50 protein-coding genes (2 of these 50 running past the window's edge) are annotated in these 56186 nt (G+C 68.7%); 21 read left to right on the top strand and 29 right to left on the bottom strand.

The genetic code is table 11. The annotated features are described in order from the left end of the window. A protein-coding gene (locus tag LRH25_RS25740) for a dienelactone hydrolase family protein (RefSeq protein ID WP_141284272.1) crosses the window boundary here: on the top strand, positions 1-496 show its end. Its footprint begins 1052 nt before the window's first position; 496 of the gene's 1548 nt are visible here — the last part of the coding sequence; its start codon lies off the left edge, out of view; it ends in the stop codon at positions 494-496. Between the two features lie 79 nt (positions 497-575). Continuing rightward, on the top strand, positions 576-1508 hold the full coding sequence (locus tag LRH25_RS25735; protein ID WP_141284270.1) for a DUF808 domain-containing protein: 933 nt from the start codon (positions 576-578) through the stop codon (positions 1506-1508). Positions 1509-1594: 86 nt separating this feature from the next. Here LRH25_RS25735 and LRH25_RS25730 read toward each other — a convergent pair whose 3' ends face one another. After that, positions 1595-2290: an ABC transporter ATP-binding protein gene (locus LRH25_RS25730; RefSeq protein ID WP_141284266.1), complete on the bottom strand. Its 696-nt coding sequence runs from the start codon at positions 2288-2290 to the stop codon at positions 1595-1597. On the opposite strand from LRH25_RS25730, the gene LRH25_RS25725 reads away from it, so the two are divergent. Next, positions 2289-2996, top strand: coding sequence for an arylesterase (locus LRH25_RS25725; RefSeq protein WP_375140545.1), 708 nt, complete (start codon positions 2289-2291; stop codon positions 2994-2996). The genes LRH25_RS25730 and LRH25_RS25725 overlap by 2 nt on opposite strands. Before the next feature lie 56 nt (positions 2997-3052). Here LRH25_RS25725 and LRH25_RS25720 read toward each other — a convergent pair whose 3' ends face one another. The 8 genes from LRH25_RS25720 to LRH25_RS25685 all read right to left on the bottom strand — a co-directional run bounded on the left by LRH25_RS25720 (position 3053) and on the right by LRH25_RS25685 (position 18379). Beyond that, on the bottom strand, positions 3053-5041 hold the full coding sequence (locus LRH25_RS25720; protein ID WP_231012806.1) for a DUF6600 domain-containing protein: 1989 nt from the start codon (positions 5039-5041) through the stop codon (positions 3053-3055). 238 nt (positions 5042-5279) lie between these two features. Then, the gene (locus LRH25_RS25715; protein ID WP_141290376.1) at positions 5280-5978 is read right to left on the bottom strand and encodes a hypothetical protein; all 699 of its coding nucleotides are present in this window, start codon (positions 5976-5978) and stop codon (positions 5280-5282) included. After that, positions 5975-6991: a transglutaminase family protein gene (locus LRH25_RS25710; protein WP_231012805.1), complete on the bottom strand. Its 1017-nt coding sequence runs from the start codon at positions 6989-6991 to the stop codon at positions 5975-5977. The genes LRH25_RS25715 and LRH25_RS25710 overlap by 4 nt, the downstream gene beginning before the upstream one ends. Before the next feature lie 8 nt (positions 6992-6999). After that, on the bottom strand, positions 7000-9660 hold the full coding sequence (locus LRH25_RS25705) for a circularly permuted type 2 ATP-grasp protein (protein ID WP_231012804.1): 2661 nt from the start codon (positions 9658-9660) through the stop codon (positions 7000-7002). A 102-nt stretch (positions 9661-9762) separates the two neighbouring features. Further along, the gene (locus LRH25_RS25700) at positions 9763-13323 is read right to left on the bottom strand and encodes a transglutaminase family protein (protein ID WP_231012803.1); all 3561 of its coding nucleotides are present in this window, start codon (positions 13321-13323) and stop codon (positions 9763-9765) included. Positions 13324-13428: 105 nt separating this feature from the next. Further along, positions 13429-14385 carry an alpha-E domain-containing protein gene (locus tag LRH25_RS25695; RefSeq protein WP_141289587.1) on the bottom strand — a complete coding sequence of 319 codons (957 nt, stop codon included), beginning with the start codon at positions 14383-14385 and terminating at the stop codon, positions 13429-13431. Between the two features lie 62 nt (positions 14386-14447). Then, complete coding sequence (locus LRH25_RS25690) at positions 14448-15884, bottom strand: circularly permuted type 2 ATP-grasp protein (RefSeq protein WP_141289586.1); 1437 nt, start codon at positions 15882-15884, stop codon at positions 14448-14450. Next, entirely contained in the window at positions 15881-18379 is a 2499-nt protein-coding gene (locus LRH25_RS25685) for a DNA internalization-related competence protein ComEC/Rec2 (RefSeq protein ID WP_231012802.1), read from the bottom strand. Before LRH25_RS25685 ends, LRH25_RS25690 begins: the two co-directional genes overlap by 4 nt. A gap of 79 nt (positions 18380-18458) precedes the next feature. Between LRH25_RS25685 and LRH25_RS25680 the strand changes: the two genes are divergently transcribed. Beyond that, positions 18459-18926: a RidA family protein gene (locus LRH25_RS25680; protein ID WP_141286211.1), complete on the top strand. Its 468-nt coding sequence runs from the start codon at positions 18459-18461 to the stop codon at positions 18924-18926. Next, positions 18926-19402, top strand: coding sequence for a disulfide bond formation protein B (locus LRH25_RS25675; RefSeq protein ID WP_141286213.1), 477 nt, complete (start codon positions 18926-18928; stop codon positions 19400-19402). Before LRH25_RS25680 ends, LRH25_RS25675 begins: the two co-directional genes overlap by 1 nt. A 121-nt stretch (positions 19403-19523) precedes the next feature. Here the strand turns inward: LRH25_RS25675 and LRH25_RS25670 are convergent, their stop codons facing one another. Beyond that, entirely contained in the window at positions 19524-20756 is a 1233-nt protein-coding gene (locus LRH25_RS25670) for an HD-GYP domain-containing protein (protein WP_141286215.1), read from the bottom strand. Between the two features lie 202 nt (positions 20757-20958). Here LRH25_RS25670 and ubiM point away from each other — a divergent pair, with 202 nt between their 5' ends. Then, complete coding sequence (ubiM, locus tag LRH25_RS25665; protein ID WP_141286217.1) at positions 20959-22155, top strand: 5-demethoxyubiquinol-8 5-hydroxylase UbiM; 1197 nt, start codon at positions 20959-20961, stop codon at positions 22153-22155. Between the two features lie 12 nt (positions 22156-22167). On the opposite strand, the gene parC is transcribed toward ubiM, so the two are convergent. After that, on the bottom strand, positions 22168-24495 hold the full coding sequence (parC, locus tag LRH25_RS25660; protein ID WP_141286219.1) for a DNA topoisomerase IV subunit A: 2328 nt from the start codon (positions 24493-24495) through the stop codon (positions 22168-22170). Between the two features lie 486 nt (positions 24496-24981). On the opposite strand from parC, the gene LRH25_RS25655 reads away from it, so the two are divergent. Together LRH25_RS25655 and LRH25_RS25650 are read left to right on the top strand one after the other, a co-directional pair. Beyond that, on the top strand, positions 24982-26253 hold the full coding sequence (locus LRH25_RS25655) for a choice-of-anchor tandem repeat GloVer-containing protein (protein ID WP_141286221.1): 1272 nt from the start codon (positions 24982-24984) through the stop codon (positions 26251-26253). Between the two features lie 78 nt (positions 26254-26331). Further along, a complete protein-coding gene (locus tag LRH25_RS25650; RefSeq protein ID WP_141286223.1) occupies positions 26332-27567 on the top strand; it encodes a choice-of-anchor tandem repeat GloVer-containing protein in 1236 nt (411 codons plus the stop codon). Between the two features lie 55 nt (positions 27568-27622). Here LRH25_RS25650 and LRH25_RS25645 read toward each other — a convergent pair whose 3' ends face one another. The 5 genes from LRH25_RS25645 to LRH25_RS25625 all read right to left on the bottom strand — a co-directional run bounded on the left by LRH25_RS25645 (position 27623) and on the right by LRH25_RS25625 (position 31844). After that, positions 27623-28312 (bottom strand): lytic transglycosylase domain-containing protein, encoded by a 690-nt coding sequence (locus tag LRH25_RS25645; protein ID WP_231012801.1) that lies wholly within the window; start codon positions 28310-28312, stop codon positions 27623-27625. A gap of 368 nt (positions 28313-28680) precedes the next feature. Next, positions 28681-30678: a DNA topoisomerase IV subunit B gene (locus tag LRH25_RS25640; protein ID WP_141286224.1), complete on the bottom strand. Its 1998-nt coding sequence runs from the start codon at positions 30676-30678 to the stop codon at positions 28681-28683. A gap of 30 nt (positions 30679-30708) precedes the next feature. Then, on the bottom strand, positions 30709-31152 hold the full coding sequence (gene gloA2 / locus LRH25_RS25635; RefSeq protein WP_141286226.1) for an SMU1112c/YaeR family gloxylase I-like metalloprotein: 444 nt from the start codon (positions 31150-31152) through the stop codon (positions 30709-30711). 54 nt (positions 31153-31206) lie between these two features. After that, positions 31207-31611, bottom strand: a complete 405-nt coding sequence (locus LRH25_RS25630) for a type II toxin-antitoxin system VapC family toxin (protein ID WP_141286228.1) — start codon at positions 31609-31611, stop codon at positions 31207-31209. Beyond that, complete coding sequence (locus LRH25_RS25625) at positions 31608-31844, bottom strand: ribbon-helix-helix domain-containing protein (protein ID WP_170200775.1); 237 nt, start codon at positions 31842-31844, stop codon at positions 31608-31610. Before LRH25_RS25625 ends, LRH25_RS25630 begins: the two co-directional genes overlap by 4 nt. A gap of 123 nt (positions 31845-31967) precedes the next feature. Here LRH25_RS25625 and LRH25_RS25620 point away from each other — a divergent pair, with 123 nt between their 5' ends. The 5 genes from LRH25_RS25620 to bamC all read left to right on the top strand — a co-directional run bounded on the left by LRH25_RS25620 (position 31968) and on the right by bamC (position 36123). After that, entirely contained in the window at positions 31968-33206 is a 1239-nt protein-coding gene (locus LRH25_RS25620) for an MFS transporter (protein ID WP_141286232.1), read from the top strand. Beyond that, positions 33203-33331 (top strand): hypothetical protein, encoded by a 129-nt coding sequence (locus tag LRH25_RS32870; protein WP_259374150.1) that lies wholly within the window; start codon positions 33203-33205, stop codon positions 33329-33331. The genes LRH25_RS25620 and LRH25_RS32870 overlap by 4 nt, the downstream gene beginning before the upstream one ends. After that, on the top strand, positions 33324-33917 hold the full coding sequence (locus tag LRH25_RS25615; RefSeq protein WP_231012800.1) for a class I SAM-dependent methyltransferase: 594 nt from the start codon (positions 33324-33326) through the stop codon (positions 33915-33917). Before LRH25_RS32870 ends, LRH25_RS25615 begins: the two co-directional genes overlap by 8 nt. A 26-nt stretch (positions 33918-33943) precedes the next feature. After that, positions 33944-34825: a 4-hydroxy-tetrahydrodipicolinate synthase gene (gene dapA / locus LRH25_RS25610; RefSeq protein ID WP_141288861.1), complete on the top strand. Its 882-nt coding sequence runs from the start codon at positions 33944-33946 to the stop codon at positions 34823-34825. Between the two features lie 110 nt (positions 34826-34935). After that, on the top strand, positions 34936-36123 hold the full coding sequence (gene bamC / locus LRH25_RS25605; protein WP_141288859.1) for an NlpB/DapX family lipoprotein: 1188 nt from the start codon (positions 34936-34938) through the stop codon (positions 36121-36123). A gap of 286 nt (positions 36124-36409) precedes the next feature. Here bamC and LRH25_RS25600 read toward each other — a convergent pair whose 3' ends face one another. Next, positions 36410-36664 (bottom strand): hypothetical protein, encoded by a 255-nt coding sequence (locus LRH25_RS25600; RefSeq protein ID WP_231012799.1) that lies wholly within the window; start codon positions 36662-36664, stop codon positions 36410-36412. Positions 36665-36864: 200 nt separating this feature from the next. Further along, positions 36865-38034 carry a JmjC domain-containing protein gene (locus LRH25_RS25595; protein WP_375140592.1) on the bottom strand — a complete coding sequence of 390 codons (1170 nt, stop codon included), beginning with the start codon at positions 38032-38034 and terminating at the stop codon, positions 36865-36867. 57 nt (positions 38035-38091) lie between these two features. Between LRH25_RS25595 and LRH25_RS25590 the strand changes: the two genes are divergently transcribed. After that, positions 38092-38610 carry an FKBP-type peptidyl-prolyl cis-trans isomerase gene (locus LRH25_RS25590; protein WP_141288855.1) on the top strand — a complete coding sequence of 173 codons (519 nt, stop codon included), beginning with the start codon at positions 38092-38094 and terminating at the stop codon, positions 38608-38610. A gap of 9 nt (positions 38611-38619) precedes the next feature. On the opposite strand, the gene dut is transcribed toward LRH25_RS25590, so the two are convergent. The 6 genes from dut to LRH25_RS25560 all read right to left on the bottom strand — a co-directional run bounded on the left by dut (position 38620) and on the right by LRH25_RS25560 (position 42872). Further along, the gene (dut, locus tag LRH25_RS25585; protein ID WP_141288853.1) at positions 38620-39069 is read right to left on the bottom strand and encodes a dUTP diphosphatase; all 450 of its coding nucleotides are present in this window, start codon (positions 39067-39069) and stop codon (positions 38620-38622) included. 29 nt (positions 39070-39098) lie between these two features. Continuing rightward, entirely contained in the window at positions 39099-40394 is a 1296-nt protein-coding gene (gene coaBC, locus LRH25_RS25580) for a bifunctional phosphopantothenoylcysteine decarboxylase/phosphopantothenate--cysteine ligase CoaBC (protein ID WP_231012798.1), read from the bottom strand. 15 nt (positions 40395-40409) lie between these two features. After that, a complete protein-coding gene (locus tag LRH25_RS25575; protein WP_141291336.1) occupies positions 40410-41168 on the bottom strand; it encodes a UPF0149 family protein in 759 nt (252 codons plus the stop codon). Between the two features lie 57 nt (positions 41169-41225). Further along, positions 41226-41813: a GNAT family N-acetyltransferase gene (locus LRH25_RS25570; RefSeq protein WP_141291334.1), complete on the bottom strand. Its 588-nt coding sequence runs from the start codon at positions 41811-41813 to the stop codon at positions 41226-41228. Positions 41814-41889: 76 nt separating this feature from the next. Beyond that, a complete protein-coding gene (locus LRH25_RS25565) occupies positions 41890-42054 on the bottom strand; it encodes a hypothetical protein (protein ID WP_170201140.1) in 165 nt (54 codons plus the stop codon). Positions 42055-42086: 32 nt separating this feature from the next. Beyond that, positions 42087-42872: an RNA polymerase sigma factor gene (locus tag LRH25_RS25560; RefSeq protein WP_231012797.1), complete on the bottom strand. Its 786-nt coding sequence runs from the start codon at positions 42870-42872 to the stop codon at positions 42087-42089. A 73-nt stretch (positions 42873-42945) separates the two neighbouring features. On the opposite strand from LRH25_RS25560, the gene LRH25_RS25555 reads away from it, so the two are divergent. Continuing rightward, positions 42946-43551 carry an ATP-dependent Clp protease proteolytic subunit gene (locus LRH25_RS25555; RefSeq protein ID WP_141291829.1) on the top strand — a complete coding sequence of 202 codons (606 nt, stop codon included), beginning with the start codon at positions 42946-42948 and terminating at the stop codon, positions 43549-43551. A gap of 3 nt (positions 43552-43554) precedes the next feature. On the opposite strand, the gene LRH25_RS25550 is transcribed toward LRH25_RS25555, so the two are convergent. The 4 genes from LRH25_RS25550 to LRH25_RS25535 are packed head-to-tail and all read right to left on the bottom strand — an operon-like array spanning position 43555 to position 48494. Further along, entirely contained in the window at positions 43555-44718 is a 1164-nt protein-coding gene (locus tag LRH25_RS25550) for a lipocalin-like domain-containing protein (protein ID WP_231012796.1), read from the bottom strand. Then, complete coding sequence (locus tag LRH25_RS25545; protein ID WP_231012795.1) at positions 44718-47273, bottom strand: ABC transporter permease; 2556 nt, start codon at positions 47271-47273, stop codon at positions 44718-44720. Before LRH25_RS25545 ends, LRH25_RS25550 begins: the two co-directional genes overlap by 1 nt. Further along, positions 47263-47970 (bottom strand): ABC transporter ATP-binding protein, encoded by a 708-nt coding sequence (locus LRH25_RS25540; protein ID WP_231012794.1) that lies wholly within the window; start codon positions 47968-47970, stop codon positions 47263-47265. The genes LRH25_RS25545 and LRH25_RS25540 overlap by 11 nt, the downstream gene beginning before the upstream one ends. A 2-nt stretch (positions 47971-47972) precedes the next feature. Beyond that, positions 47973-48494, bottom strand: coding sequence for a DUF1993 domain-containing protein (locus LRH25_RS25535; protein WP_141287359.1), 522 nt, complete (start codon positions 48492-48494; stop codon positions 47973-47975). Between the two features lie 265 nt (positions 48495-48759). On the opposite strand from LRH25_RS25535, the gene LRH25_RS25530 reads away from it, so the two are divergent. From LRH25_RS25530 to LRH25_RS25510, 5 genes are all read left to right on the top strand, one after another. Beyond that, positions 48760-50040: an NAD(P)/FAD-dependent oxidoreductase gene (locus LRH25_RS25530; RefSeq protein WP_141287358.1), complete on the top strand. Its 1281-nt coding sequence runs from the start codon at positions 48760-48762 to the stop codon at positions 50038-50040. Between the two features lie 176 nt (positions 50041-50216). Continuing rightward, positions 50217-51164 (top strand): hypothetical protein, encoded by a 948-nt coding sequence (locus tag LRH25_RS25525; RefSeq protein WP_141287357.1) that lies wholly within the window; start codon positions 50217-50219, stop codon positions 51162-51164. 21 nt (positions 51165-51185) lie between these two features. Next, a complete protein-coding gene (locus LRH25_RS25520; protein WP_141287356.1) occupies positions 51186-51473 on the top strand; it encodes a hypothetical protein in 288 nt (95 codons plus the stop codon). Between the two features lie 85 nt (positions 51474-51558). After that, positions 51559-52359, top strand: a complete 801-nt coding sequence (locus tag LRH25_RS25515; protein ID WP_141287355.1) for a peptidoglycan-binding protein — start codon at positions 51559-51561, stop codon at positions 52357-52359. A 35-nt stretch (positions 52360-52394) separates the two neighbouring features. Next, a complete protein-coding gene (locus LRH25_RS25510) occupies positions 52395-53309 on the top strand; it encodes a pyridoxal-phosphate dependent enzyme (RefSeq protein WP_141287354.1) in 915 nt (304 codons plus the stop codon). A 14-nt stretch (positions 53310-53323) separates the two neighbouring features. Here the strand turns inward: LRH25_RS25510 and LRH25_RS25505 are convergent, their stop codons facing one another. After that, the gene (locus tag LRH25_RS25505) at positions 53324-55501 is read right to left on the bottom strand and encodes a prolyl oligopeptidase family serine peptidase (RefSeq protein ID WP_231012793.1); all 2178 of its coding nucleotides are present in this window, start codon (positions 55499-55501) and stop codon (positions 53324-53326) included. Positions 55502-55763: 262 nt separating this feature from the next. On the opposite strand from LRH25_RS25505, the gene LRH25_RS25500 reads away from it, so the two are divergent. Further along, positions 55764-56186: the 5' portion of a Tll0287-like domain-containing protein gene (locus LRH25_RS25500; RefSeq protein WP_141287353.1), read on the top strand. Its footprint extends 489 nt past the window's final position; only the first 423 of its 912 coding nucleotides appear in the window; its start codon is at positions 55764-55766; its stop codon lies beyond the right edge, outside the window.

Raw genomic sequence — 56186 nt, 5'->3', positions numbered from 1 at the left:
GGAAACCTATGTGCGCCGCTTCCTGGACGCCTACCTGAAGGGCGACACCGCCAGCCGGGCCTTCCTGGACCTGCCGGCCGCCAGCAGCGGTGCGCCAGCGCACCTGCTGAAGGTCAATGCCAGCCACAGCCAAGGTACGCCGCCAACCCGCGCCAGCTTTGCCGCCGAACTGGCCCGCCGCGGTGCGGACCATGCGTCCGAGATCTACCAGTCCTTCAAGGCACAGGAGCCCGACTTCTCGCTGTCTGAAGACGAACTCAATGCCTGGGGCTACCAGCTGATAGGCATGGGCGACCGCAAGGCTGCGGTCGCCCTGCTCCGCCTCGCGGCCGAGCTGAACAAGGAAAGCTGGAACGCCTTCGACAGTCTGGGCGAGGCGTATGCGAACGACGGCGCCAAGGCGCAGGCCATTGCAGCGTACCGCCAGTCACTGGTGCTGAACCCGAAAAACGAACACGCGGTGGCCCAATTGAAGGTCCTGGGTGCCAAGCCCTGACGGCATTCGCACCGCAGCGGCCGGCTACCATGGCGCGCGGTGGCACGCCTGACCACCACCACAAAGGAACCCACGATCCATGGCTGCTGCCAACCTGCTCGCGCTGATCGACGATATTGCCACCCTGCTCGACGATGTCGCGCTGATGACCAAGGTCGCGGCCAAGAAGACCGCCGGCGTGCTGGGCGACGACCTGGCGCTGAACGCCGAGCAGGTGTCGGGCGTGAAGGCCGACCGCGAGTTGCCGGTGGTCGGGGCCGTCGCCAAGGGCTCGCTGCTGAACAAGGCCATTTTGGTGCCGGCGGCAATGGCCATCAGCGCCTGGGTGCCGGCGCTGATCACGCCGCTGCTGATGGTGGGCGGCGCCTACCTGTGCTTCGAGGGCTTCGAGAAGCTGTGGCACCGCATCACCCACAGTGCGCATGCGGCGGAAGACGAAGCGCACCACGCCAGCCTGCTGGCCGCGGTGGAGAATCCCGCGATCGACCTGGTGGCGATGGAGCGCGACAAGATCCGCGGTGCGATCCGCACCGACTTCATCCTCTCGGCCGAGATCATCGCGATCACGCTGGGCAGCGTGGCCGGCCAGCCGCTGGTCACGCAGCTGGGCGTGCTGGTGACGGTGGCCGTGGTGCTGACCATCGGCGTCTACGGCCTGGTGGCCGCCATCGTCAAGATGGACGACGCCGGCCTAGCACTGAGCCGCATCGAAGGCGATGGCGGCCTGCGGCCCGCGCTGCGCGCGTTTGGCCGCCTGTTGCTGGGCGCCGCGCCGTGGTTGATGAAGTTCCTGGCACTGGCCGGCACGGTGGCCATGTTCCTGGTCGGTGGCAGCATCCTGGTGCACGGCGCGCCGCCGCTGCACCACGCCATCGAAACCATCACAGCTGCCCTGCCCGGCTGGCTGCACGCCATTGGCGGCATGGTGGCCGACCTCGGCGTGGGGCTGGTGGCCGGTGCGCTGGTGCTGGCAGGGGTCAGCCTGGTGCAGAAACTGCGCGGCAAAAATTGAAGAAGCCAAGGAAACGCCGGGCCGCCCCAAGTTTCCTTGTCCCCCGCGGGGGGCGGGCTGGGCGCAGCACAGTCCTGGGGGCTCCATCAAGCAGGCAGGTCGGCCAGGGTTTCCGGCATCAGCCTGCCGGCTTCGATGCGCAGCTGGCGGGCGCAGCGGGCGGCAATGGCGCGGTCGTGCGTGACCATCACCAGCGTCGTGCCCAGCTCGCGGTTCAGGTCGAACATCAGCTGCATCACCCGCTCGCCGGTGGCGTGGTCCAGGCTGCCGGTGGGCTCGTCGGCCAGCAGCACCTTGGGCTGCACAACAAAGGCCCGGGCCAGCGCCACGCGCTGCTGCTCGCCGCCAGACATGAGCCGCGGGTAGTGGGCCAGGCGCTCACCCAGGCCCACACGCTGCAGCATCTCCTGCGCCTGGCTGCGCGCATCGCGCCGTCCGGCCAGCTCCAGCGGCAGCATCACGTTTTCCAGCGCGGTGCGGTTGGCCAGCAACTGGAAGCTCTGGAACACGAAGCCGAGCTTCTGTGCGCGCAGCGCAGCGCGTGCGTCCTCGTCCAGCGCGAACAGGTCCTGCCCGTCCAGCATGACCCGGCCTTCGCTGGGCGTGTCCAGCCCGGCCAGCAGCGCCAGCAAGGTGCTCTTGCCGGAACCCGAGGCGCCGACGATGGCGACCGATTCCCTGGCCTGCAGCACAAAAGAGATGTCGTGGAGAATGGTCAGCGTGCCGGTGGCATCGCTCACCCGTTTGGTGACCTGTTCAACGGCAATGATGGGTTCTGACATGAAGGCGAAGAAGATGGAAACCGCACCGCGCCTGCAGGGGCTGCGACGCCGGATCTTGCACTGTAGCGTGCTGCTGGCCGCGCTGTCGGCCAGTGGCGGCATGGCCCTCGCGGCCACGCCTGCGGCATCTACCGCACCGGCTGCCGGTCAATCCAGGGTGCTGGTCGTGGGCGACAGCCTGTCGGCCGAATACGGCCTGGCACGTGGCAGTGGCTGGGTGGCCTTGCTGGGCCAGCGGGTGGCGGCCGAGAAGCTGCCGTTCGAAGTGGTGAATGCCAGCATCAGCGGCGACACCACCGCCGGCGGCCGCAGCCGGCTGCCGGCCCTGCTCAAGCAGTACCAGCCCAAGGTGCTGGTGATCGAGCTGGGTGGCAACGATGCCTTGCGCGGCCTGCCGCTGGCCAGCACGCGGGACAACCTGACCGCGATGGCACTGGCAGGCAAGGCCGCAGGCGCGAAGCTGCTATTGATCGGCATGCAGGTGCCGCCCAACTACGGCGCGCAATACACGCGCGACTTCGCCGACGTGTTCAGCAGCACCGCCCAGGCACAAAAAGCCGCGCTGGTGCCCTTTCTGCTGGTCGGCATTGCCGACCGGCCGGATGCAGAGCAGCTCTTCCAGCCCGACCGCATCCACCCCAAGGCCGAAGCGCATCCGCGCATGCTGGACAACGTCTGGCCGGTGCTCAAGCCGCTGCTGCGCTGAACCCACTCAACAAAACACCCGCCGAAGCGGGTGTTTTTCATTGGGCCTGAAGCGGTTCAGTTCGGGTCGCGACGCGGATCGCCCGGGCGGCCACGCTGTTGGCCCTTGTCCTGCCGTTCGGCGGGTTCGGCACGTGGTTGCTGCTGTGGTTGCGGCACGGGCTGGACCTGCGGGCGAGCCTGCGGTTGCGGTTGCTGGGCCTGCGGCCGCTCCGCCGGCTGAGGGCGTTCCACAGGCTGCGGCCTTTCCACTGCCTGGGGCAGGCGCTGGACCTGTGGCCTCTCCACCTGTTGCGGCTGCACCCGCTCTGGCTGCTGCACAGCCGGGGCCTGTGGCCTCACCACCTGCGCGCCGCGGTGCCACATGCCGTTGTTGTCGTCGCCATCGTCCCGCTGCTGCGGCTGGCCACTGTTGAGCTGGCCGTTGCGCGGGTTGCCGTTGAAGGCAGCGTTCGGGTTGTGCGGCACGTCCGGACGGTGGCCAACGCGGTTGTCGTCCTCGTCCTGTGCCTGCGGACGGCGGCCCGGTTGCTGCGCAGCCTGCACGCCTTGCGGCGTGGCGGGCAGCGGCTGCACGCTGGGGCGTTGACCATTGTTCGGCCGCTCGCCGTCCGGCCTCGCGCCAGGCTGCGGTTGCTGTGCCACGGGCTGCCCACCAAACTGCCCCCCGGGCCGGCCCGGTGTCACACCAGGCAACGGCGTGACGACCGGCCGGTTCGGCTGGCGGGCTGAAGGCGGCGGCTGCATGGCCTGGGCCGGTGCCTGCGGCGGTGCTGCAAGGGCAACGGCGTGACCAGGCTCGCGCACCACGCGGCCGACCACGGCGTCCGGCACGCGCTGGGCGCTGCCGCCCACGGGCTGGCGGTTGAACATCACCGCCGAAGGCACGGCCGTGATGCCGCCGGGCACGCCACGGTTGGTGTACATCACAGGCGCACCGGGCGACTGGCGCGGCGGCTGGTAGTTCGGCGGCAGGCGCACATGGGTGTAGTTGATGCTCTGCACGTAGCGCGGCGAGTAGCGGTAGTACGGCACAAACACTTCACGCGGCGCCAGCGGCACCCAGCCGACGACCGGCCCGCTGCCAACCGAGACCGACACGTTCCAGCCCGGGCCGGAACCGCCCACCCAGGCAACCATGGCCGGCGCATACACCGGGCGGCGCACGTACTGGCCTGGTGCCCAGCACCAGCGGCCACGCCAGTTGACCCAGCGGCCGTAGTGGAATGGTGCGAAGCCCCAGGCGGCATCGTCCTGCCAGGTCCAGCCCCATGGGCTGACCCAGATCCAGCGGCCGTAGCGGTACGGCGCCCAGTCTGTCTGCACCACCGTCGGCGTCCACACCGCACCGTACTCCGGGTGTGTGTCCCAGTTGCCCTGGCCAGCCAGGTCTTCTGCACCGGTCATCTCGGGCGAAACCGGGTAACGCTGCTGATCGGCGCGTGGCGGCTCGCGGCCATCTTCATACAGCGCCCAACGCTCGAAATCGTCGTCTGCCGGGGCACCCCAGCTCAGCGCCAGCGGGCCGCGGCCTTCGTTGCTCAGGATGGCGCGCTGGCCGGTTCGCAGCGCCACGCTGCGGCTGTCGCTGTTGAACTGCAACTCGCCAGTCAGCACGCTGGCCTGTTCCTGATCGTCGGACACATCCACCCGGAACAAGCCGGTGCTGCGCGGCAGATAACTGCCCTCACGGGTGTTCAGCGACACCTCCCGGATCAACTCCGGCTCGCGCACCCGCACAATGGCACTGCCGCTGTAGAGCCGCAGGTCCACGCGGTCATCGTCCAGGCGCTCGATCGCCAGGTCGGTACGTTCGTCCAGCCGCACGGTGGTCGAGCCGATCTGCAGTTCCAGCCGAGATTCGCGGTCGGTGGTCAGGCGGTCACCGGTGGTGAAGGGGCGATTGCGCTGCAGGTCGAACCATTCACGCTGGCCTTGCTCCTGCATCCAGGCCTGGCCACGCACCTGGGCCACGCGGCCGACACGGCCTGGCGGATCGTCTTCCGCCTGCGCTGCCGGCGCCGCGGCCACCCAGAGGGCCAACACCGCCAGGGCGGCACCGGCACCTCGGCGCCATGCGCTGCCCCGGGTTCCCGTCACCCGGCCAGCCGGGCGCTTCGAAGACAAAAAGGATTGCATGCGGGGACTAACGTTCAGGCCGCCATCTGCGCTGACCCACTGCGGGTCAACCCCAGCACCAGCCGTATCCATTGGTGACAAAGCCACGCTCAACCCGGGGCCAAAGCTCACGGTTTTCAGGCAATCCGCGCGCCCGAAGCCCGCTTCAGGCGCCGGAGATGGCCAGGCTGGTGAGTTCGACCGATTGCGACATGCCTTGCGAGCAGCCGTCCAGCCACACTCGCAGCAGCGGTGCGCTGGTATCTGCGCTGACCGTGGGCGCACCGGAGAGCGCGGCCACGCCGTTGTAGCTCGCCGTCCAGGCCAGGCTGGGGCCGCCTTCCAGGTGCAAGGTGCCGGGCATCGCGTTGAAGCCGACCACGTTCCAGGTGTAGCGCTGGCCACGGTAGACCAGTTCCAGCCGCGGCACGTCGGTGTCGAACTGGCCCAACCCCAGGTCCCAGCGGCTGACTTTCAGGTCAATCGCCAGGCGCTCGTAGCTGCCGGCGCTGAGGTGGGACTCGGTCAACGCCACCTCGGCCGCCGCTTTCGGGCAGGCCACGCTGCCGGTGACCGGATCGGTGATGTAGAGCGCTGCGGCCATCTTCAGCAGGCCATTGCCCAGCGTGGTGCTGGCGGCGCTGGCCGGCTCGGCAGTCAGCTGCCAGCCGTCGGCGCTGCTGAAATCCCATTGCTGCGCGACCGTCAAGCCGCCGCTGTTTCCGGAGCTTCCCGAGCCGCCGGAACCGGCCGGCGTCGAGCTGCTGCCATCGCTGCCTCCACCGCCGCCGCCACAGGCGGAAACCGCCATCGCCAGCGGCAACAGGCAGGAGGAAAGGGGAAACAGGCGACGAAACAGCATCATGGGGCATCGGCAGGAACAGGCCGTGCGGGCGGCGTGGCATCGCCACAGCCAACCTCTTCCGGCGGAAGCGCATTGTCCAACGGTTGCACCGTCACGGCCACCCGTGGCAACGCGCGGCCACCGCCGCGGATCACGCCGCGCAGCGGCGCCACATCGCCATAGTCGCGGCCCCAGGCCAGCGTCACGTGGTCCATGCCAGCCGGCACGTCGTTGGTCGGGTCCAGCGCCACCCAGCCCTGCTCAGGGCACCAGATGGCCATCCAGGCATGCGAGGCATCGGCGCCGATCAGCCGCGGCTGGCCTTCTGGCGGGTTCGTCAACAGGTAGCCGCTGACGTAACGGGCCGCCAGGCCCAGCGAGCGGCAGGCACCAATCATCACGTGGGCAAAGTCCTGGCAAACGCCGCGCGACAGCGCCAGCGCCTCGGTCGCCCGGGTGTTCACCGAGGTGCTTTGCGGCTGGTAGGCCATGCGCTCGTTGACCAGTTGCATCAAGGCCAGCGCGCCGCCCATCACCGAGCGGCCCGGCGTGAAGGCCAGCCGGCCGAAGGCGGCCAGCTGCGGCGAGCGCGGCGCGAAATGCGAAGGCAAGGTGAACTCGACCGCCTCGGCATGCGCCACGCCAGCGTGGTAACGCAGCGCCTCGGCCACGTCTTCCCACGCCGGGCTGTTTTCGGGGTCAGGGGCTGCGGCAGGCGTGAGCCCCACCTCGAAGCGGGAGCTGACGCACAGCCGCTCATGCACCCGCGAATGGCTGAAGGCCAGCCGGCCATTGCCCCAGCAGTCGAAGCTCATCTGGGTGGCGGGCGCCGGGCCGGTGTCACTGGCCAGTTCTTCCCATTCGTCGGGTGCCGGGTCGATGGACAGCGACCAGTCGCGCACCAGCTGGCTGTCGGTGGCGCGCGGACTCAGGTAGGCCACGTGATGCGCCAGCTCCACCGGCGCGTCATAGGCATACAGCGTGTCGTGCTGCACGCTCAGCCAGCGCATTTCTTCATCCGTCTCGCTGCTCATCTCGCCGCTCATTGCCAGACCAGGTGATCCACCGCGCCAACGTGCGAGAACATCTTGCGGCCGATCGCGTCCGACAGTGCCAGCGCCTGCTCGCTGCAGTCGCGCAAGGCGGTGATCAGCGCAGTGTGGCTGCCGTCCTCGTCGCACGCGGCCAGTTCGGCCAGCGGCCAGGACTCCGGCGTGGGCAGCGGCGCGGCCACTTCCGCGGCCCAGGCCGCCTCGTGGCGGGCCAGTTTCAGGAAACGGCCACGCAGGGTCTGCGCCACCCAGCCCAGCGAGCGTGGGTTGTCCAGATCGCGCACCAGCAGTTGCAGCAGCGGCGGCACTTCGCGCCGGGCCTGGAACTGGGCCCGGTAAGTGATGGTGGAGTCGAACAGGCCCAGCAGCAGCGCAAAGCCATCGTCGCGCTCGGGCAGGCCGTGCTCGAAGCCGGTGGCCAGCGCGTGCGACAGGAAGTCCAGCCGCTCGATCTGCCGGCCCACGCTGAGCAGGCGCCAGCCGTCGTCGCGCGTCATGCGGTCGGTCTGCGCGCCGGTGATGGCGGCCAGGTGGGTGGCGGCGCGGTTCAGCACGCCCAGCACGTCCGACAGCGGCTCGGCCGAGCCGGACTCGAAGACCGAGGCCAGATGCTGCTGGAAGTTTTCGCCAACCTCGTTGATCAACTTCCAGTGCTCCTGCGAAAGCCGCTCGCGCAAGGCCTGGGCGCAGCCCTGCAAGGCTTGCAGGTTGAAGGCTACGCTGGTCACGCCGCGGGTCTCGCCCAGCGAATGCACCAGCGAACGTTCGAACACCCGCAGCGACTGGGCCGGCGACGGCACGCCGGCACTGACCAGGCCATGCCGGCGCGCCAGCACGTCCAGCACCTGCAGCACGGCTGGCGAAGCACCGTGCAGCATCGAGCCGGACAAGGCCTCCAGCGTCAGCCGCGCCAGGCGCAGCAGGTTCTCGGCACGCTCGGTGTAGCGGCCCAGCCAGAACAGGTTCTCGGCCGAGCGGCTGGTCACCGTGCGGTGCCAGCCGGCCAGGTCGTCCACGCTGAGCGGCGGCGGCAGCAGCGTGGTCGGGTCGACCGCGCCATCGGTCAGCACCCAGGTGTCGACGCTGGCACTGCCGCGCTGCATCGACAGCCACGGATCGTGAATGCCATCGCGGCGGTGGGCCACGCGGGTCAGCCCGCCGGGCATCACGCGCCAACCGCCAGCACCGTCCGCAATCGCGAACACCCGCAGCACGGCGGTGCGCGGCTCCAGCGCGCCCTCGCGCCAGACCGGCAGCTGCGACGGCCGGGCGCGCGACAGCAGCGTGTGCGCCGGCGGGTCGGCTTCGATGCGGCCGGCCAGCGCGGCGCGCGCGCTGGGCGCCTGCGTGGCCATCAGCACCGGTGTGAAGCCGGTGGTCGTCTCGCTGGACGGGAAGGTCGGCGCGACGACGAATTCTTCCAGACGCGCCTGGTGGCGCTGCCAGACCGAGGCTTCGCCGCACCACCAGGTGGTCGTCGTCGGCAGCAGCAGGTCTTCGCCCAACAGGCGCTCGCAGACCGCTGGCCAGAATGCTGCCAGGCCCGGGCTTTCCAGCCAGCCGGAACCGGGGCTGTTGGCAACCACCACCTCACCGGCGCGCAGTGCCTGCAGCAGGCCGGGCACACCCAGCGCCGAGTCGGAGCGCAGCTCCAGCGGGTCGAGGAATTCGTCGTCCACCCGGCGCAGCACGCCGTGCACCCGCTCCATGCCGTGCAGCGTCTTCAGGTACAGCCGGTTGGCGCGCACCGTCAGGTCACCACCTTCGACCAGCGTGATGCCCAGGTAGCGCGCCAGGAAGACCTGCTCGAAATAGGTTTCGTTGTGCGGACCGGGTGTCAGCAGCACCACGCGGGCACGCTCGCCCGCCTTGCTGAGCCGCATCACGCCATGCAGCAAGGCCTGGAACGAGGCCGCCAGGCGCTGCACCTTCAACTCGCCGAAAGCTTCCGGGAACTGCTGCGAAATGATGAGCCGGTTTTCCAGCAGGTAGCCCAGGCCGGAGGGCGCCTGCGTGCGCTGGCCCAGCACCCACCAACCGCCATCCGGCCCACGCGCCAGGTCGAAGGCGGCCACGTGCAGGTGCACGCCGCCCGGCGGCACGCAGCCGTGCAGCGGCCGCAGGTATTGCGGGTGGCCCAGCACCAGCGAAGGCGGCAGCAGGCCTTCTTCCAGCAGCAGGCGCTCGCCGTAGACGTCGCTCATCGCGGCGTTCATCAGCTTGGTGCGCTGCTGCACACCGGCCTCAATGCCGGCCCACTCTTCCGGGCCGATCAGCATCGGCAGCAGTTCCAGCGGCCAGGCGCGTGGCACGCTGGGGCCGTCGTCATAGACGTTGTAGGTCGCGCCGTCCTCGCGCACCCGGCGCTGCACGCGCGCTGCGCGGTTGGCCAGGTCCAGCCATCCGGCCGAGCCGTTGGCGCGGAAAAAACGCTGCCACAGCGGCGCGATCTCGGGCCGCGGCGTGCCAGCTTCTGGCGTGCCGGCAGGCTGCGCGTGCAACTCGTCGAAATGGCCGTCGTCGCTGCGCTGCGCTGCGGCCTGCACAAAGGCCAGCGCGTCCGGCAGTTCGTCTGGCAGCAGCGATTGCTGCGGCTGCGCGGACGAACCGGCCGGGTTGAGCGGAGAGGAAGACAGCAAGCTCACGGACATCTCGACATCATGCCCTGCCCCGGCCCGGGGCCAGCTACGTGCTGGCCCTCGCGCACGGGGCGGATTTCACGGCACCGCGCCGCGCGCACCTCGCTGCGCGGCTCAGCGCCAGGCACGCCGCAAGTCCAGGGTGAACGGGAACTCCTGGCTGCGTTGCGCTTCGGGCGCCTCCACCGGGCCGCTGGTGTGACCCAGCGGCGAGAAGCGCGCCAGGCGGCGGCTCTCGGCCTCGAAGGCGTTCACCGGGAAGGTGTCGTAGTTGCGGCCGCCCGGGTGGGCGACGAAATACTGGCAGCCGCCCAGCGAACGGTTCATCCAGGTGTCGACCACGTCCACCGTCAGCGGCGCCTGCACGCCAATGCTGGGGTGCAGCGCCGAAGGCGGCAGCCAGGCGCGGTAGCGCACGCCGGCCACGAACTCGCCGGCCACGCCGGTCGGCTGCAGCGGCACCGTCACGCCATTGACGGTGATGCGGTGGCGCGTGTCGATCAGGCCGCTGACCTTCAGCTCCAGCCGCTCCAGCGAGGAGTCGACGTAGCGCACCGTGCCGCCAGCGCTGCCCTCTTCGCCCATCACATGCCAGGGCTCGAGCGCGTTGCGCAGCGTCAGGTGCAGGCCACGCGCAGCGAACTCGCCGACCTTGGGGAAGCGGAACTCGAAGTGCGGTGCGAACCAGCCGCCGTCGAAGGCGTAGCCGGCCTGCTGCATGTCCTCCATCACGTCGTCGAAGTCCATCTGCACGAAGGTCGGCAGCAGGAAACGGTCGTGCAGCTCGGTGCCCCAGCGCACCAGCGGCGCGCGATAGGGCTGCTGCCAGAATCGCGCCACCAGCGCACGCAGCAGCAGCTGCTGGACCACGCTCATGCGCGCATGCGGCGGCATTTCGAAGGCGCGCAGCTCCAGCAGGCCCAGCCGGCCGGTGGCCGAATCGGGCGAATAGAGCTTGTCGATGCAGAACTCGCTGCGGTGGGTGTTGCCGGTCACGTCGACCAGCACGTTGCGCAGCGCGCGGTCCACCGTCCAGGGCGGCACGGCCGGGCCGCCGGCCTGGGCCGCGTCGGTCAGGCGGAAGATTTCGCCGAGCGCAATCTCCAGCTCGCGCAGCTGGTCGTTGCGGGCTTCGTCCACGCGCGGTGCCTGGCTGGTCGGGCCGATGAACAGGCCAGAAAACAGGTAGCTCAAAGACGGATGGTTGTGCCAGTAGCCCAGCAGCGAGGCGAGCAGTTCGGGCCGGCGCAGGAACGGCGAATCGGCCGGCGTGGCGCCGCCCATCACGAAGTGGTTGCCGCCGCCGGTGCCGGTGTGCCGGCCGTCGACCATGAACTTCTCGGACGACAGGCGCGACTGCCAGGCCGCGTCATAGAGGAACTCGGTGTGCGCGACCAGTTCCTTCCAGCTTTGCGCCGGGTGGATGTTGACCTCGATCACGCCCGGGTCCGGCGTGACCTGCAGCAGCTTCAGGCGCGGGTCGCGCGGCGGCGGGTAGCCTTCCATCACGATCTTCACGCCCAGCTCGGCCGCCGTGGCTTCCACCGCGGCCACCAGCGCCAGGTAGTCCTCCAGCAGCTGCAGCGGCGGCATGAACACGTACAGCACGCCAGTGGCCTGGCCAACCTTCTCGGCCTTCGGACCGTTGGCGCGGCGCGGGTCGCGCACTTCCACGCACAGCGCCGTGCGCGTCAGCCAGTGGGCCGACTCGTGGCGGCCGGGCAAGGCCTGTGCGGCCAATGCATCGGCGCCGCCAGGCACGTCGCGGCCGGACAGCGGGCCCTTGGGGTTGTCGATCAGGCCATCGCGCTCGGCCAGCTCATCACCTTCGGGCGCAGCGCCGTCCGCCATGCCCAGGCCTGTCGAATGCGCCGGGCCACCAGGCTCGCCACCGATCACCGGCCATCCTCGAGCACCGGCGGCGCTGCCTTCGGCCTTGTCGCCCAGCACCGACTGGCTGCGGTACGGCACGCTGGCGGGCAAGGCGTCGCGCGGGGCAAACGGGTCTTGCGGGTACTGGAACGGGAACTGAGATTCGCTGACCCAGGGCAGCGAGTCCAGCGGCAGCCGGTAGCCCATCGGCGAGTCGCCAGGGAACAGGTACATGCGCTCGTCGCGGAAGAACCAAGGGCCCGTCTGCCAGCGGATGCCGTCCAGGCTCGGCCCTTCGGCTCGCTTGATCGGCAGCACGTAGCCCACTTCGTAGGCCAGGCCCTGGTCGAACACGCGGCGCAGGCGCAGGCGCTCCAGTTCGTCTTCCAGCTCAGACTCGAACGGGTCCACATTGACCGGCAGGCGGCGCTCGCGCCACAGGTAGTACCAGGTGTCTTCGTAGCCGGTCTGCACGAACTGCGTGTCCAGGCCCAGGCGGGTGGTCAGCGCGTCGATGAAGCGGCGCGCGTCGGCGCTGGTGTAGCGGTGCGCGTCGCGCTCGTCGGCAAACAGCGAGGGGTCTTGCCAGCAGGGTTTGCCGTCGGCACGCCAGTAGATGGACAGCGCCCAGCGCGGCAACTGTTCGCCCGGGTACCACTTGCCCTGGCCGAAGTGCAGGAAGCCGCCCTTGCCGTATTCGGCGCGCAGGCGCTGCACCAGGTCCTGCGCCAGCATGCGCTTGGTCGGGCCCAGCGCGTCGGTGTTCCATTCGGCGCCGTCGCGGTCGTCGACCGAGACAAAGGTCGGCTCGCCGCCCATGGTCAGGCGCACGTCGCCGGCTTCGAGCTGGCGGTCCACGCGCTCGCCCAGCTGCAGCACCTCGGCCCACTGGTCCTCGGTGTAGGGCTTGGTAACCCGCGGGGATTCCCAGACGCGGCTGATGCCCATCTCGTGGCCGAACTCGACCTCGCACTCGTCCACCGCACCGCTGATGGGCGCGGCGCTGGAGGGCTGCGGCGTGCAGGCCAGCGGAATGTGGCCTTCGCCGGCCAGCAGGCCGGAGGTCGGGTCCAGGCCGATCCAGCCGGCGCCGGGCAGGTAGACCTCGCACCAGGCGTGCAGGTCGGTGAAGTCGACCTCTGTGCCGCTGGGGCCATCCAGCGCCTTGACGTCCGGCGCCAGCTGGATCAGGTAGCCGGAGACAAAGCGCGCGGCCAGGCCCAGGTGGCGCATGGTCTGCACCAGCAGCCAGCCGGTGTCGCGGCAGGAACCGGAGCCGTTGACCAGCGTTTCCTCCGGCGTCTGCACGCCGGGCTCCATGCGGATCAGGTAGGAGATGTCATGCTGCAGCCGCTGGTTCAGCGCCACCAGGAAATCGATGGTGGTGGTTTCCTTGCGGTCGATGCTGGCAAGGAACCTGGCGAAAGCCGGCGTGGGCGGCTCCACGACCAGGTACGGCGCCAGCTCGCGCGCAAGCTCCAGCGAGTAGGTGAACGGGAAGGTCTGGGCGTCGGGTTCGAGGAAGAAGTCGAACGGGTTGTAGACCGACATCTCGGCCACCAGGTCCACCGTGACCTTGAACTCGGTCGTCGGCTCCGGGAAGACCAGCCGGCCCAGGTAGTTGGCAAACGGATCCTGCTGCCAGTTGATGAAGTGGTTGGCCGGCTCGACCTTCATCGAGTAGGCCAGGATGGGCGTGCGGCAATGCGGCGCCGGTCGCAGGCGCACGACCTGCGGCGAAAGATTGACCCGCCGGTCATACCGGTAGTGGGTGACGTGCTTGAGCGCGACGTGGATGGACAAGGGATTTCCTTTGCGTCGGTCAACGACAGGATGAACGGTTGTCGATGTCTGCGGCGCGCGCGAACCGGCTGGCACCCCGTGGGCACCAGCCGGCCCGCGCGAAGTTCAATGTGCCGAAACCAGGAAGTCGCGGCTGATGCCCAGGCCCAGGTCGCCCACGCGGTCCAGGAACTGGGTCAGGTAGGCATGCAGGCCGGTGGACAGGATCTCGTCGATGCGGGCGAATTCAAGGTCGCAGCGCAGCCGGCCGGCGCGGCGCAGCGTCTCGCCCGATTGTTCGTTGGACACCAGCTTCAGGTTGGTGACGACCTCGTTCAGGCAGGCGGCCAGCGAGCGTGGCATGTCCGGCCGCAGGATCAGCAGCTCGGCCACCTTGTCCGGCTGGATCACGTTGCGGTAGACCTTGCGGTAGATCTCGAAGGCCGAGACCGAGCGCAGGATGGCCGACCAGTGATAGAAGTCGTACTCGCTGTCGCGCTCGTCGGCGGCGCCGTAGAAGTCGCTCTCCACCGCGTGGAACTTCACGTCCAGCAGGCGGGCGGTGTTGTCGGCCCGCTCCAGGAAGGAGCCGATGCGGATGAAGTAGAAGGCTTCATCCTGCAGCATGGTGCCCACCGTCACCCCACGCGACAGGTGCGAGCGGAACTTGACCCACTCGAACACCGAGGACGGGTCGCGCGCCATTACGCCGTCGGCCAGCATGCGGTTGAACTCCAGCCAGGTCTGGTTGGTCGTCTCCCAGGCCTCGGTGGTCAGGGAGCCGCGCACCGCGCGGGCGTTTTCACGCGCCGCCCGCAGGCAGCTGAGGATGGACGAGGGGTTGCGCTCGTCGCGCACCATGAAGTCCTTGACCTGCCGCGGGTGGATCGCCCCGTAGCGGTTGTTGTAGTCGTGCGTCAGCTCGGAGATGCTGAGCAGCCCGCGCCAGCCTTGCTCGGCCACCGCGGCCGACTGCGGCAGCAGCGAGCTCTGGTAGTTGACGTCCAGCATGCGGGCGGTGTTCTCGGCGCGCTCCATGTAGCGCGCCATCCAGAACAAATGGTCGGCAGTTCGAGAAAGCATGTGTGATCCGTTTGTAGCCTTGTTCCGGGAGTCGCTTCAAAAGCGTTGTCAATGTCGAGGGATCAGTCCTCCAGCACCCAGGTGTCCTTGGTACCACCGCCTTGTGAAGAGTTGACGACCAGAGAGCCTTCCTTGAGCGCCACGCGCGTCAGGCCACCCGGCACCATCTGCACTTCCTTGGCGCCAGACAGCACAAACGGCCGCAGGTCGATGTGGCGCGGCGCAATGCCGGACTCGACGAAGGTCGGGCAGGTCGACAGGCTCAGCGTGGGCTGGGCGATGTAGTTGCTCGGATTGGCGATCAGGTGAGCCCGGAAGTCCTCGATCTCGGCCTTGGTGGCCGCCGGGCCGACCAGCATGCCGTAGCCGCCTGCGCCGTGCACTTCCTTGACCACCAGGTCCGGCAGGTGGTCCAGCACGTACTTCAGGTCGTCCGGCTCGCGGCACAGGTGCGTGGGCACGTTGTTCAGGATGGGCTTTTCACCCAGGTAGAACTCGACCATCTTGGGCACGTAGGGGTAGATGGACTTGTCGTCCGCCACACCCGTGCCCACCGCGTTCGACAGCGTGACATTGCCCGCCTTGTAGGCCTCGATCAGGCCGGCGCAGCCCAGCGTGGAGTTGGGGCGGAACACGTCCGGGTCCAGGAAGTCGTCGTCCAGCCGGCGGTAGATCACGTCGACCCGCTTCGGGCCTTGCGTGGTGCGCATGAAGACGAACTTGTCCTTGACGAACAAGTCCTGGCCCTCGACCAGCTCCACACCCATCTGCTGGGCCAGGAAGGCGTGCTCGAAGTAGGCCGAGTTGTACATGCCCGGCGTGAGCACCACCACGGTCGGATCGTTGACGCCGCTGGGGGCGACGCTGCGCAGCGTTTCCAGCAACAGGTCGGGGTAGTGGGCCACCGGGGCGACGCGGTGGTCGGAGAACAGATCCGGGAACAGCCGCATCATCATCTTGCGGTTTTCCAGCATGTAGCTGACACCGCTGGGCACGCGCAGGTTGTCTTCCAGCACGTAGTAGCTGCCGGAGCCATCGGGGTTGGCGGCACGCACGATGTCGATGCCGGCAATGTGCGAGTACAGCCCGTGCGGCACGTCCACGCCCATCATTTCGGGGCGGAACTGCGCGTTGTGGGTGATCTGCTCGGCGGGCACGATGCCGGCCTTCAGGATCTCCTGGCCGTGGTAGACGTCGTGGATGAAGCGGTTCAGCGCGGTGACGCGCTGCGCAAGGCCTTTTTCCATCTCGCGCCACTCGTGCGCCGGGATGACCCGAGGGATCAGGTCAAACGGGATCAGGCGTTCGGTGCCTTCGCCGGAATCCTTGTCGCCATACACGGCGAAGGTGATGCCGACGCGGCGAAAGATGACCTCGGCCTCCTCGCGGCGCGCCTTCATCATGTCGCCCGGCTGCTGGGCAAGCCAGCGGTCGTAAGTGCGGTAGTGCTCGCGCACTGTCGCGCTGTTCGCATGCATCTCGTCGAAGCTGGGTCTCATTCATGCTCTCCTGCAGGGGAATCCGTAGCAACAACCGCACCAGCCGCGGGCAGAACAGACCCGCTGGCGGCCGGCCCCTGCCAGTGCCAATGGCGCTTTTGCACGTCGCGCGTGCATGTTGCACCATTTGCCGACCAACGCCACGCACCGCAGTGGTCGCTGCGCACCACCGGCACGCGCAGCGCCTGGTAGCGCGCCAGCACCTGCGGATGCGGATGGCCAAAGCGGCTTCGATAGCCTACCTGCACCACGGCCACCTTCGGCCCCACCGCACGCAAGAATTCTTCGCTGGACGAGGTGTGGCTGCCATGGTGTGGCACCAGCAGCACGGTGCTGGCAAGCAGTTCGGGTGACTGCGCCACCAGCATGTGTTCCTGCGCCGCTTCGAGGTCGCCGGTCAGCAGCGCGCTGCGGCCCGCCGCGTCGCTGACCTTCAGCACGCAGCTGACGGTGTTGGGTTTGACGCCGACAAGCTGGGCGCCAGGTGCGGGAAACAACATCTGGAAATGCACGCCGTCCCAATCCCACTGCTGGCCGGCGGCGCAGGTCTCGTGGTGCACCGCCTGCGCCAGCAAGGGGTGCCCAGCTTCCAGGCTGCTGAGCAGGCGCACCTGCGGCCAGCGGGCGAGCAAGGCCGGCGCGCCGCCGACGTGGTCCAGGTCGCGGTGGCTCAGCACCAGCGTGTCCAGTTGGGTGTCGCCCAGCGCCTGCAGCAGCGGCAGCAGCACACGCTGGCCGGCGTCGCTGTCGACTGAAAAGCGCGGGCCGGTGTCGTGCACCAGCGTGTGATGCGCGGTGCGGATCACCACTGCGCTGCCCTGCCCCACGTCCGCCGCGACCAGCTCGAACTCGCCCACCGGCGGCCGCGGCACTGCAGGCCACAGCAGCGGCAACGCCAGCGGCACACCCAGCAGCCGCAGGCGCCACGGCAATGGCAAAGCCAGCAGCAGGCCGCCCAGCAGCCCGAAGGCCATCACCAGCGCGGTGGACTCCGGCACGCCCCAGCTCGCTGCCGGCCAGCTGGCGAGCCACTGCAGCCAGGCCAGCAGTGGCTGCAGCAGCCAGCCCGCCAAGGTCCAGAAGCCTGGCCACAGCGTGCCCAGCAAGGCCAGCGGCGTGATCACGAAGGTCACCAGCGGCACGGCCACCCAGTTCGCCGGCAAGCCGACCAGCGAGATCTGCTGGAACAGCACCAGCGTCAGCGGCGCCAGGCCCACGGTGATGACCCACTGGGCGCGCGCCGCGCGGCGCAGGACCAGCAGCAGCCGCGCCCACCAGTTTGCAGGCTCGGGCAAGACAGCAGGCTCGGCGGCATCGGCCATCATCAGCAAGGCCACCGCTGCGAAGGACAACCAGAAGCCCGGCTGCAGCATGGCCCAAGGATCCAGCAGCGTAACCAGCGCGCCCGTCAGCGCGCACAGCAGCAAGGCCGGCCACGGTGGCCCGAAGCTGCGCAGCACGACCGCCAGCGCCAGCATGCAGACGGTGCGCTGCGCCGGCACGCCCCAGCCCGCCATCAGCGCATACAGCGTGGCAAACACCAGCCCGCCCCAGCGCGCCGCGACCGGCGCCGGCAGCCAGTGCCGCAGCCGCACGCTGCGCCGCCAGCCGGCGCCCACCAGCAGCCCGGCCATCGCGGCGAACAAGGTGATGTGCAATCCGCTGATGGAAATGAGGTGACTGATACCGGTTTGCCGGTACAGCGCCCAGCCCTTGCCGTCAATGGCCGACTGGTCGCCCACCGCCAGCGCCGCCAGCAAGCCGGTGGCGGCCGGGTCGGCCGTGCCCAGCAGGATGCGGTCACGCCAGCGCTGGCGCAGCGTGTCCAGCACTTCGACTGGCTGCCACCAGCGCGGGCCGTCCAGCCGCTGGGCCATGCCAGGCCTGGGCGCGCGCACCGCACCGACCGCACCCAAGCCCTGCTCGAACATCCACAGCTCGGCATCGAAACCACCGGGGTTCATCGCGCCATGCGGGCGCCTCAGCTTCACCGGCAGGCGCCAGGCTTCGCCGGCCCGCAAGGCAGCAGGCGCACCCGCGGTACCGCCAGCCAGTTCGTCTGGGCTGCCAGGCACTGGCCATGAGAGCCACAGCTGCGCAGGGAAACTGTCCAGCGGCATGGGCTGGCCACCGGCCGCCTGCACGCCGCTCACCTGCAGCACAAAGCGCAGACCGTTTGCGTCCACCTGCGGCAGGCCGACGACACGGCCCTGCACACTGAGCTCTGCACCTTCCAGCGCCGGGCTCAAGACCTGCGCCAGCCTCGCGGCGGCACGCAGGCCCGTGCTGCCGAAGGCCGCCAGGCCCAGCCCCAGGGCCAGCAGCAGCACGGCCCGGCGCTGCAGCCAGGCAGCAGCCAGAAAGCAGACCGCACCCGCCGCCAGCAAGCCACCATAGGCCGGCAACGGCCACAGCGCCGCTTGCTGAAGCTGCAAAGCCAGGCCCGCAGTCCAGCCCAGCACCAACAGCAGGACGCCACGGCCCCAGCCTGTCATCCGCCCCTCCCCCCTCGTCTTCTCATGCCCCAGTGTAGGATTCCCGCACCGTCTGTTTTTTGAAGAAAGAGAAGTCATCATGTCCGTCGCCGAACGCCTGCAACAACTGGGCATTGCGCTGCCGCCCGTGGCCATTCCGGCTGCCGCCTATGTGCCCTTCGTGCAGACCGGCTCGCTGGTCTTCATCTCCGGCCACATTGCCAAGAAGCCCGATGGCCAGCCCTGGGTCGGCCAGCTCGGCGTGAACATGGCCACAGAAGAAGGCCAGGCCGCGGCGCGCTCCATCGCCATCGAGCTGATGGGCACGCTGAGCGCCGCGGTCGGTGGCGACCTGTCTCGCGTCAAGCGCATCGTCAAGGTCATGAGCCTGGTCAACTCCGCGCCCACCTTCACCGAGCAGCACCTGGTGACCAACGGCTGCTCCGAGCTGCTGGGCGAAGTGTTCGGCCCGGAGGTCGGCGCGCATGCGCGCAGCGCGTTTGGCGTGGCGCAGATTCCGCGCGGCGCCTGCGTCGAGATCGAACTGATCGCCGAGATCCAAGCCTGATGGCCCGCGGCAGACAAGCCGCCAGCCAGTGGCTGGTGCTGGTGGCGCTGCTGTGCTTCGGCGCGGTCGGCTTCGCGCTGTTTGCCCAGTACAGGCTGGACATGCTGCCCTGCCCTTGGTGCACGCTGCAGCGGCTGATCTTCCTGGTGATTGGCGTGCTGGCCTTGCTGGCCGCGGCCGTGCGCGGGCTGCGCAAGCCGCTGGCCGGCCTGGGCCTGCTGCTGAGCCTGGCAGGTGTGGCCAGCGCGCTGTGGCAGCACTTCTATGCTGCGGCCAGCGCCTCTTGCAACCTGACGCTGGCCGACAAGATCCTCGACAAGCTGGGCCTGTTCGAGCTGGCGCCTTCGGTCTTCGCGCCGATGGCGTCCTGCGCCGATGCAGCCGTCAACCTGCTGGGCGTGCCGTTTGCGTTCTGGAGCCTGGCGCTGTTTGCGCTGTGCGGCTTGATCTGGGTGCAGACGCTGCGCCGGGTCTGAGAGGGCCCCCAGACCTGCCGCTTCGCGTCAGGCCCCCCGAGGGGGATGAGAAAACTTGGGGCGGCCCGGCGTTTTCTCATGAGCCAACGGGCCGGTGCGTGGCGCCGGCTCGCTCGCCTCGTCAGTCCAGCAGCCAGAGCTGCTCGAGGTCGGCAAAGCGCCAGGCGTCAGGCACCTCGGGGCCGAGGATGCGGTTCTTGGCCGAGCCATCGGCCAGGTCCAGCACATAAGGCGTGATGCGGTGCCGCTCGCCAATGTCGTAGAAGACACGCACACGCGGCGTCAACAGCGCGCTGCTGTTGAGCGCCAGCACCACGGCCAGGTGCTCTGACTGCAGCCGCACCAGCGAACCCACCGGGTAGATGCCCACGGCCTTGACGAAATGCTGGAACACGGCGTTGTCGAACTGCCCCTTGGCCTGGGCCATTTGCCGCATCGCGTCGCCCGGGTCCCAGGGCGTGCGGTAAGGCCGGCGTGAGGTCACCGCGTCGTACACATCGCAGACCGCGGCCATGCGGGCCAGCACGCCAATGCGCTCTCCCGCCTGCGCGTCCGGATAGCCGCTGCCGTCCACCCGTTCGTGGTGATGCAGGCAGGCGTTCAGCACGGCCGGGCTGTAGCCGCCTTCGGCCTTGAGCATGTCGTGGCTGTGGCGCACATGGGTCTTCATCAGCGCCAGTTCTTCGGGACTGAGCCGGCCGGGCTTGTTCAACAGCTCGGTCGGCAGCGCCGCCTTGCCAATGTCCAGCACCAGCCCGGCCAGCCCGGCTTCGCGCACCATGGCCGGCGGCAGCCCCATCTGGCGGGCCAGGCCGACCATCAGCGCGCACACCGCCACCGCGTGCATGTAGGTGTAGTCGTCCACCGTCTTCAGCCGGGCCACGCTGGCCAGCGCCCCGGGCTTGCGGGACATCGCATCGACGATGCCCTCGACCACCGGCAGGCAGGTCTTGGCGTCCACCGCCTGGCCCAGGCGGGCTGCGTCGAAAAGGCCCATCACGCTGCCCATGGCCTGCCGGCTGACCTGCAGGGCATCGGTGTAGCGAGGCCCCACCGGGTCCAGCGCCGGATGCGGCAAGGGCAGAGGCGAGTCCTCTTCTTCGGCCGGCGTTGCCAAGGCCTCTGCGCCGACGACCGCCACCGCGTCTTTGGCCTCGTCTGCCAGAGGCACGTCCAGGCCGCGTTCGGTGTCGATGACGACTTCGGCAATGCCGGCTTCGAGGATGCGCGCAATGTCCCGCTGGTCACGCAGCAGGAATTTGGAACGCCAGAACGGATGATCCATCCACGAGCCGGTGAGCTGGTGGAGGAACATGCCCAGTTGCAACTGAGGGGAAGGTATGGTCTTCAGCACGAGGGCAGCATGCCACGTCGGCTGTGAGGGCAATCACCGGAAAAGACGGGCGGAAGTAGACACCCGTGCGGAGGCAAGCCCTCTTCGAACCGGCCGCGGCAATGCGTGAATGGGTCGTGAGGCAGATCAAACGCCACGCTGGAAGGTGCCGCTAAGGTGCGGTGGTTCCTCACGCGCAGCTCTCGCGCCGAAAGCCTTGCCCATGCCCCACGCCTCCGCCGCATCTGTTGACGTGCTGATCGCCGGCGCCGGCCCCGCAGGACTTGCACTGGCCATTGCCCTGGCCCGCCAAGGCCTGCGCATCACCGTGCTGGAACAGGCGCCCTGGGCCGCATTGGCCAAGCCGGCGGAAGACGGACGGGACATCGCGCTCACACACCGCTCGCGGCGAATCCTGGAGGAGTTGGGCATTTGGCAGCGTCTTCCCGCCGCCGAGATTGCGCCGCTGCGCCAGGCCCATGTGCACGACGGCGGCATGCCGTGGCCGCTGCAATTCGATGCACGCAGCGACGGGCACGAGGCCCTGGGCTGGCTGGTGCCGAACCACCGCCTGCGGGAAGCCGCCTGGGCCGTGGCGCAACACACGCCCGGCGTCCAGGTCGAAACGCAGGCCTGCGTCGTTCGATTTGAGGCACAGCCGGCAGTGGCCGTGCTGGACACTGCCGACGGCCGCCGCTGGCAGGCGCCGCTGGTGGTGGCCGCGGACAGCCGCTTTTCCGCGCTGCGCCGGATGGCGGGATTGCCGGCCCGCTCGCTGGATTTCGGCCGCACCGCCATCGTCTGCCGGGTTGCCCACACCTTGCCGCACCAGGGCATTGCCCACGAATGTTTTCGCTACGGCCTGACCCTGGCCATGTTGCCCATGGCAGGTCTGCAAAGCTCCGCGGTGCTGACCGTGCGCCAGGCAGAGGCCGCTGGCTGGCTGGACATGGACGACCAATCCTTCGCCGCACGACTCACCGAGCAGTTCGGACCGTCGCTGGGCGGCTTGCACCTGGCCGGGCAGCGGCATGCCTACCCGCTGGTGGCCGTGCAGGCCTTGCGGCTGGTGGGCCCGCGCATCGCACTGATCGGGGACGCGGCGGTCGGCATGCACCCGGTCACCGCGCACGGCTTCAACTTCGGGCTCTACGGCGTGCAGACCTTGACACGCGAAGTGGCGGCTGCGTTCCGGGCCTGCGGCGATGTCGGCGATGCCCGGGCCCTGCAGCGCTACGCGGCCGAACACCAGCGCACCACCTGGCCGGTCTATCACGGCACCAATGGCGTGGCACAGCTGTTCACAGACGACCGGCCCGCCGCCCGCGCGGCGCGCAAGGTCGTGCTGTGGCTGGCCCAGGTGTTGCCGCCGGTGCGACGCGCCGTGACGCGCCAACTCACCGGCGCAACACCCGCCTGAGCCTGCAGCCGATCAGCCCGCCTGCACCTGGGTTGGCTTCAATACCGCCTCGACCTTGCTGCCCTTGCGCGCACGCTTGCCCTGGTGGCTGGCCAGCGCTGCGCCCTTGATGATTTCATCCTTGGGCTTGCCGCCGCGACCCGCGCCGATCACGCGCAGCTGATCGGCAAACACGGCCACCGAAACCAGCGGATCCTTCGCGTCCACGTCCATCAGCGTCAAGCCCTTGCCGCCATTGGACTGCAGCTTCAGCTCAGCCAGGGGGAAGGTCAGCAGCCGGCCGCTCATCGCCAGGCAGGCCACGTTGACCTGGGCCGGCGCGACGGCAGTCGGCGGCAGCAAGCGGTCGCTGGCCTCCAGCGTCAGGAAGCTCTTGCCGGCTTTCTGGCGGCTGTTCAGGTCGGCCAGGCGCGCCAGCAGGCCAAAGCCGCCGGTGTTGGCCAGCAGCACGATCTGCTCGGGCACGCCGGCAAAGTAGTGCGCAATCTGGCTGCCGGCTTCGAGGTCGATCAGGCTGGTCATCGGCACGCCATCGCCACGGCCGCCCGGCAGCGTGGCCACGGCCACGCTGTAGACCCGACCGCTGGAGCCGAAGACGTAGAGCGTGTCCACGCTGCGGCAAGGAAATACGCCGTGCAGCGCATCGCCCGCCTTGAAGGCCAGCGTGTTCGCATCGACCTCATGCCCCTTCAGCGCCCTCGCCCAGCCCTTCAGGCTGAGGACCACGGTGACCGGTTCGTCGACGATCTTGACCTCGGCAACCGCACGCTTTTCCTCCTGGATCAGCGTGCGGCGCTCGTCGCCATGCTGCTTGGCATCGGCCTCGATCTCGCGGATCAGCGTGCGCTTGAGCGAGCCGGGGTTGGCCAGGATGTCTTCGAGCTTCTGCTGATCCTCGCGCAGGCTCTTCAGCTCCTGCTCGATCTTGATGGCTTCCAGCCGGGCCAACTGGCGCAGCCGGATTTCAAGGATGTCCTCGGCCTGGCGGTCGCTGAGCCTGAAGCGCTCGATCAGCGCGGGCTTGGGCTCGTCCGCATTGCGGATGAGATGGATGACTTCGTCGATGTTCAGCAGCACCAGCTGCCGGCCTTCGAGGATGTGGATGCGGTCCAGCACCTTGTCCAGCCGGAACCGGGTCCGGCGCTGCACCGTGGCCTGGCGGAAGTCCACCCACTCGGCCAGGATCTGGCGCAGGCCCTTCTGCGTTGGCCGGCCGTCCCGCCCGACCATGGTCAGGTTCATCGAGACATTGGTTTCGAGGTTGGTGTGCGCCAGCAGCACGTTGATCAGCTCTTGCTGGCTGATGGCACGGCTCTTGGGCTCGAACACCAGCCGCACCGCGGCGTCCTTGCTGGACTCGTCGCGCACGGCGTCCAGCACCGACAGCACCGTCGTCTTCAGCTGCACCTGCTCGGCCGCGAGCGCCTTCTTGCCCGCCTTGACCTTGGGGTTGGTCAGCTCCTCGATCTCTTCCAGGATCTTCTGCGAGCTGGTGCCCGGCGGCAGCTCGGTGACCACCAGGTTCCACTGCCCACGCGCCAGTTCCTCGATCTTCCAGGTCGCGCGCACCTTCAGGCTTCCGCGGCCGCCGGCATAGGCGGCGCGGATGTCGGCCGCGCTGGAGATGATCTGGCCACCGCCGGGGTAATCCGGGCCGGGCAGCAGTTGTGCCAGCTCGTCGTCGCCCAGCTTGTCGTTGCGGATCAGCGCGACCGCCGCGGCGGCCACCTCGCGCAGGTTGTGGCTGGGGATCTCGGTGGCCAGGCCGACGGCAATGCCGCTGGCGCCGTTCAGCAGCACAAAGGGCAGCCGGGCCGGCAGCAGGCGCGGCTCTTCCAGCGTGCCGTCGTAGTTGGCCATGAAATCGACCGTGCCTTCGTCGATCTCGTCGAGCAGCAGGCGGGCGATCGGGTTCAGGCGCGCTTCGGTGTAGCGCATGGCGGCAGCGCCGTCGCCGTCGCGGCTGCCGAAGTTGCCCTGGCCATCGATCAGTGGGTAGCGCAGCGAAAAGTCCTGCGCCATGCGCACCAGCGCGTCGTAGGCGGCCGTGTCGCCGTGCGGGTGGTAGTTGCCCAGCACGTCGCCCACCACCTTCGCACTCTTGCGCGGCTTCGGGCCGCCGGGTGCGGCGTTGGTGAACGACAGGCCCATGCGGTGCATGGCGTAGAGGATGCGGCGCTGCACCGGCTTGGCACCGTCGCACACATCCGGCAGCGCCCGGCCCTTGACGACCGAAAGCGCGTATTCGAGGTAAGCCCGCTCGGCGTAATGCGCCAGCGTCAGGCTGTCAGGGTTGCCACCGTCGCCGTCACCGGCAAAAGTCAGGGGAGTCTGTTCCATGTGTTGCCAGCCCGCACATGGGCACGGGTTTCATCAAAGGTCCGGGGATCTTGCCAACGGCGCAGGTGCCTGCTCAGGCCTGCATGCGCCGGGCAGCACATTGTGCCCGCCGGCCATGCGGCCGCCCGAACTGGCAGCACAGGTCTTGACCGCCGCGGATTCACGTGAACCGCAACACACCGACCTTGCAAACCGCCGATTCGGACCGGTTCGGGCCGTTTCGATTCTAGGGGGATGAGCTGCCCCGTTTTGGGACCCAAAACCTCCCGAATGGGGGCGTCGACTGCCCGGGATCGCTCCAGCCTGCACCGAGTCCAGACAAGCGTTCGCCGTAACCGTGCGGAAACGCCTCAATGATGCGCAACATCATGCTCAGGTAAATTCTGAGCATGTTTCATTTGATTACAAGTAGCTCGACAGACAGCCCCTGTCGAGGCGTCGCTTTCCTAAGATGGTGGTTCCAACTCACTTTTTAACGAGACATTCATGTTTCATACAGCATCCAAGGCGCCCTCGGTCAACCCGCGCAACAACGCGCGTCTGGGCACTCATCTGCGCGCACTGACCCTGGCCTCGACCGTTGCCTTGGGGCTGCTGATGCCCGGCGTTGCGGCCTGGGCCAATGAAGCCAGCGTGATCTCCGACTTCACCGCCACCACCTTCGGCACCGCCCCGCTGGGCCGACTGCTGGTCAGCAAGACCAACACGCTGTACGGCGTGGCCAGCGACGATGGCCCTTACGGCCTGGGCGCCGTCTACGAACTGTTCCAGCCGGATGGCGTGCACTGGGCGCGCAAGCTGATCTATGCATTCGAGACCACTGCCGACGGCAAGCAGCCGTCCGCCGGCCTGATCAAGGACAAGAAGGGCAACTTGTACGGCGTGACCGCGCAGGGCGGCACCTGGGGCAAGGGCACGGTCTACAAGCTGGCACTGAACGCCGATGGCAGCTTCACGCACTCGGTGCTGTACAGCTTCCAGGGCTCGACCGACGGCAGCCAGCCGGTCAGCGAACTGGTGTTCGACGCTGAAGGCAACCTGTACGGCACCGCCTCGCTCAACGGTGAACACGGCCAGGGCACGGCCTTCAAGCTGATCGCCAAGAAGAACGGCTGGAAGTTCACGCTGCTGCACGGCTTCACCGGCACCGACGGCGACGGCAAGTCGCCTTCGGGCCAGCTGGTGGTGGATTCGGCCGGTGCGGTGTACGGCACAACGGTGGCCGGCGGCACCTACAACTTCGGCGTGGTCTACAAGCTGACCCCGGGCGAAAAGAACGTCTACGCCGAAAGCATCGTGCTGACCTTCCGCGGCGACAACGGCTTCAACCCGGTCGGCGGCCTGGCCACCGACACCAGCGGCGCGCTGTACGGCACCTCCACCGCAGCCGGCCCGAACGGCGGCGGCACGCTGTTCAAGCTGGCCCCGGCAGGCGACGGCAGCTTCACCTACTCGCTGCTGCATGCCTTCGCCGGCAGCGGCCAGGGCTGGCAGCCCTACGGCGCCGTGATGCCGACCGACAACGGCATCTTCTACGGCACCACCGCGGCTGGCGGCAGCGCCAACGCCGGCGTGGTCTACCAGCTCGCGCCCAGCGATGACGGCAGCTACAAGTACAGCGTGATCTACGACATGGGCATTGCCGGCAACGGCAGCTACGCCGGTCTGGCCCGCATCAAGTCCGAACTGTTCGGCACGATGAGCTACGCCAACGACAGCTGGAACGGTGGCGTCTTCGAAGTGAACCGCAAGAAGTAAGCGGCTTGCATTGGCGGGGCCTGGTCACGAGTCAGGCCCCGCCCTCCCCGTCGTTCTTCATCCAAGAGAGACAGTCCCATGTACGCTTCATCCTCCACGGCCCGCAAGGCCGGCGCACGCTTGCGCGCCCTGGGCTCTGCGGCCTTCTTCGCCGCCGCGCTGCTGGCCAGCGCCACCCCGAGCTGGGCCGCAAAAGGCAAGACCGCCTACAGCTTTGCCGGCACCCCCAACGGCGCCAGCCCCGCCAGCGACCTGCTGGCCCACGGTGGCAAGTTCTACGGCGTGACGGCCAGTGGTGGCAGCGCCAGCCTGGGCGCGATCTACCAGCTCAAGCAGAAGGACGACGGCAGCTGGGGTGCCAAGACGGTGTTCTCGTTTGGCGGCCTGGACAACGGCGCCATGCCGCAGGCCGGCCTGATTGCCGACGCTGCCGGCAACCTCTATGGCACCGCCTACATCGGCGGCAATGTCGGCGCGGGCACGGTGTTGCGCCTCAGCCCGAATGCAGACGGCAGCTGGACACCCAGCGTGCTGCACCACTTCACGGGTGGTGCGGAGGGCTACCACCCTTACGGCGACCTGCTGCTGGACGCCAAGGGCCGGCTGATCGGCACCGCCTTCGAAGGCGGCAACTTCGGCGACGGCGTGGCCTTCACACTCACCCCGGCGAGCGACGGCAGCTGGACCTACCAGGTCATCCACCACTTCCACGAGACCACGATTGACGGCGCCGGCCCGCGCGGCAAGCTGGCCATGGACGCCAACGGCGTGGTCTACGGCATCACCACTGCGGGCGGCGCGAACTTCAGCGGCACCTTGTGGAGCCTGACCGAAGGCACGAACGGCTGGAGCTTCAAGGTCAACGACAGCTTCGGCAGCACGGTCGGCACCCTGCCCACCGGCGGCGTGACGCTGGCCAAGGACGGCAACCTGTACGGCACCGGGCTGATGGGCGGCGCGTTCGCCAACGGCACGGTGTTCAAGGCCACGCCTGGCAAGAGCGGCTACAAGCTGGCCGCGGTGCACGACTTCACCAACGACGAGGGCTTTTTCCCGTACTGCAGCGTGCTGGTCAACAAGAAGACCGGCGTGCTGTACGCCGCCACCTCAGGCGGCGGCAGCACCGGCGGCGGCAGCGTCGTGACCTTGACCCCGCAGGCCGATGGCAGCTATGCCAGCAGCGTGCTGTGGGGCATCACCGGCGGCAGCGGCGCGTATTCGGGCCTGACGACCACCAAGGCAGGCGAGTTGCTGGGCACCACCAAGTACGGTGGCAAGAAGGCCAACGGTCAGGTCTACATCATCAAGCCCTGAGGCTTGGCGGCGCGGGCCGTGGCGGCCTGCCACGCCCGCAGCAGCGCATGACGGCTCAACCGTCCGTGCGCACCATCTTCATCTGGTTGGCCAGGCCTTGCTGGCGCTGCTGCAACAGCGCCCAGTACAGCTCCAGCACCATGTGCACATGGGCCCGGGTTTCATCGAAATCCGGGATCTTGCCGCCGGCGCGGCGCACATTGCCCTCGCCTGCATTCCAGGCGGCCAGCGCCACGTCCACGCCGCCGAAGCGCCGGCTCAGGTCGGCCAGCATGCGCGCGCCGATCATGATGTTGTGCTTAGGGTCGCGCAGGCGCTGCTCCACCGGCCTGGCCTGGGCCTCGGCCTTGGTGGCATAGCGGTCGCCCGTGACCGGCGTGACCTGCATCAGGCCAACCGCACCGCGCGGCGACACCAGGTCGCCCCGGTAGCCGGATTCGACCGTGATGATGGCCTTGAGCAGCTCGGCGTCCACGCCGGTGACTCGCTCGGCCTCGCGCAGCACCGGCTGAATGGCCTTCACTTCGGGGGCGAATTCCAGCCAGGTCAGCAAGCTGGCACTGGCCGTCGTCTTGCCGGGCACGCGGAAGGTGTCGCTGTCGCGCTGGCGCAGCACCTGCGAGTAGCGCGAATCCATGGGCTTGTCGGCAAAGTGCGCCACGCCGGCGCCGTCCACATAACCCCACAGCTCGGCGCGCGCCGTGCCGCTGACGGCGCACAAGCCCAGCGCCGCCGCGGCCAGCAAGGGGCGGGAAGCGCGAGGCAGGTTTCGGACAAGGGCGAGACAACGATGAGCAACGGGACGGACGATCAAAACGGCTCCTGAGGCGCGAAACGTCCCGACACTCGTCTGCGGCTCAAGCACCGGCAGGCGGGACACAGGGACCGCAAGCCCGGTGACAAAAAGTGTCACACCGGCAGCGACCCGTGGCTGTTGCTTGCAAGAAGCAAGCACACGAATTCTAGGAAGGCTGCGGCGACCCAAAGGGCCGGAACAAGCCGGCCAACCCTGGTCAAACCGCTGCCTCACAAGGACCACACGCCCGGCACTGCGCCGAAGCGGTGCGTGGCATCAAGCGGCGTCGCGGCCAGTGCCGCGTTGTGTCAGCGACTTCAGACGTCCACTTCCACGTCGTCGCCGTGCAGTTCCATCAGCTCGCGCCGGCCCTGGGCCTCGCCCTTGCCCATCAAGCGGGTCATGGCGCTGACGGTCCCGGTGAAATCCACCGCGCCGTAGTCCACGCGCAGCAGGCGGCGGGTGTCCGGGTTCAGCGTGGTGTCCCACAGCTGCTCGGCGCTCATTTCGCCCAGGCCCTTGAAGCGGCTGATGGACCAGTTGCTGTCGCGCGCGCCTTCCTTGCGCAGCTTGTCCAGCGTGGCTTCCAGCTCGCCTTCGTCCAGTGCATAAATCTTGGCCGCCGGCTTCTTGCCACGCGCCGCGGCGTCCACCCGGAACAGCGGCGGCTTGGCCACGTACACATGGCCGGTCTCGATCAGCTTGGGGAAGTGGCGGAAGAACAGCGTCAGCAGCAGCACCTGGATGTGCGAGCCGTCCACGTCCGCGTCCGACAGGATGCAGACCTTGCCGTAGCGCAGGCCTGAGAGATCCGGCGAGTCGCTCGGGCCATGCGGGTCCACGCCGATGGCCACCGAGATGTCGTGGATCTCGTTGTTCTTGAACAGCAGGTCGCGCTCGACCTCCCAGGCGTTCAGCACCTTGCCGCGCAGTGGCAGCACGGCCTGGGTTTCCTTGTTGCGACCCATCTTGGCCGAGCCGCCGGCCGAGTCGCCCTCGACCAGGAACAGCTCGTTCATGCCCAGGTCGCGGCTCTCGCAGTCGGTCAGCTTGCCCGGCAGCACCGCCACGCCCGAGCCCTTGCGCTTCTCGACCTTCTGGCTGGCGCGCTGGCGCGTCTGCGCCTGCTTGATGACCAGCTCGGCCAGCTTGCGGCCCACGTCCACATGCTGCGAGAGCCACAGCTCCAGCGCAGGCTTCACATAGGAGGCGACCAGTCTCAATGCGTCGCGGCTGTTCAGCCGCTCCTTGGTCTGGCCCTGGAACTGAGGGTCCAGCACCTTGGCGGAAAGTACGAAGGAAGCGCGCGAGAACACGTCTTCGGGCATCAGCTTCACGCCCTTGGGCAGCAGCGAATGCAGCTCGATGAAGCCCTTGATCGCGCCGAACAGGCCGTCCTTCAGCCCGGCTTCGTGGGTGCCGCCGGCCACGGTGGGGATCAGGTTCACATAGCTTTCGCGCAGCAGACCGCCCTCCTCGGTGAAGGCCACGCACCAGGCCGCGCCCTCGCCTTCAGCGAAGTTCTCGGTCTCGGCCGCGCTGGCATAGTGCTCGCTCTCGAACAGCGGCACCATCGGCTCGGCCGGCAGGGCCTGCGCCAGGTAGTCGCGCAGGCCACCCTTGTAGAGCCAGGTCTGGACCTCCGGGCCGCTGGCCTTCTCGGTCGTCAGGGTGACCGTGACGCCGGGCATCAGCACCGCCTTGCTGCGCAGCAGGTGCATCAGTTCGTTGCGCGGCAGTTCTGCGCTTTCGAAGTACTTGGCGTCGGGCCACACGCGCACCGAGGTGCCGTGCTTGCGCTCGCCCGCAGTCGTCTTGCGCACCTGCAGCGGCTCGATCACGTCGCCGCCCGAAAACACCAGGCCGGCGGCATGGCCTTCGCGCCAGACGTTGACCTGCAGCCGCTTGGCCAGGGCATTGGTGACGCTGACGCCCACGCCGTGCAGGCCGCCGGAAAAGCTGTAGGCACCGCCGGCGCCCTTGTCAAACTTGCCGCCGGCGTGCAGCCGGGTGTAGACGATCTCGATCACCGGCACCTGCTCCTCCGGGTGCAGGCCATAGGGAATGCCGCGGCCATCGTCGTCGATGCTGATCGAGCCGTCGGCATGCAGCGTGACGGCAATGTGCTTGCCAAAGCCGGCCAGCGCCTCGTCGGCAGCGTTGTCGATGACCTCCTGCACGATGTGCAGCGGGTTGTCGGTGCGGGTGTACATGCCCGGCCGCTGCTTGACGGGCTCCAGGCCCTTGAGCACGCGGATGGACGCCTCGCCGTAGGCTTCTGCAGTCGGCGGGGTGGAAGAAGAACGGGTTGCCATGCGGGAGATTGTAGGAAGGGCTGGTCGGACTCAGCCGGCCCGTGCTGGCGCGGGCTCGACCAGTTCGATCGGCAGGCCGTCCGGGTCGGCAAAAAAGCAGAAACGGGCGGCGGTGAATTCGTCGATGCGAACCGGCTCCAGCGAATCGACACCCTCGGCCAGCAGGCGCGCGCGTGCGGCGTCGATGTCGTCTACTACCAGCGCCAGGTGGCGCAGCCCGCAGGCCTCGGGTCGCGAGGGCCGCGGCGGCGAGCCGGGGAAGGAAAACAGTTCCAGCTGGCTGCCGTCCGGCAGCGCCAGGTCCAGCTTCCAGCTCTGTCGCTCGGCCCGCCAGAACTCGTGCACCACGCGCAAGCCCAGCACACGGGTGTAGAAGTCCTTGGAACGCGCGTAGTCGGAGGCGATCAGCGCGACGTGGTGCAGGCAGGTCGCCAGGCTGGTGACCTCAGTGGTGAGCGTAGAGACATCAGACATGCCGGCACCATACCCGAGGCGCGGAGAACGCCCCTCGGCCAACGGTCATGAACCTCAGGCCTGCCGCCAGTTTTCGACATGCAGCCCGCTGACCCGCCGAAACTCCCCTTCATTGGCGGTCACCACCACCAGGCCTCGCGCCAGGCCGCAGCCCGCGATCTGGAGATCGTAGGCACCAATCGGCTGGCCGCGCTGGTGCAATGCGGCGCGAACCGCCGCGGCTGCGACGGCATCCGCGTCCTCGAAGGGCAGGATCGTGATCGATGCGAGAAACGCGTCGATCACGGGCAAGAGCTTCCTGGCCCGCGCGGGATTCAGCAGCAAGCCGTACTCGATCTCCATGCGTGTGACGACGGAGGCACAAAGCAGGTCGGGGGTCGTCGCCTTGATGCGCGCCAGCACGCCTGGCTCGCCCTTGACGAAATCGCTGACCGTGCAGGTGTCGAGCAGGAACTTCATGCCAGCGGATCGGCAGCCGGTGGCAGCAGTTGATCCCGCGCGGCTTCGAACGGGGGCATGTCGGGGTCGCCCATGTGGGACAGCACCACAGCCGGCCACTCGGGCCGGCCCTCACGCCGCAACCATTCCTGCACAGCTTGACGAATCACGGCATTGCGATTCTCGCCGCGCACTTTGGCTGCGGCTGTCAGTCGCTGGCCGGTTTCATCGTCGAGGTAGATGTTGAAGTGCATGGCGATCCTCATCACATATTGATATGTTATACGCCATCGGACCGACCGTCACCCCCCATGGTGACCGAGCCATATGCGGTAAGGCCGGAGGTGCGGAAAGCCACGCTCCGCTAAAGTGCCCGAATGTCTGCCGTGCCCGCCGCCAAGCCTTCCTCGCCCACCCTGTCCATGACCCAGGTCCTGGTTTGCGGCGCGGCCATCGTCACGCTGTCGATGGGCATTCGCCACGGCTTTGGCCTGTGGCTGGCGCCGATCACGATGGAGCGCGGCTGGACCCGCGAGACTTTCGCCTTTGCGCTGGCGATCCAGAACATCGCCTGGGGCGTGGCCGGCCCGTTTGCCGGGATGCTGGCAGACCGCTTCGGCGCGTACCGGGTGCTGATCGTCGGCGCCGGGCTGTACGCGCTGGGCCTAGTGCTGATGGCACTGTCCACCTCGGGGCTGGCCTTCACCGGCAGCGCCGGGCTGCTGCTGGGCATGGCCCAGTCCGGCACCACCTACGCGGTGGTCTACGGCGTGATCGGCCGCAACATCGCACCCGAGAAGCGCTCCTGGGCGATGGGCGTTGCCGCGGCGGCCGGCTCGTTCGGCCAGTTCCTGATGGTGCCGGTGGAAAGCTGGCTGATCGGCCACTGGGGCTGGCAGAACGCGCTGTTCATGCTGGGCTGCGCAGCGCTCGCCATCGCGCCGCTGGCGTGGGGACTGAAGGAACCGAAGGCGGCCGCGCCCACCGGCCACCAGCAAAGCATTGGCGCCGCGCTGCGCGAGGCCATGGCCTACCCGAGCTTCCGGTGGTTGATGGCCGGGTATTTCGTCTGCGGCTTCCAGGTCGTGTTCATCGGCGTGCACATGCCCAGCTACCTGCGCGACAAAGGCCTGGACCCGCAGGTCGCCACCACCGCGCTGGCCTTGATCGGCCTGTTCAATGTCTTTGGCACCTACACCGCCGGCGTGCTGGGCCAGCGCCTGGCCAAGCGCCACATCCTGGCGGCCATCTATTTCCTGCGCTCGATCACCATCGTCATCTTCCTGCTGGTGCCGGTGTCGCCGATGAGCGTGTATGTCTTCGCCAGCGTGATCGGCTTCCTGTGGCTGTCCACCGTGCCGCCGACCAACGCGGTCGTGGCCCAGATCTTCGGCGTGCAGTACATGTCGATGCTGGGCGGGCTGGTGTTCTTCAGCCACCAGATCGGCTCCTTCCTGGGCGTGTGGCTGGGCGGCAGGCTGTATGACCAGACCGGCAGCTACGACGTCGTGTGGTGGCTGGCCGTGGCGCTGGGCGTGATGGCGGCGCTGGCCAACCTGCCGGTGCGCGAGGGCCCCATCCTGCGGGTGCAGAGGCCGCAAGCGGTCGCGCCATGACCCGCAACACCCGGCGCCTGCTCGGCTGGACCGCAGCGCTGCTGGTCCTGCTGCTGACGTTTGCCGCATACCGCAACCCCGCCCTGATGCTCGACCTGGCCACCCAGGTCTGGAACTGTGTCTGAGCCGGTGTTGATGCATGGCGCAGGCGCGCCTTCGAGCTGGGTCACGCGCTGGGCGCCCTGCGTGCCGGCAGGTGCCAGCGTGCTGGACCTCGCCTGCGGTCGCGGCCGGCACGCGCGCTGGTGGGCGGCGCGCGGTCATGCGGTCACCGCGGTGGACCGGGATGCCGAGGCGCTGCACTCGCTGGCGGGCGTGGCCGGCATCGAAGTGGTGCAGGCCGAGCTGGAAGAACAGACCTGGCCGCTGGCAGGTCGCTGCTTCGATCTGGTCGTCGTCACGAACTACCTTTGGCGGCCTCGTTTTGACGCGTTGCTGGACACGGTGGCGCCCGGCGGCCTGCTGCTTTACGAAACTTTTACCGCCGGCCAGGAGACCATCGGTCGCCCTGCCCGCGCGGAATTCCTGCTGCAGCCCGGCGAACTGCTGCAGCGCTGCGCCGGCTGGCAGGTGCAGGGCTTCGAGCAAGGCCTGTTGGCGGCGCCCGCGCGATTCGTGCAGCGCGTCGCGGCGCGCCGGCCCGCTGCGGCGGCGGACCGTCATGACGCGCAGCGCAATTCGCTGCCGGAATGGCCGCTGTCACAAGGCTAAAATCAGCCGCTCTGCAAGGAATCCTGATGACACCGATTGTTGGCAGCATCGTCGCCCTGGTGACGCCGATGCACGAAGATGGCAGCGTCGACTACCCGGCGCTGCGCGCGCTGATCGACTGGCACATTGCCGAAGGCACGGACTGCATTGCCGTCGTCGGCACCACCGGTGAATCCGCCACCGTGACCGTGGACGAGCACTGCGAGATCATCCGCGTGGCGGTCGAACACGCCAAAGGTCGCGTGCCCATCATGGCCGGCGCCGGTGCCAACAGCACCGCCGAGGCCATCAACCTCACGCGCTATGCGAAAGAGGTGGGCGCCGACTGCACGCTGCAGGTCGTGCCCTACTACAACAAGCCTTCGCAGGAAGGCATCTACCGGCACTTCAAGGCGATCGCCGAGTCGGTCGACCTGCCGGTGATGCTGTACAACGTGCCCGGCCGCACCGTGGCAGACATGCAGCACGACACCGTGCTGCGGCTAGCCGAAGTGCCCGGCATCTTCGGCATCAAGGAAGCAACCGGCAACATCGAGCGCGCGGCCTGGCTGATCAAGCACGCGCCCAAGGGTTTTTCGATCTATTCGGGTGACGACGGCACCGCGGTCGCGCTGATGCTGCTGGGCGGCCATGGCAACGTCAGCGTCACCGCCAATGTTGCACCGCGCCGCATGCAGCAGCTGTGCAAAGCCGCGATGGCAGGTGACGCCGCCGCCGCCCGCGAAATCCATTTCAGCCTGCTGTCGCTGCACCGCCAGCTGTTCTGCGAAGCCAGTCCTGCGCCGGCCAAGTGGGCGCTGTCACAGATGGGCCGCTGCCAGAATTTCCTGCGCCTGCCGCTGGTCGAATTGACTGCTGCCGGCCAGGCCCAGGTCGGTGCCGCGCTGCGCGAATGCGGCCTGATCTGAGCACCTTTCAAGTTTGAGCCAGAATCGCGGCCGATCTGGCTGCAGCCGCTTTTGGCGGCCGGCCCTCGTTCCAGCCAAGCGGCGGTCTTGTTTCTGACCGCCGACCGGAGATGTCCCAAGTGAATAAAGCCTTCGCGATCACGGCCGTCCGTGGCGCCGTTTTTGCCCTGATCGCCGCCAGTCTGGCCGGTTGCGGCATGCTCAGCAGCGTGTTGCCCGACGACAAGATCGACTACCGCAGCCAGGCTCGCAAAACGACGCCGCTGGAGGTGCCGCCGGACCTCACGCCGCTGGCACGCGACGGCCGCTACACGCCGCAAAACGGCAGCATCTCGGCCTCTGAGCTGGCAGGCGGCGCAAAGCCGGCTGCCGCTGCGGCTTCGGGCGCACCCACGGTGGCGCTGAGCCAGGCCGGCGACATGCGCATCGAGCGTGCCGGCGAGCAGCGTTGGCTGGTCACCAGCCGCAGCCCGGAACAGGTCTGGCCGCAGGTGCGCGAGTTCCTGCTCAACAGCGGGCTGCAGTTGTCCAAGGAGGACGCTGCAGCGGGCGTGATGGAGACCGAGTGGAACGAGAACCGCGCCAAGCTGCCGCAGGACATCATCCGGGAAAGCCTCGGCAAGGTCTTCGAGAGCCTCTACTCGACCGGCGAGCGGGACAAGTTCCGCATCCGCATCGAGCGCACCGCAAGCGGCGGCAGTGAGGTCTACCTGAGCCACCGCGGCCTGGAAGAGGTCTACAGCGGCCGTGACCGCGACAGCGGCACGATCTGGACCAACCGCCCCACCGACCACGACCTCGAGGCCGAGATGCTGTCGCGCATGATGCTGTCCATGGGTGGCAAGGCCGCAACCACCACCGCGGATGCCGGCAAGGCCGGCACCACGCCCGCCGCCGGCGGCAGTGCCAACAGCCGGCCCACAAAGGCCCGCGTGATCAGCGGCGAACCCTCTGCCACCATGCAACTGGACGATGGACTGGAACGCGCCTGGCGCCGGGTCGGCCTGGCGCTGGACCGCAGCGGCTTCACGGTCGAGGAACGTGACCGCACGCTGGGCTCGTACGCCGTGCGCTACGTGGACCCGAACGAAGCCTCCAAGGACGGCCCGAACTTCCTGATGCGCTGGTTCGGTGCAAAAGACCCGGCCGAAAAAGCGCTGGGCCGCTACCGCATCATGGTCAAGGCCGATGGCGCCAACGCCACCCGCGTCAATGTGCTGACTCCTGCCGGCGAGCCGGACAACGGCGCGAATGCGCAGCGCATCGTCACCTTGCTGGTCGAAGAGCTGAAGTATTGATGCCGCACGCCGGGTAACGGCTGTCGAATATCGAGGGCCCTGCGGGGCCCTTTTCCATGCCTGCAGCGACAGTTAGGCAACAGGTGCCGAAAGGCCAACAGGCAAACCGCGTGCCTATTCTTCGGCCGCGCTGGCCTGGCGGCTCAAGAGTTTCATGTCGGTTTCACAAGATACCGCCACCGCCCGCGGGACGGGATTCAGCAGCGTGGCACGAAACTGGTTCAGGCATGAAAAAAGCCACCCGAGGGTGGCTTTTTTCCAGTCGCCAGAAAGGCGACTCGGCAGCTCAGTTCGAAGCAGCCGATGCGGGCGCCATGGCGTCCGAAGCAGCTTCCGAAGCGGGTGCAACCGGGGCAGCAGCCGGAGCCGAAGCTTCGACAGCGGGAGCCGGAGCAACAGGAGCTTCTTCCTTCTTGCTGCAAGCAGCCAGGGCGGCAACGGCGATCAGGGAAGCCAGCAGGAGCGACTTGTTCATGAATGTCCTCGAAAACAAAAGGGGTCGAACAAAATTACCGGTAATTCTGGAAGCCCGCTTGTTCACGCGCGCCTCCTCCTCGCGAAAGGCCAAAAACGCTGGGAGAGTACACGTCATGCATCTACATGCGTACGCCCTGCTCCTGTGGACACGTTCCTGTACCTAGCTCTTGATTATACCGGTGCAACACCCGCCACTAGGGGCCTTCCCTATCAAGAAAAACCTTGGGCTGCCGACGCGCGGGCGCGAAACGTTGCCGTCACGCATCATTTCGGGGCACGCACACCGATTTGGCGTGGCGCCGCACGCACCCAGCCGCTTTCGGCCCAATCCTGCACCAGCGTCAGTGCCTCTTCGCTGAGCCTGGCCACCTCGCGCGGTGACAGCGCGCGCTGATCTGCAAGCTGGTGCATCAGCTTGGCATCGCGCCCACCCGCGCGGAAGGATTCGCCGTTCAGGAACACCTGGCGATCGTCGTACATCATGCGGGAACGTGCATCCAGCACCAGCCCATCACCAGGCTGCAGCGCCTCGCCACCGTCAAACCACACGGTCGCCTTCGGCTCGGTGAGCGACTCGCCCAGCGCGCTGTTGAGGCTGTAGGCATCGTTCAGCGCGGCGATCACCGCGTGCTGCGCAAAGCTTTGCAAAGCCTCGGGAATGCGGCCAGGCGTTGCGGTGGCCTCCTGCCTGGGGTCGCGGTATCGCGGTTCGCGCTCGGGCGCATCCAGCGCGTCCAGCATGCGCTGCAGCACGTCGCGCGCCATCTCGGTGGGCGTGGGCGTTCGAAAGCCGATCGAGCAGGTCATGCAATCGTCGCCTTCGGCCACGCCGTCATGTGCCCATTGCGGCGGCAGGTACAGCATGTCACCAGCTTCCAGCAGCCATTCCTGCTGGGGCTCGAAATTCGCCAGCAGCTTGACCGGAACACCCGGCACCAGGCTGTCGTCCTTGACCGGCCCGATGCGCCAGCGCCGGCTGCCGCTGACCTGCAGCAGGAACACGTCGTAGGAGTCGACATGCGGGCCGACACCGCCGCCATCGCTGGCATAGCTGATCATCAAATCGTCCAGCCGCGCCTCGGGCACGAAGCGGAACTGGCTCAGCAGATCGCGCGCAGCTGGCACATGCAGGTCCAGGCCCTGGACCAGCAGCGTCCAGCCGGCCTGCTTGGGGCTCGGCAGTTGGCGCCGCGTCAGCGGGCCGTGCTGCAGGCGCCAGCCAGGGCCGGCTTTTTTTGCCGCGGTGGTCTGGCGGATCAGGCGGGATTCGACATCGTCGCGCCCGGCCAGATCGAACAGCTCGGCACGCGCCAGCGGCGGCTGCACGCCGGGCACGGCCTGGCGGATCAGGTAAGGCTTTTTCTGCCAATGGCGGCGCATGAATTGCGCCGGCGAGAGGCCGCCCAGCAGCGGCAAGGAGAGATTGGGGTCCACGGTCATGGGGCGGCATTGTCCGCTGCTTGACCCTTCGCCTTGTGCGATCATTCCGCGATGGACATCACTTCACCTTGCGTGGTGACGCTGACCTGGATCCTGTCGGATGCCCAAGGTCAGCTCATCGACGAGCTCAGCGACCCGGTCGAATTTTTCTATGGCGGCGACGATTTGCTGCCCAAGGTGGAAGAAGCGCTGGAAGGCCAGACAACGGGCTTCGAAGCTCACCTGCACCTGGAACCTGAAAACGCCTTTGGCGAATACAACGCCGATCTGCTGTGCTATGAAGCACGCCAGCTTTTCCCGGAGGGGGTTGAACCCGGCATGCAGTTCGATGGCCTGCCCGAAGGCGCTGCCACGCCGGACATGCCTCAGGACCTGACCTACATCGTGACCGAGGTCTACCCGGAACATGTGGTGCTGGACGCCAACCATCCGCTGGCCGGCATGGCGCTTCGCCTGGAACTGAAGGTGGTCGACGTGCGCGAAGCGACCGCCGCCGAAACCGAAGCCGGCAGCGTCGAGCCGCCGGTGGTCGTCATGGGCGGCCCGCCGCCCGGCGCCTCACTGCACTGAATCAGCTTCTCAGGCCACGCCGGTCGAACCGAACCCGCCGGCGCCCCGGTCGCTGGCATCGAATGAATCGACGACGCGAAAGCTCGCCTGTACCACCGGCACGATGACCAGTTGCGCAATGCGCTCCATCGGCTGGATCGTGAACGCGACCTGGCCGCGGTTCCAGCAGCTCACCATCAACTGGCCCTGGTAGTCCGAGTCGATCAGGCCGACCAGGTTGCCCAGCACGATGCCATGCTTGTGGCCCAGGCCCGAGCGCGGCAGGATCAGCGCGGCGAGTCCGGCATCGGCAATGTGGATCGCCAGGCCGGTGGGGATCAGCGTGGTTTCGCCGGGCGCCAGCGTCACGGCTGCGTCCAGGCAGGCGCGCAGGTCCAGGCCGGCACTGCCGGGCGTCGCGTACGCGGGCAGCTGTTCACCGGCACGCGGGTCCAGCACCTTCAGTTCGATGGGGGTCATGTTCACTGCAAAGAGATCACTGAATTGGGTCACACGCCGGCCGTGCGGCGGGCGATCTCGGCCACCAGCTGGCGCGCCAGCGCCAGCTTGTCGCCAGCGGGCAGTTCGCGGTGGCCCGCGGCGTCCACCAGCACCAGCGTGTTGTCGTCGCGCCCAAAGGTCGCCGGACCGAGGTTGCCGACGATCAGCGGCACGTTCTTGCGCAGCAGCTTCTCGCGCGCATGCGTCAGCAGGTCCTGGCTTTCGGCTGCAAAACCGACGCACCAGGGCTTGTCCGGCAGGCTGGCGACGGCGGCCAGGATGTCGGGGTTCTCGGTCAGCTCGAAGCTGGGCGCGAGCTTCTTGCCGTCCTTCTTGATCTTGTGCTCGTTCATCACCGCCGGGCGCCAGTCGGCCACCGCCGCGGTGGCGACGAACACGTCGTGCAGCGGCGCCTGCGGCAGCACCGCATCAAACATCTGCTGCGCGCTTTGCACGTCGATGCGGCGCACGTGCGGCGGCGTCGGCAGGTGCACCGGCCCGGCGATCAAGGTGACCTCCGCGCCAGCTTCCTGTGCTGCTCGCGCGATCGCAAAGCCCATCTTGCCGCTGGAGTGGTTGGTGATGCCACGCACCGGGTCGATGGCCTCGAAGGTCGGGCCCGCGGTGATCAGCAGCTTCTTGCCGGCCAGCAGCTTGGGCTGGAACGAAGCGATCAGTTCATCGCGCAGTTCGTCCGCTTCCAGCATGCGCCCGTCGCCGATCTCGCCGCAGGCCTGGTCGCCAGCGGCCGGGCCCAGCACCAACGCGCCATCGGCCCGCAGCTGGGCCACGTTGCGCTGCGTGGCTGGATGGGCCCACATCTCGCGGTTCATCGCCGGCGCCACCAGCAGCGGCACGCGCTCGGCCGGCCGCGCCAGGCACAGCAGCGACAAGAGGTCGTCCGCCCTGCCCTGCACCAGCTTGGCGATGAAGTCCGCGCTGGCCGGCGCGATCAGCACGGCGTCCGCGCCTTCAGGAACCGCAGGGCCGCCCCAAGGTTCCTGATCCCCCTCGGGGGGCGGGCTGGGCGCAGCCCGGCCCTGGGGGCGCTCACGAGTCAAATTGATGTGCGCCATGTTGTTGCCTGGCCGCGCGTCCCACTGCGAGGTGTAGACCGGCCGGTTCGACAGCGCCTGCATCGTCACTGCGGTGATGAAGGCCTCAGCCGCCTCGGTCATCACCACCTGCACCGTGGCACCGGCCTTGACCAGCGAACGGGTCAATTCCGCGGCCTTGTAGCAGGCCACGCCACCTGACAGGCCGAGCACGATGTGCTTGCCCGCGAGGTCCTGTCTTTCAGCCATGCCGCACCTCGGCCATCACTGGACTTGCGCGCCGTGGCACTTCTTGAACTTCTTGCCGCTGCCGCAAGGGCACGGGTCGTTGCGGCCCGGCAGTTCGCCCACGCGGCGCTGCGGCGGCTTCGGCGCGTGGTCCAGCCAGTACAGGCGCATGTCCTGCGCGGCATACAGCGCCTCGTGGATCAGTTCGTCGCGCGTCAGCTCCTCGCCTTCGTAGAGCTCCTCGAAGACTTCCTTCAGCTCTTCCGGGTCCAGCGTCAGCGAAACCACGCGCAGCATGCATTCGTCGAACAGCTGGCCCTCCTCGGTTTCCAGGTCGGCCTCGGGCCAGTCCTGCGGAAAGTCGCGTGTCGCGTCGATGAAGCCGATGGCCCAGACCTCGCCGGTCTGCTCCAGCAGGTGCAGCTCGTCTTCCTTGACATGGCCGTCAGCCACCAGCTGGGCCTTGTCCTCGTCGCTGAGCTCGATCATCAGCGGCGCCAGGCGCAGCACGTCCGGATCTTCGAGGATCTGCTCCGGGTCCAGCTGGTTGGCCAGCACGTCCCAGCGGGCCTGGATGACCTCCTGGGCGGCCTCCACGTCGGCCGGGTCGGCAAAGGTGCGGGTGAAAACGCCTTCGCCGAACACCGGCAGCCAGTCCAGCAGCGTCAGCCGCCGCGGGCCTGCCGCCAGCGCGCTCATGTAGCCGTCTAGCCACTCCAGCGAGATGCTGTCCTCGAAGCCCGCCATGCGCTGGCACAGCGCATCCAGCGCTTCGATCTCTTGTTCGGTACTCATGCGGGGCGCAGCCAAGGCGGGACCTCTCTCGTCAACGGAATCGGGGCCGGCAGTGTCTCATGCCAGACGTGGCCAGTGGGGCGGGCTGGGATGCAGCCGCGCCATGCTCAGGGTGTCCACGTACTGGCCATCGCGCAAGGCATAGGCGCGCAGCAGGCCTTCGGTCTCGAAACCGAACTTGCGATAGAGCGCGATCGCGGCCGCGTTATCGGCAAACACCGTCAGCTCCAGGCGCAGCACGCCGGCCCAGTCGTCGGCATGCCGGCACAGCGCGGCCATCAGCGCGCTGCCGATGCCGCGGCCATGCCACTGCCGCGCCACGGTGATGCCCAGGCTCATCGCATGCCGCCGCCGCACAGCCCAGGACGCGGCGTGCAGGCCTGCGCTGCCCACCAGCTCGCCGTCCACCAGGGCGACCAGATGGATGTCGGTGCTGCCAGGCTTGAGCTGCTGGTCCTCCAGGCGCTTGCGCCAGAAGGCTTCGTCCGGATACGGCACCTGCAGCACATTCGCGAAGACCTCGGGCGTTTCCATCATGCGAACGAAGGCGGGCGCATCGTCAGGGTGGGCCCGGCGCAGCGTGCAGGCCGCAGTGGCGTTGGCGGTGGGCGGGGCGTCTGGCAAGGTCGGTGCAGCGAAGCTCATGCAGGTCTCCGGTGGGAGCTTCCAAAAAGCAACAGGCCCGCGGGTGGCGGGCCTGTTGAGCGAAATTCAGCGGTGTTCAGTGGTTTCGCAGGGCCCGGGGGTGTGGTGGCAGCAGCAGGTGCATGACGGCATGCAGCTGCGCCATGAACACGACGACGACCGCCTGCGCGAACGACTGCATCGCACGCGGCGGGCGGGCGATGGCGAACGTGGCGACGAAGGTCGAAACCGGGTTGGGCATGGGCTCAGTTTGCGGGCAGAGCCGCCAAACGGTCAAGCGCTGGCATGCGGCTCGTTGTGCAAGTCCTGCAACGGCCCCAGCGGCAGCAGGCACAGCAGCGGGCCGCCGGCCGCGCCGCCCAGCCGCACCGCCAGCATCAGCCGGCCATGCAGCTGCAACACAGTCGGCTGGATGCCGCTGCCACCGCCCGCCTGCGGCGCGGCGCCGGCGGCGGTGCAGGACAAGGTTGGCGGACGCAGCAAGGCGATCAACGCGGCCGGGCTGTGCTGCTGCAGCGCATGCCAGCACAGTGCAAACAGCGGCGAGTCCGCATCGTCACGCGGGTGGGCAGGCGCGGCAGCACGCAGCTTGCGCAGCGCCCGGTGCAGGCGCTGGCGCGAAGCCGCCTCGGCGCGGCCGGCCAGCCGGGCGATCTCGGCGTGCTCGAAGTCGAACACCTCGTGCAGCAGCACTGCGGCGGCGTCTTCAGGGGCCAGGTGCTGCGCCACGTGGCGCAGCGCAGCGCGCACTTCGTCCGCCAGCAATGCCTCGGCTTCAGCGGACTCGGCCACGGCCAACGCGGGACCCGCCTCTGCGTGCTTGCGCCGCACCATGCCGTGATGGCGCTGCAGGTCGGTGCACAGGTTGCGCACCACCGTCAACAGCCAGGCCTGCTGGGCCTGCGCGCCCTGCGGCAGCACCGGCGAGCGCAGGTAGGCGTCCTGCACCACGTCCTCCGCATCCGCATGGTTGCCCAGCCAGAGCCGGGCCAGCGAGGTCAGGCGGCGGCGCAGCGCGGGATCGCAGGCCAGCGGATGGGGCGGCAACAGGCTTTGCATGGCATGGGTGTCACATGGCGGACGGCTGATCCGTTTCACCGACATGTCCGACACAGGAGTTCAGATGGAACACATGGAAAGCGATCCTAACGCCACGCCCGCCTCGGCGGCCGGCGACCCACGCAGCACCTTCATGGAGGAAAAGGCCTTTCGCTCGCGCACCGTGCTGGTCTTCGGCCAGATCAACGACAGCAGCGCGGCCGACACGGTGCGGCGTTTGATCGCGCTGGACGCGGAATCCAACGCGCCCATCGACATGCTGGTCTCGTCGCCCGGCGGCCACCTGGAGTCGGGTGATGCAATCCACGACATCGTGCGTTTCATCTCGGCGCCGGTGAACATGATCGGCACCGGCTGGGTGGGCAGCGCGGCCACGCACCTGTACCTGGCCGTGCCGCGCGAGCGCCGCTTCTGCCTGCCGCAGACGCGCTTCCTGATCCACCAGCCCAGCGGCGGCGCCGGCGGCCAGGCGACTGACATCGCGATCCAGGCCAAGGAAATCGTGCGGGCCCGCGAGCGCATCGCCCGCATGATCGCCCGCGAAACCGGCCAGCCGCTGGACACGGTGATGCTCGACATCGAGCGCGACCGCTGGATGTCGGCCGATGAGGCGCAGACCTATGGCCTGGTCTCGCGCATCATCGAACGCCGCAGCGACCTGCCTGCCGCCAAGGCCTGACGCTCACAGTGCCAGCCGGCCGGCACGGCCCGTCATCTCCAGGTAACCCAGGCCCAGCCGGCGGCCCTGCTCGTCGCGCAGCACGGACAGCCCCTCCCAGTAGACGGTGCCGGTGCTGGCACGGCTGTCCAGTTCCTGCGCGTCCAGCAAGGCCTCGACCTGGAAACGGCCGACGGGCGTGTGCAGCGTCCATTGCACCGGGTAGCTGGCCCCGGAGTCCGGGCTGCGCCAGCGGCGGCCGGGCTCGAAGCGCAATTCGCCGGGCTGGAAAGTGCGCAGGCCGCCTTGCGGGTCGCGCCAGCTGCCGCCGGCCCATACCGGCGCGGCCTGCTCGTCTCGCGCTCGCATGCGAAACAGCATCAGCGCACTGCCGTCGTCCAGGTTGAAGCCCACCCAGTCCCAGCCGACCGCCTCGGGCGCGAGGTAGGCGTTGCTCCATTCATGGTCCATCCAGGCCCTGCCCTGCACCGGATGCAGCCCCGTCCCCACGCGCAGCTCGCCCTGCACCACCAGTTGCGGCAGGCTGTAGTAGTGGCTGGCCTCGCCAGGCAGCGGGCCCTTGCGCGAATGCCCCGCCTCGCCCTGCAGCATCACAGGCTGGGTGGGTGCCAGCTGCAGGTCCAGGCCAAAGCCCTTGGCCGGCAGCTGCGCCTGCCAGCGCTCGCTCGCCGGGTCGCGCTGCAGCTGCCAGTCGGCCGTGCGCAGCCGGGCCTCGCCCCGATCCGCACGGGCGCGCGAGCCGGTGTCTTCGCCGTTCCAGCGCACCATGCGCTGGTCGTGCAGGTGGCGCGCCGGCTGGCCTGGCTGGCCCAGATCAGTCAGTGCCGCGTGGGCAAACAGGACCTGGCGCGGCGCGAGTCGCCCGGGCAACTGTTCCGCCAGGCCGGTGCGGGAGCGGAAGAAGGTGATCTGGAAACCCCAGCGCGGCGCCGCTGCCTTGCCCTGAGCGGGCAATGTGCCTGCTGCTTCAAGATGGCCTGTGAGGTACCACCACTCGGTACGCGCACCCGGATGACTGCCGTGGTCCGACGGAAAGCGCAACACACGGTCAGGGCGCACCTCGTCAACAGCGGCATCCGGCGAAGCAGCCGCGACCGCGCCCGCCCAGGCCGGCGCCAGCAACGCCAACAAGCCTTGCCGGCGGTTCCACAAGCGAGTGGCTTGCATCACCAGTCCTCCTTCACCGCGCGCACCGCATCGGCGCTGAGCGCATGCCGGGCCGCCCAGGCGCTGGTGGCCAGGCCGGCCACCAGCATCGCCGCCGCCAGGCCGCCCACCTGGGCCAGCGGCACCCGCAGCGGCATGGTCCAGTGGAAGCTCTGCGGGTTCACCACGAACACCAGCACCGCGCTGATCGCCAGCCCCAGCGCCACGCCCACCACCAGGCCAGCGCCCAGCCAGCCCAGCGTCTCCATCAACACCAGGCGCAGCACCTGCGAACGCGTCAGCCCCAGGTGCGCCAGCAGGCCGAACTCGCGCCGCCGGGCCAGCACCTGGGCCGACAGGCTGGCCGCCACGCCCGCCAGCCCGATGGCGATGGCCACCGCCTGCAGGTAGCGCGTCACCGCGAAGCTGCGGTCGAAGATCTGCAGCGACACCGCCTTGAGCTGCACCGTGCTCGCAAAGCCCAGGGCCTGCGGCGCACCGCCCAACGCGGCCACCAACGCCGATACCTGGTCCCGCACGGCCTGCTGCGCCTGGGCAGGCGCCAGCCACAGGGCCAGGTCATTGAGCCGGGTGTCGCCGGTCAGCCGCTGGTAGTCGTCCAGCGCCATCACCAGGCTGCCGAACTGGCGGGCGTAGTCGCGCAACACGCCGCGCACGAAAACCTTCACCGTGCGGCCCTCGCGGTCCAGCAGCGGCAGCGCCAGCAGTTGGCCAGGCTGCACGCCGTACAGCGTGGGCACCGCTTCGCTGACGAACACACCCACCTGGCCTGCCGGCGCGGGCAGCGCCAGGCCCACCAGCGGCAGGCTGCGGGCCGGGTCCTCGCCCAGCGTGCGGGCCTGCAGCCAGACCTCGGGCTGCCGTGCGCTGAGCGACAGCGGCAGGCCACGGCCGGCCGCCACCCGCTGCACACCGGGCAGGGCCTGCACCCGGGCCACCAGGCCGTCAGGGAAACTGGCCGAGCCGGTGCTGCCGCCACTGCTGGCGCGCACATACAGGTCGGCCGGCAGCACCGTCTCCAGCCATTCGGTGACGGCATCACGGAAGCTGGCCACCATCACCGTCAGCGCCACGCTGAGTGCCAGGCTGGCCACAACGCCAGCCACGGCGGCAGTGGCAGTGGCCCGCTGGTGGCGTGCCCGCTGCAGGGCCAGCAGCAACAGTGGGCGGCGCGCCGGCCGCGCGCTGCGCTCGCCCAGCAGCACCCGCACCACCGCAGGCACCAGCGCAATGCCGCCGACCAGCCAGGCGGCCACTGCGGCATAGGCGGCCAGCGGCAGGTCGCCCAGCGGCGGCAGCAGCGCCAGGCCCGCCCCGGCCAGCAACAGCAGCAAGCCGGGCCAGACGGGCGGCGCCTCGCCGTCCTGCCCGCCCAGGCCCTTGAGCGCCTGGGCAGGCGCCAGCCGGGCCGCGCGCGCCGCCGGCCATGCGCCGCCCACCAGCGCCGCCACCAGGCCGAGGCCGGCACACACCGCGGCGGCGGGCCAGGAAAACTGCAGCTGCGGCGCCCCGCCGGAAAAATAGCCGCCGCCCAGGTCCCCCGCCAGCCAGCGCAGCGCCAGCGCCGCCATGCCGGTGCCCAGGCCCACGCCCAGCAGGCCGGCCAGCAAGCCCGTCGCCGCGCATTCCTGCAGCACCAGCCGGCGCCGGCCCGCGGCATCCAGGCCCAGCACGCCCAGCAGCGCCAGCGCAGGCGTGCGCTGCGCCACGGCCAGGGACACCACCGAAAACACCAGGAAGCCGCCCACCACCAGCGCCACCAGCGCCAGCACCGTCAGGTTGACCCGGTAGGCGTGGGACAGGTTGGCCACGCGCTGGCGGTCGTCGTCCGCCTCGCCCCAGTGGCTGCCGGGCGGCAACTGGCCGTCCAGTGCCTTGCGCAGGGCCTGCGGCGCCGTGCCCGGCGCCAAGCGCAGGTCAATGCGGGAGAGGCGTCCTCCCCAACCAAAGGCCTGCTGGGCAGAAGCCACGTCCATGACCAGCAACGGCGCCCCGCCTGCCACCACCCGGCCAGCCAGGCGCCAGCGCACCGGCTTGCCCTGGGCGAGCAAGGCAATGTCGCGCGCGCCGGGGGCCAGGGCCTGTACCAGCGCGGCATTGGCAAAGCCCAGGGCCGGGTCCAGCACGGCCAGCCGGCCGGCGCCGTCATCCGGCCGCGGCATCAGCTCCGGCGCCACGGGGTAGACCTGCAGCGCATCCAGCCCCACCACCCGCACCGTGTGCACCTGGCCGTTCAGCCCCAGGGCCTCGGTGCTGAGCTCCACGCGCGGGTGCGCCAGGCGCACGCCGGGCTGGTCGGCCAGCCGGTCCAGCCAGGCCTCGTCCATGCCGCCGGGGCCGGCGACCAGGCTCAGGTCCGGCTCGCCATTGGCAGAGTGCACGGCCGACGAAAACTCCGCCAGCGCCGATTCATTGATCAGGTGCACCGACAGGGCCAGTGCCACGCCCAGCGCCACGCTGAGCAAGGCCGAGAGCTGCCGCCACGGGTGGCTGCGCCATTCCGCCAGGCTCAGGCGCCACAGGCGAGCGCCGCCGGCCGCGCGCTCAGGCGGCATCACGCATGCCGGTGGCGTGCAACTGCAGCACCCGGTCGGCCCGCGCCGCGGCGCTGTGCGAGTGCGTCACCAGCAGGCAGGCCGCACCTTCGCGCTGCACCTGCTGCTGCAGCAGGTCCAGGATGCGGGCGGCCGTGTCCGGGTCCAGGTTGCCGGTGGGCTCGTCGGCCAGGATCAGCGGCGGCCGGTGCACCAGCGCGCGCGCAATCGCCACGCGCTGCAGCTGCCCGCCTGACAGCTGCGAAGGCATGCGCCCGCCCAAAGCGGCCATGCCCACATCATCCAGCATCTGCTGCACCCGCGCCGGGTCAGGCCGGCCCAGCAGCATCAAAGGCAGGCCGATGTTGTCTGCCACGCTGAGGTGAGGCAGCACGTGGAAGGCCTGGAACACAAAGCCCAGCAGCTCGCGCCGCAGCCGGGCCTGTTCGGGCTCCGGCAGCTGGTGCACCGGCCGGCCCGCCAGGCTGACGCTGCCTTCATCGGCGCGGTCCAGGCCGGCGATGCAGTTGAGCAGCGTGGACTTGCCCACGCCGGACTCGCCGCGCAGCGCCACGAACTCGCCCGCGGCGATCTGCAAAGACACGCCACTGAAGACGGGCAGTGCGCCGTATCGCTTGCCCAGGCCCGACACCTGCAGCAGCGGGCCGGCGCCAATCGCGGTGGCCCTTGCGTCGAGTTCTGCGGGCTTGGGCTGCATCCTCAGGCAGCAGCACTGGCGCCAACCAGGTAGTCCTGCTTGCCCAGGTCCACGCCGTTGTGGCGCAGGATGGCGTAGGCGGTGGTGACGTGGAAAAACGCGTTCGGCATGGCCCAGTGCTTCAGGTAGGCCTCGGCCTTCATCGTGCGGGTGCGGTCCTTGCCGACCGGGAAGGTCACGTCGGTCTCTTCCTTGCCGTCAATGGCGCTGCCGGGCACCGTGTCCAGCCAGGCCAGCGTGCGGTGGATGCGCTGCTTCAGCTCGGGCATGGTCGTCTCGTTGTCGTCGAACTTCGGCGCTTCCAGGCCGGAGACACGGGCAATGCCCAGCTTGCTGGCGTCGCAGGCAATGCGCACCTGCGAGGACAGCGGCAGCATGTCGGGCGCCAGGCGCATGCCGACGAAGACGTTCGCATCGAACTTGCGCGCTTGCGCATTGGCAATTGCCTTGTCCAGGCAGTGATCGAGGTTGCGCAGCACGCTCTTGAAGACGGGCAGGCTGGCGGAAGACAGGGTGATGGACATGGGAGTCTCCTGGTGTGGGTTGACTGGCCGGGCCAGCTTCTGAAGTGGCCTGCGCTTGAGTGGCCGCGATCATAAGCATGCGCGCTTTCCGCTGCCGGCGTTGGCCGATCACCCGTGGTGGCGGCCGGTCATCGCGGCGTTCGCGTACGCCATTGGCCGGCCTCTGGCAAACGCGAAGCACCAGCCAAACAACAGCGAAGCGACTGGGCGATGCGGCCATGCATCTGTCGTTCCAATGGGCGCCCGCCTCTGTTACAACGCGCCCATGCACTACGACATCGTCATCCTGGGCGGAGGCGCCGGCGGGCTGGAGCTGGCCGCGCAATTGGGGCGGCAGCTGGGCCGCCGTGAAGGCCGCGACAAGGTCCTGCTGGTCGACCGCTCGGTCTTCCACATCTGGAAGCCCACGCTGCACGAGGTGGCCGCCGGTACGCTGGATGCGCACCAGGAAGGCCTGTCCTACACCATCCTCGCGCGGCGCAACCACTTCGGTTTCGCGCTCGGCGAGATGCGCGCGCTGGACCCCGTGAAGCGCCAGATCACGCTGGCGCCGCTGCTGGACGAAGAGGGCCGCGCGATCGCCCCCGAGCGCCAGATCAGCTTTCGCTGGGCGGTGCTGGCCGTCGGCAGCGGCTCGAACTTCTTCGGCACGCCAGGCGCCGAGCATGCCTACGTGCTGGAACAGGCGCAGGACGCCGAGCGCTTCCGCCGCCACTTGCTGGCCGCCTTTGCGCGGGCTTCGTTTTCGCCGCAGCGCTCGCTGGGCGTGGCCATCGTTGGCGGCGGTGCCACGGGCGTGGAGCTGTCGGCCGAGTTGATCGAGGCCCACAACGAGCTGCTGGACGGCCTGGGCAAGGGACAGCGCTTCCGGCTGGACATCAGCATCGTCGAGGCCGGCCCACGGCTGCTGGGCGGCCTGCCAGAGAAGATCTCGGGCCAGGCCACCACCGCGCTGGAGCGCAAGCAGATCAAGGTCATGACCGGCACCCGCGTGCTGGAGATCAAGCCCGGTGCGCTGCAGACCTCGCAGGGCGAAGTGCCGGCCGACCTGATCGTCTGGGCCGCAGGCATCAAGGGCGCAGACGCCAACACCACACTCGGCCTGGCGGTGAACAAGGCCAACCAGTTCATCGTCAACGAGCACCTGGAAACCTCGGTGCCCGGCATCTACGCGATGGGCGACTGCGCCGCCTGTCCCTGGCAGGACGGCAAGCTGGTGCCGGCCCGCGCCCAGGCCGCCCACCAGCAGGCCAGCTACCTGCTGAAGGTCTTCCACGGCCTGCTGCGCGAGCGTCCGCTGGCCGCCAGCTTTGTCTACAAGGACTTCGGCTCCCTCGTCTCGCTGGGCGACAACAAGGGCGTGGGCAACCTGATGGGCGGGCTGTCGGGCCGCAACTTCTTCGTCGAAGGCCTGCTGGCCAAGTGGATGTACATCTCGCTGCACCTGATGCACCACCGCGCCATCGTCGGCCTGGGCAACACCGTGGTGCTGGCGCTGGCGCGGCTGCTGCAACGGCGCGTTTCGGGGCGGCTGAAGCTGCACTGACGAGCCGGCACGCCGACCGGGACAAGGCCCGCTCCCCACTTAATGGGGACGCGCGGCCACGCCAATCGCTGCAAACTGCGGCAGCGCGCACGAACACCACCCACAAGCGCCGCCAACCCGCCCATGCGGGACACCCCACGCAGTTCAGCCCTGGCTCCGGCCAGGAAGGCAGACACATGCGAACCCTGCGACAAGCGCGCTGCGCCCTTTCGGGTCTTGGTCTAGGTCTTGTCCTGCTCACACCGCTGGCCGGCTGCAGCAGCCTGCAGCAGGTCGGCGGCCCGCCGCCCATCGGCCTGAGCGAGCTGCAGCGCAACAAACTGCTCACCGCCACCGACGACTTCGACCTCAGCCAGGCCATGGGCGACGCCAATGCCGATGCGACCAGGCGCCGCGAGCTGCGCAACGCCTACATCGCCAACCGCCTGGTGCTGATGGACGTGGCCTTCCTGAACTACCTGCGCACGCTGACCACCGACAAGCACACGCTGGACGCCGCCAGCGAAGGCACCGTGCTGGGCCTGAGCGTGCTGGGCACCTTGATGAACGCGACCCAGGCCAAGGAAAACCTGGCCGCGCTGGTGGCCACCATCACCGGCCTGAAGGCTGTCGTCGACAAGAACTTCTTCGACAACCGCGGGCTGGACGCGATTGCCTCGACCATGGTGGCCAAGCGCAAGGAGGTGCTGGCTCGCATCCTGGTCGCCCTGCCCGGCAGCGCGGACGCCTACCCCTTGGTGGCCGCGCGCAACGACCTGAACGACTACTACCTTGCCGGCACCATGGACGGCGCCTTCCTGACCATCCAGGCCGAAGCCAACAAGCGCGACGAAGCGGCCAGCAGGAACCTGAGCCAGACGCTGATGGTGGCCAACACGATGGAGAACCTCAGCAGCACGACCTTGGCCAGCAAGCGCAGCCTGACGCTGGCTCTGGGCGCCCCCACCGCCACGCTGGAAGTGGTGACGGCCGCACTGACCGCCCTCAGCGTGCCAAGCGATCAACTGCCCGCCGCCAAGGATGCGGCCGTCGCCCTGCTTCAAAAGTACGTGCGCGAGGCCCGCACCCAGGTGCAGATCGACGCCCTGGCCGCCATCTTCCGCAACGCCGGCCTGACGCCGTGAGCCCATCTTCAGGAGACGCCAATGAGCGATGACATCTACCTGGTCGAGATCATCCGCGATGACCTGGCCGGCTACACCAACCGCGTGGCCAACGAAGAGGCCGGCGCGTCGGAATTTGTCGACAACCGCGTCAGCGTGGACGCCGGCATCGCCACCAACCACGCGAGCTTCAAGGTGCTGCCGCCCGGCCAGTTGCCGGACCCGCCGACCTTCGTGAAGCTGGGCAGCCTGCCGGCCGGCAAGCAGCCCAGCTGGACCGGCGTGCTGCTGATTGCCGGGCTCAACGTCGCGGCACAGATGTTCCGCTGAGCACCCGCTTGGTCATTCCAGCCTGCGTCGCCGATGGCCGGCGACAGCGCAGGCTCATCCGACACCGGCCTTGGGAGACAGCAAGATGAGCACCACCCTGCGCATGGGCGACCGCGGCCCCGACGTGAAGCAGCTGCAGCTGGCACTGAAAGGCAAAGGCTTCAACCCTGGCGAGCCGGACGGCGACTTCGGCGTGGCCACCGAGCAGGCCCTCATCGGCTTCCAGAAAAGCCGCAACCTGCTGGCCGATGGTGTGGCCGGCCCGCGCACGCAAGAGGCACTGGAGCTGGCGGCGGACAGCACGCTGCCTGATGCGACCACCGGCATGTCGGTGCAGATCGCCGCGCAGATGTGCCCGGGCGCACCGCTGGCCAACATCAAGACCCACCTGCCGGTGGTGCTGCAGTCGCTGGCCGACGGCCAACTGCATGACAGGCCGATGGTGCTGATGGCCATCGCCACCATCCGGGTCGAGACCGCCGGCTTCCTGCCGATCAGCGAGGGCCAGTCGCGCTTCAACACCTCACCTTCCGGCCAGCCGTTCGACCTCTACGACTTCCGCAGCGACCTGGGCAACCACGGCAAGGGCGACGGCGAGCGCTTCAAGGGCCGCGGCTTCATCCAGCTGACCGGCCGCAGCAACTACCAGGAATTCGGCCCCAAGCTCAAGCCCGCGCTGGACCTGGAAGCCCACCCCGAGCTGGCGAACGCAGCCCAGGTCGCGGCCGACCTGCTGACGCTGTTCCTCGGCAGCAAGGAGCGCCAGATCAAGCAGGCCTTGCTGCGGCAGGACTATGCCGAGGCGCGCCGGCTGGTCAACGGCGGCCACCACGGCGTGAACGACTTCACGCAGGCCTTCAAGACCGGCGACGCATTGATGCCCTGAGCCACGCCGACCGCCGGCGCTTCGATAATCGGGCCATGCCCCTGCACATCGAAACCCCGCTGGTCACCTCCCGCCCCTTGAGCCTGGCCGCCGGCCGCCAGGTCACGCTGAAGCTCGAAGCCCTGCAGCCGCCGGGCTCGTTCAAGATCCGCGGCATGGGCGCGGCTTGCGAGTGGCACGCCAGCCGCGGCAAGCGGCGCTTCGTTTCGTCGTCTGGCGGCAATGCCGGCATCGCCGCGGCTTATGCCGGCCGCGAGCTGGGCATTGCGGTCACCGTGGTCGTGCCGGAGACGAGCACCGCGCATGCCCGCGAGCTGATCCGCCAGCAAAACGCCGAGCTGATCGTGCACGGCAAGGCCTGGCACGAAGCCAATGCGCTGGCGATGAGCCTGCTGACCGAGCACGACGCTTTCCTGCACCCCTTCGACGACCCGCTGCTGTGGACCGGCCACGCCACGATGATCGACGAGGCTGTGCGGCAAGGCGACAGGCCCGACGCGGTGCTGCTGTCGGTGGGCGGTGGTGGACTGATGGCTGGCGTGGTCGAAGGCCTGCGCCGCAACGGCTGGGGCGACGTCTCGGTGATCGCCGTCGAAACCATCGGCGCCGACTCCTTGAACCAGGCCGCGCAGGCCGGCGAGCGCATCGCGCTGGACGCCATCACCAGCATTGCCACCTCGCTGGGAGCCAAGCAGGTCTGCGAACAAGCCTTCTCGCTCTTGCAAAGCCACCCTGTGCGCTGCGTCACCGTGACCGACCAAGCCGCACTGGCCGCCTGCGAACGCTTCCTGGACGACCACCGCATCCTGGTCGAACCCGCCTGCGGCGCCAGCCTGGTGCTGGCCTATGCCAATGCACCGGCGCTGGCCAACTTCCAAAACGTGATGGTCATCGTCTGCGGCGGCGCCACCGCCACGGTGGACCAGCTGCGCGCCTGGCGCACCAGCTGAGCCGCAACGAAGTTTTAGGGCTTCGGCTGGTGCGCCGCGGCCCCCGTCTGCCAGAGGATGAAGGCATCGGTGTCGGCGGCTTCTGCGTCCTGCTGGGCGCGGGTCGAGCCCATGCCGTGGCCAGCGTCGAAATCCACCCGCAGCAGCACGGGCTTGCCGCTGGTGCTGGCGGCCTGCAGGCGGGCGGCCATCTTGGCCGGGTGGAACGGGGCGACGCGCGGGTCGGTGACGCCGGTGGTCAGCAGCACCGCGGGGTAGCGCACGCCGTCTTTCACGGCCTGGTAGCTGTCGATGCCCTTGAGCGCGCGGTAGCCGGCCGGGTCGGCCAGGCTGCCCCACTCGGGCTCTTCGCCGTAGCCGTTCTGCTCGGCCACGTAGCGCAGCGGGTTGTGCCAGCCCACACCCGAAACCACCGCGGCGAACAGGTCCGGCCGTTCGGTCAGCGCCATGCCCATGGCAATGCCGCCGGCGGAACGGCCGCCAATGGCCAGGTGCTGCGGCGAGGTGTAGCGCTGGGCGACCAGGTCTTCACTGATGGCGATCAGGTCGCGCCAGGTGTTGGGCTTGTTCTCCAACTGGCCGGCGCGGTGCCAGTCACGCCCATATTCGCCGCCGCCACGCACGTGGGCATAGCCCATCACCGCGCCCTGGTCCAGCAGCGCCAGTGCGCGGCCGACAAAGGACGGCGTGTAGCCGGGAATGCCGTAGCTGCCATAGGCCTGCAGGAAGGTCGGCGCGCTGCCGTCCCTGGGCAAGCCCTTCTTGTAGACCACGTCGTAGGGAATGCGGGTGCCGTCTTTCGCGGTCGCGAAGCGGCGCTCCGAGGTGTAGGGGCTGGTGTCGATGGCCGGGCGCGGGGTCAGCCCGGTGTCGGTCACCTGGCCGCGGGCGCTCACCGCCCACACCCCCGCTGGCTGCAGCCAGCCGGACAGGCCGCACAGCAGGCCGTCTTCATCGGCATTGGCCGACAGCCCGCCCAGCGTGCCGTCAAAAGGCAGCGCGACCTGTGTGAGCTTGCCGTCGGCGCCCAGGCGCTGCAGCCGGCCCAGGCCGCCGTCCATGCCCTTGAGGTACAGGCCGTCCTTGGCCCTGGCCATCTGCTGCAGCACCAGGCTGCTCTCGGCCACCACTTCCCTGGCAGTGGCCAGGTCCGGCGCACGCGCCGAGGTCTGCAGCACGCGGCCACGCGGGTGGCCGTGGTTGGCCAGCAGGTAGAGCTTGTCGCCCTGCAGGTTGAAGCCGGTGACCTCGTCTTCAAAACCGGCCACAGGCTGCCAGCGGGGCTTGCCGGCCAGCAGTTCCTGCCGCGTTGCGATGAACAGCGCCACCTCCGGCCGCACGTCGCTGAGCATCAGCAGCACATAGGGGCCGTGCGCCGAGCTGAGCAGCGTGGGCGACTGGATGCGCTCGAAGGCCGGCGAGCCGGCGCGGCCGCGGGCCACCAGCACCGGGTCGTTCGCCGGGTTGGTGCCCAGGCGGTGAAAGCGGGCGCGCGAATCCAGGAAGCGCTCCGGCGTGTCCACCTTGCCGGTCAGCTGGTTGTAGAAGAAGCCGCTGCCGTCCGGCAGCCAGCTGGGGCTGGCGTTCTGGGTGTCGGTGATGCGCTCGGGCAGGTCACGGCCGGTGGCCAGGTCCAGTACATGCAGCGTGGAGTCCTCGCTGCCGTCCTGCGACAGGCCGTAGGCCACGTGCCGGCCATCCGGCGAGGCTTCCCACCAGTCCAGCGAGCTATGGTGGCCGGCGCGGTCCAGCTGGGTCGGGTCCACCAGCACCCGGGGCTGGCCCTTGCCGTCGCGCACGAAGAGCGAGAAGTTGTTGGCCCCTGCCGGGCGCTGCAGGTAGAACAGCTTGCCGCCGTTGCGATGCACCTGGCCGGTGGCCACCGAATCGCCCGAGACCTGCTGGATGCGGGCCAGCAGCGCAGCGCGGCCGGGCAGCTCGCTCAGCACCGCGCGGGTGTGCGTGTTCTGCCCCCTGAGGAAAGGCAGCCAGTCGGGGTCCTGGTCGTCTTCCATCCAGCGGTAGCGGTCCAGGACCGTTTCGCCGAAATAGGTGTCTGTGACCGCACGCACCTTCGCGACGGGCGCGGGCGGCGCCTCGTCCAGCGCAGCGTGAACAATGGTGGCTGCCAGCGGCAGGCTCAGCGACCAGGCCAGGCGAACAGCGCCAGCCAGGGTACGGCTTTGGATCATGCGGAGGACGTGAAGACGGGAATGGGAACCCGCGATGGTAGGCGAAGCCGGCCCCTGGCCTTACCCGCAGCTGGCCAACCAACGGCCGGATGTCTCACGACAGGCGGGCATCGACCGGCGCAGCGTGCTCAGGCTCGTTCGGCGACGGCCGTGGATTCAGCCGTCGGCTTGAGGCGCCGAAGCCTTGTCACCAAGATGTCACATTTAGTTACGAACATCGTGGGTTCGCCATTCGGCAAGGTCAAAAGGCAAAAGCGGCCCCATGCGCATTGAATCCCGGTTCACGCTCTCCCTGGCGTTTTGCCTCTGCCTGGGGCTGGCCATCTCGGCCTACATCTCGTTTCAGCTGGAGTCGCGTCAGGCGCGGGATGAGGTCAAGCAGAAGGCCGACATGCTGCTCGAGACGGGCCTGGCGATCCGGGCCTACACCAGCGAGGAAGTGGGGCCGGCGCTGCAGACGCTGCAAGGCGGCACGGGCTTCAATGTGCAGCAGGTGCCGTCTTTTTCGGCGCAGAACGCGATTCACCGGCTGACCAGGAAGTACCCGGAATACCAGTACCGCGAACCTTCGCTGAACCCGACCAATGTGAAGGATCGGGCCAATGACTGGGAGGTGGGCCTGATCCGCGACTTCCAGGCCAAGGACAAGCTTGGCGAGTTGAGTGGCGAAATCGGCGGGTCTGGT

This window comes from Ideonella azotifigens (assembly GCF_021043325.1).
Lineage (GTDB): Bacteria > Pseudomonadota > Gammaproteobacteria > Burkholderiales > Burkholderiaceae_C > Ideonella > Ideonella azotifigens.
The sequence above is the reverse complement of the archived record's forward strand: the minus strand, read 5'-3'. Positions and strand labels throughout refer to the sequence as shown.

What these genes read in the sequence shown, in the direction of transcription:
- LRH25_RS25735 (WP_141284270.1), top strand. Translation starts at nt 576, where the DNA reads ATGGCTGCTGCCAACCTGCTCGCGCTGATCGACGATATTGCCACCCTG.
- LRH25_RS25725 (WP_375140545.1), top strand. Translation starts at nt 2,289, where the DNA reads ATGAAGGCGAAGAAGATGGAAACCGCACCGCGCCTGCAGGGGCTGCGA.
- LRH25_RS25730 (WP_141284266.1), bottom strand. Translation starts at nt 2,290, where the DNA reads ATGTCAGAACCCATCATTGCCGTTGAACAGGTCACCAAACGGGTGAGC.
- LRH25_RS25715 (WP_141290376.1), bottom strand. Translation starts at nt 5,978, where the DNA reads ATGATGCTGTTTCGTCGCCTGTTTCCCCTTTCCTCCTGCCTGTTGCCG.
- LRH25_RS25710 (WP_231012805.1), bottom strand. Translation starts at nt 6,991, where the DNA reads ATGAGCAGCGAGACGGATGAAGAAATGCGCTGGCTGAGCGTGCAGCAC.
- LRH25_RS25705 (WP_231012804.1), bottom strand. Translation starts at nt 9,660, where the DNA reads ATGTCCGTGAGCTTGCTGTCTTCCTCTCCGCTCAACCCGGCCGGTTCG.
- LRH25_RS25695 (WP_141289587.1), bottom strand. Translation starts at nt 14,385, where the DNA reads ATGCTTTCTCGAACTGCCGACCATTTGTTCTGGATGGCGCGCTACATG.
- LRH25_RS25690 (WP_141289586.1), bottom strand. Translation starts at nt 15,884, where the DNA reads ATGAGACCCAGCTTCGACGAGATGCATGCGAACAGCGCGACAGTGCGC.
- LRH25_RS25685 (WP_231012802.1), bottom strand. Translation starts at nt 18,379, where the DNA reads ATGACAGGCTGGGGCCGTGGCGTCCTGCTGTTGGTGCTGGGCTGGACT.
- LRH25_RS25680 (WP_141286211.1), top strand. Translation starts at nt 18,459, where the DNA reads ATGTCCGTCGCCGAACGCCTGCAACAACTGGGCATTGCGCTGCCGCCC.
- LRH25_RS25675 (WP_141286213.1), top strand. Translation starts at nt 18,926, where the DNA reads ATGGCCCGCGGCAGACAAGCCGCCAGCCAGTGGCTGGTGCTGGTGGCG.
- ubiM (WP_141286217.1), top strand. Translation starts at nt 20,959, where the DNA reads ATGCCCCACGCCTCCGCCGCATCTGTTGACGTGCTGATCGCCGGCGCC.
- parC (WP_141286219.1), bottom strand. Translation starts at nt 24,495, where the DNA reads ATGGAACAGACTCCCCTGACTTTTGCCGGTGACGGCGACGGTGGCAAC.
- LRH25_RS25655 (WP_141286221.1), top strand. Translation starts at nt 24,982, where the DNA reads ATGTTTCATACAGCATCCAAGGCGCCCTCGGTCAACCCGCGCAACAAC.
- LRH25_RS25650 (WP_141286223.1), top strand. Translation starts at nt 26,332, where the DNA reads ATGTACGCTTCATCCTCCACGGCCCGCAAGGCCGGCGCACGCTTGCGC.
- LRH25_RS25640 (WP_141286224.1), bottom strand. Translation starts at nt 30,678, where the DNA reads ATGGCAACCCGTTCTTCTTCCACCCCGCCGACTGCAGAAGCCTACGGC.
- gloA2 (WP_141286226.1), bottom strand. Translation starts at nt 31,152, where the DNA reads ATGTCTGATGTCTCTACGCTCACCACTGAGGTCACCAGCCTGGCGACC.
- LRH25_RS25630 (WP_141286228.1), bottom strand. Translation starts at nt 31,611, where the DNA reads ATGAAGTTCCTGCTCGACACCTGCACGGTCAGCGATTTCGTCAAGGGC.
- LRH25_RS25625 (WP_170200775.1), bottom strand. Translation starts at nt 31,844, where the DNA reads ATGCACTTCAACATCTACCTCGACGATGAAACCGGCCAGCGACTGACA.
- LRH25_RS25620 (WP_141286232.1), top strand. Translation starts at nt 31,968, where the DNA reads ATGTCTGCCGTGCCCGCCGCCAAGCCTTCCTCGCCCACCCTGTCCATG.
- LRH25_RS32870 (WP_259374150.1), top strand. Translation starts at nt 33,203, where the DNA reads ATGACCCGCAACACCCGGCGCCTGCTCGGCTGGACCGCAGCGCTGCTG.
- dapA (WP_141288861.1), top strand. Translation starts at nt 33,944, where the DNA reads ATGACACCGATTGTTGGCAGCATCGTCGCCCTGGTGACGCCGATGCAC.
- bamC (WP_141288859.1), top strand. Translation starts at nt 34,936, where the DNA reads ATGTCCCAAGTGAATAAAGCCTTCGCGATCACGGCCGTCCGTGGCGCC.
- LRH25_RS25590 (WP_141288855.1), top strand. Translation starts at nt 38,092, where the DNA reads ATGGACATCACTTCACCTTGCGTGGTGACGCTGACCTGGATCCTGTCG.
- dut (WP_141288853.1), bottom strand. Translation starts at nt 39,069, where the DNA reads ATGACCCCCATCGAACTGAAGGTGCTGGACCCGCGTGCCGGTGAACAG.
- coaBC (WP_231012798.1), bottom strand. Translation starts at nt 40,394, where the DNA reads ATGGCTGAAAGACAGGACCTCGCGGGCAAGCACATCGTGCTCGGCCTG.
- LRH25_RS25575 (WP_141291336.1), bottom strand. Translation starts at nt 41,168, where the DNA reads ATGAGTACCGAACAAGAGATCGAAGCGCTGGATGCGCTGTGCCAGCGC.
- LRH25_RS25570 (WP_141291334.1), bottom strand. Translation starts at nt 41,813, where the DNA reads ATGAGCTTCGCTGCACCGACCTTGCCAGACGCCCCGCCCACCGCCAAC.
- LRH25_RS25565 (WP_170201140.1), bottom strand. Translation starts at nt 42,054, where the DNA reads ATGCCCAACCCGGTTTCGACCTTCGTCGCCACGTTCGCCATCGCCCGC.
- LRH25_RS25560 (WP_231012797.1), bottom strand. Translation starts at nt 42,872, where the DNA reads ATGCAAAGCCTGTTGCCGCCCCATCCGCTGGCCTGCGATCCCGCGCTG.
- LRH25_RS25555 (WP_141291829.1), top strand. Translation starts at nt 42,946, where the DNA reads ATGGAAAGCGATCCTAACGCCACGCCCGCCTCGGCGGCCGGCGACCCA.
- LRH25_RS25550 (WP_231012796.1), bottom strand. Translation starts at nt 44,718, where the DNA reads ATGCAAGCCACTCGCTTGTGGAACCGCCGGCAAGGCTTGTTGGCGTTG.
- LRH25_RS25545 (WP_231012795.1), bottom strand. Translation starts at nt 47,273, where the DNA reads ATGCCGCCTGAGCGCGCGGCCGGCGGCGCTCGCCTGTGGCGCCTGAGC.
- LRH25_RS25540 (WP_231012794.1), bottom strand. Translation starts at nt 47,970, where the DNA reads ATGCAGCCCAAGCCCGCAGAACTCGACGCAAGGGCCACCGCGATTGGC.
- LRH25_RS25535 (WP_141287359.1), bottom strand. Translation starts at nt 48,494, where the DNA reads ATGTCCATCACCCTGTCTTCCGCCAGCCTGCCCGTCTTCAAGAGCGTG.
- LRH25_RS25530 (WP_141287358.1), top strand. Translation starts at nt 48,760, where the DNA reads ATGCACTACGACATCGTCATCCTGGGCGGAGGCGCCGGCGGGCTGGAG.
- LRH25_RS25525 (WP_141287357.1), top strand. Translation starts at nt 50,217, where the DNA reads ATGCGAACCCTGCGACAAGCGCGCTGCGCCCTTTCGGGTCTTGGTCTA.
- LRH25_RS25520 (WP_141287356.1), top strand. Translation starts at nt 51,186, where the DNA reads ATGAGCGATGACATCTACCTGGTCGAGATCATCCGCGATGACCTGGCC.
- LRH25_RS25515 (WP_141287355.1), top strand. Translation starts at nt 51,559, where the DNA reads ATGAGCACCACCCTGCGCATGGGCGACCGCGGCCCCGACGTGAAGCAG.
- LRH25_RS25510 (WP_141287354.1), top strand. Translation starts at nt 52,395, where the DNA reads ATGCCCCTGCACATCGAAACCCCGCTGGTCACCTCCCGCCCCTTGAGC.
- LRH25_RS25505 (WP_231012793.1), bottom strand. Translation starts at nt 55,501, where the DNA reads ATGATCCAAAGCCGTACCCTGGCTGGCGCTGTTCGCCTGGCCTGGTCG.